Origin of the sequence: Neorhizobium petrolearium, from assembly GCF_017873175.1 — a bacterium.
GTDB classification, from domain to species: domain Bacteria; phylum Pseudomonadota; class Alphaproteobacteria; order Rhizobiales; family Rhizobiaceae; genus Neorhizobium; species Neorhizobium petrolearium.
This window is the reverse complement of record NZ_JAGGJW010000002.1, coordinates 401301-458971: the sequence shown is the minus strand read 5'-3', so window position 1 is coordinate 458971 and position 57671 is coordinate 401301. Positions and strand designations below refer to the sequence as shown.

Genomic DNA, 57671 nt, shown 5'->3' with positions numbered 1-57671 from the left:
CCAGACCACCGGCAGCTTCAAGCTGCGCGGCGCGACCAACGCCGTTCTGGCCCTTTCTGCAGAAGAGCGCGCACGGGGCGTCGTGGCCGCGTCTACCGGCAATCACGGCCGGGCGCTTGCCTTTGCCGCGAGAGCGGAAGGTTCGCTTGCGACCATCTGCATGTCGTCGCTCGTGCCGGAGAACAAGGTCTCGGAAATCCGTCGTCTCGGCGCACGTGTTCGCATCATCGGGCGTTCGCAGGACGAGGCGCAGGAGGAGGTGGACAGGCTGGTCACGGAAGAGGGGCTGGTCGTGGTGCCGCCTTTCGATCATTCGGCGGTCGTCGCGGGGCAAGGCACGCTCGGCCTTGAGATTGTCGTGCAGGTGCCGGAGGTCGAGACCGTTCTGGTGCCGCTGTCCGGTGGCGGGCTTGCGGCCGGCATTGCCGCCGCTGTGAAAGGCTTGAAGCCATCGGCTCGAGTCATCGGCCTGACGATGGAACGCGGTGCGGCGATGAAGGCGAGTCTGGATGCCGGCGGGCCGGTTCTGGTCGAGGAATTGCCGAGTCTTGCGGATTCGCTCGGCGGCGGCATAGGCCTCGATAACCGTGTAACCTTCTCCATGTGCCGCGAACTTCTCGATGATGTGGTTCTGCTTTCCGAAGCCGAGATAGCAGCCGGCATGTGGCACGCCTATGCCGTTGAGCGCGAAGTCATCGAAGGTGCTGCAGCCGTCGGCATCGCGGCGTTGTTGGCGGGCAAGGTCGCAAGTCGAGGCCCGATCGTCGCCATTCTTTCTGGCCGCAACGTCGACATGGAACAGCATCGGCGGGTGATCAACGGCGACGTGATCTATGGAAAGGACGCCGCATGAGCCGGATGGTCATTCTCACCGAAAAAGACCTGAGCAAGCTCGTTCCGCTCGATCGTGGGGCAGTCGCTTGTGTCGAAGATGCCTTCCATGCGCTCGCCACAAAGCCGGTCGCCATGCCGCCCATCCTGCGTCTTGATATCCCCGAACATCGCGGCGAGGTGGATGTGAAGACGGCCTATGTGCCGGGCATCGAGGGTTTCGCGATCAAGATCAGCCCCGGCTTCTTCGATAATCCGAAGATCGGCCTGCCGAGCACCAACGGCATGATGATCCTTCTGTCCAGCCGCACCGGTCTCGTGCAGGCGCTGCTGCTCGACAACGGTTATCTGACGGATGTCCGAACGGCCGCCGCCGGCGCGGTTGCCGCAAAACATCTTTCGCGTCCGGATTCGACCGTTGCGGCGATCTTCGGAGCAGGCATGCAGGCACGCCTTCAACTGGAGGCTCTGACGCTGGTCCGCCCGATCCGCGAGGCGCGCATCTGGGCACGGGACGCCGCAAAAGCAGAGGCCGTGGCTGCCGATCTGACGACCAGACTCGGGCTTCCGGTTCGCGCCGAGGCCGATCCAGAGGCCGCGGTCGCGGGTGCCGATATCATCGTCACCACCACGCCGTCGGAAGAACCGATCCTGAAGGCGGAATGGCTCCGGCCTGGCCAGCATGTTACTGCCATGGGCTCTGATGCCGAGCACAAGAACGAGATCGATCCGGCGGCGATTGCCAAGGTCGATCTCTATGTCGCCGACAGCCTGAAACAGACACGCCGGCTCGGGGAACTGCGTCATGCCATAGAGGCCGGGCTCGTCTCGCCGGATGCCGGGTTTCCGCATCTCGGCGAGGTCGTCGCAGGCCTCCACCCTGGCCGCGGAGGCGCCGGACAGATCACGCTTGTCGACCTCACCGGCACGGGCATCCAGGATACCGCCATCGCCACGCTTGCCTTCGCGCGGGCGGATATTGCCGGCGCCGGCACCGCATTCGAAAGCTGAGCCGGCTTGCGCCGGATAATGAAGGAAAGAAACATGATCCAGCCCAATCTCAAATTCTCGCTCGGCGAATATGCCGCGCGGTTGGAAAAGACACGGCGCGCCATGGAGGCGAAGGGGATCGACCTCCTCATTGTCAGCGATCCCTCCAACATGGCCTGGCTGACGGGTTATGACGGCTGGTCGTTCTACGTGCACCAGGCCGTCATCGTGCCGCCGTCCGGCGAGCCGATCTGGTTCGGCCGCGGCCAGGATGCCAACGGCGCCAAGCTCACCGCTTATCTCAGGCACGAGAACATCATCGGCTATCCCGATCACTACGTGCAGTCGACCGAGCGCCATCCGATGGATTACCTCTCCGGCATCCTGACGGACCGCGGCTTCGGCACGCTGACGATCGGCGTCGAGATGGACAATTACTGGTTCTCGGCCGCCGCTTTCGCTTCGCTACAGAAACACCTGCCGAATGCCCGCTTCGTGGATGCGACTGCGCTGGTAAACTGGCAGCGCGCGGTCAAAAGCGAGACGGAGATCAAGTACATGCGCAATGCCGCGCGCATCGTCGAGGCGATGCATGCGCGCATCTTCGACAAGATCGAGGTCGGCATGCGCAAATGCGATCTCGTCGCCGAGATCTACGATGCCGGCACGCGCGGCGTCGACGGGATCGGCGGCGACTATCCCGCAATCGTGCCCCTGTTGCCGTCGGGAAGGGAGGCATCGGCGCCGCATCTGACATGGGACGACCGGCCGATGAAGAAGGGCGAGGGAACCTTCTTCGAGATCGCCGGCTGCTACAATCGCTATCATGTGCCGCTGTCGCGCACGGTCTTCCTCGGCAAGCCGACGCAAGCTTTCCTCGACGCGGAAAAGGCGACTCTGGAAGGCATGGAAGCGGGCCTTGCGGTCGCCAAGCCCGGCAATACCTGCGAGGACATCGCCAACGCCTTCTTTGCGGTGCTGAAGAAGTACGGGATCGTCAAGGACAACCGCACGGGCTACCCGATCGGTCTTTCCTATCCGCCAGACTGGGGCGAGCGCACGATGAGCCTGCGCCCCGGCGACCGCACCGAGCTGAAGCCCGGCATGACCTTCCATTTCATGACCGGCCTCTGGCTGGAGGACATGGGTTTCGAGACGACCGAGAGCATCCTCATCACCGAGACCGGTGTCGAATGCCTGGCGAGCGTGCCGCGCAAGCTGATGGTCAAGGATTGAGGCGGCGATGAGCGATAAAGCTTTGCGGCCGTCACCGATCAGCCCGACGGTGGATTTCGACTCCGAGGGTGTGCAGCACGGTTTTCTGCGGCTGCCCTACAGCCGCGACGATTCCGCCTGGGGATCGGTGATGATCCCGATCACGGTCATCCGCAACGGCAGCGGGCCGACCGCACTCCTGACCGGCGGCAACCACGGCGACGAGTACGAAGGGCCGATTGCGCTCTTCGATCTCGCCCGCAGCCTCAGAGCGGAGGATGTCAGCGGCACGGTGATCGTCGTTCCGGCGATGAACTATCCGGCATTTGTCGCAGGAACGCGGACGTCGCCAATCGACTCGGGCAATCTCAACCGCAGCTTTCCCGGCCGTCCGGACGGGACGGTGACGCAGAAGATCGCCGACTACTTCCAGCGAGAACTCTTGCCGCGCGCCGATATCGTGCTGGACTTCCATTCGGGCGGCAGGACGCTGGATTTCCTGCCGTTCTGCGCCGCGCACATCCTGCCGGACAAGGATCAGGAAGCTCGTGCTTTCGAGTTGGTGGAGGCGTTTTCCGCACCTTATTCGATGAGGATGCTCGAAATCGACGCGGTCGGCATGTACGACACCGCGGCCGAGGAAATGGGCAAGGTCTTCATCACCACCGAGCTCGGCGGCGGCGGCACGGCGACGGCAAAAAGCGCGGGCATCGCCAAGCACGGCGTCATGAACGTGCTTCGCCATACCGGCATCGTCGCGGGAGGGGCTGAGGCCGGACAGACGACCTGGCTCGATATGCCGGACGGCAACTGCTTTTCCTTCGCCGAGGAGGGCGGGTTAATCGAGCCTATCTTTGACCTCGGAGACGAGGTCCGCGAAGGTGCCGTGGTGGCTCGTATCTATCCAACCGGACGAACCGGGGCACCGCCTATCGAAATCCGTGCAAAGATGGATGGCATCTTGTGCGCTCGGCACTTCCCGGGATTGGTGAAGGCTGGCGATTGCGTGGCGGTCATCGCGGTCATCGTTGCCTGACCTGACCTGAACAAGCCCAGAGCGGACCGCCCTTGGTAGGAGGAATCTGTGCGGCCCCCCCCCCCCCCCCCGGGCGGGTCGTCCGGATGCTTGAACGGACCGTTGCAAATTTCCAATTCGATGCTCCGGTGAAAAAAGCTTTGACCTTGCGGCAGAATAGATTGTCCGCCAACAGAATGATCCGCTGACCCAGTTTCTCGGATTTCCAGCGTAATAGAACCTGCGAAAGATGGACCGACTTCGGGGTTTAGGTGACCGAAAGTCCACTTTGCGGCACGTCCAGGCAACCAGCCTATGTTGCGGAGATAAAACTATTCCAAATCGGAATGAGCTATTTGCAATTAGCATTAGACGCTCTATCCGATCTGGATCATCATGCCCAAAATATCGTCTCGCCTATTTTGTAGGCATTCCGGTGGCTAGCCGGTGGACCGTTTTTATTGGGCTTGAGTCTTTGCAATGGACGAACAAAAGGCAAGGCACCGTTTTCATCTGCCGGTCGACAAATGTCACCAACTCTATATCGAGGAATATGGTGCTCATGACGGCATTCCGGTCGTGGTTTTGCATGGCGGGCCGGGTGCCGGCATTTCCCGCAAGCATGTGGAGACATTTGACCTATCGGCATTCCGCGTCGTCGCCTTCGACCAGCGGGGTGCCGGGCGTTCCGTTCCGTCTGCAAGCCTCCACGACAACACGACTGATGCCCTCATTGCCGATATCGAGGCTATTCGCGAAAAGCTAGGGATCGATCGATGGCTGGTGGCCGGCGGTTCGTGGGGCAGCTGTCTTGCGCTGGCCTATGGTGAGGCGCATCCCGAACGATGCCTCGGCTTTCGACTGCATGGTATTTTCCTGGCCGGACAGGAAGATATAGATTGGTGGTTCCATGGCGCACGTTCGATCTTTCCCGACCAGTGGGAAGAGTTCGCGAGTTTCGTGCCGGAGGAAGAACGCGCCGACCTCCTTGCTGCCTATTACCGGCGCCTGACGAGCGGCAACGCACATGAGGAAGTGGCGGCGGCCTTAAGCCTGCGCGGCTTTTCCGCGAAAACCCAGACTTTCCTTCCCGACCCGGGCCATGTGGCCGCATTGATGGAACCGACAGCAGCGCTCGCTGTGGCGAGACTGTTCACCCACTATTGCGTGAATCGTGCTTTTCTGGAACCGGGACAATTGTTGCGCGACATCGATCGGATCAGACATCTTCCCTGTGAAATCGTGCAGGGACGATACGACACCGTCACGCCGATGCTTTCCGCCTGGCGACTGCATCGTGCCTGGCCGGAAGCCGGCTTTTCGATCGTCACCGAAGCAAACCACCAATCCACCAAAGGCCCTCTTTTCGATGAACTGAAGGCGGCGACCGAGCGGCTTCGCAAGCGGATGGCCCCGATCACCCCCAAAGAGGGGGAATGCGCGTGAGCAGAATGATGTCTACCTTCGATGCGGCCGCCATCGCGCCCTTTCTTGAAATCCGATCGGTGAAATCGCCGGCGATATCCCCTGATGGAACACTTCTCGCATATCTCTGCGACGCAAGCGGCTTCAACCAGATATGGATCAGGCCGCTTGACGGTGGCGCGGCACGACAGGTCACGGATATGCCTGAGCCAGTCGGCGCGTTGGCCTTCAACCCGAAAGGTCGGGATATCCTGTTCACGACGGATTGCGGCGGCGACGAACGCCATCAGCTTTGGCTCCTGCCGGAAGCATCCGGGCAACCCGTCGCGCTGACGAGCGCGCCCGGTATCGTTCATCTGTGGGGCGCCTGGTCTCCGGATGGGCAGCGCATCGCCTATGCCTCCAACGCTCGCTCACCTCGCGACATGGATATTCATGTCATGGATCTCTCGACGGGGATGGCCACCTGCATCCGCGAGGGGGACGGCATGCGGGAAGTCCTGGCTTTCTTTCCCGATGGGCAATCGCTGCTCGTCCGCGAGTCCCTGCGCTCAGGCAACGATCAGGACATGTATCGCCTCGATATCGCGACCGGACGCCTGACGCCGCTTATGCCGCATCAAGGGCGTGCTCGATATCTCGCCGCCCGCCTGTTGAAGGACGGCAGTGGCGGCATTGCCGTCTGCGATCAGGGAAGCGATTTCATGGGCATTCGGCAGTTTCCAGCCGAGGGCGGAGAGACGGCAAACATTTTCGAACAGCCGGGAAGCAACGTCGAGGCGCTGGCGCTTTCGCCCGACCAGCAGAAAATCGCTTTCGTCCTCAACGATGAGGGGTGGAGCCGTATCGGCCTCTGCGACCGCGACGGCGATTCCATCCGGATGTTCGAGGGGCACCCGCCCGGCGTCGTGACGTCGCTTGCCTTTACTCCCGACAGCCGATCGCTTGTCTTCCCGCTCGAAGGTGCGGCGACGCTGCCGGGTATCTGGAAACTCGATCCGGAGAACGGCAGCTTCGAACTCTTGGTGACGGTCGATGGTGGGGGGGCGGATACCGGGTCCTTCGGCGAACCTCTCGTGGAACGCTTCGAAAGTTTCGATGGGCGGATGGTGCCGGCTCTCGTCTATCAGCCGACTTCCCCACCCCCCGAAACTGGATATCCCGTGCTCTTCATCGTGCATGGCGGCCCGGAGATGCAATGGAAACCGGACTTCCGCGCCGATGTGCAGTTCCTGGTCTCTCAAGGTGTGATGGTGGTCGCCCCGAATGTCCGAGGCAGCACCGGTTATGGCCGCGCCTGGCATGAACTCGATGACCGTGAGAAGCGCATGGACTCGGTCGCAGACCTACGGGCCATTCGGCTTGCCATCGGCGCGCGTAAGGACGTGAACGCGGCACGTATCGGCGTTTTCGGGCGCTCCTATGGCGGCTTCATGGTGCTGTCCGCGCTGACGGAGGATCCGGATCTGTGGGCGCTTGGCGTCGATTTCTACGGTGTCTGCAATTTCCTGACCCATCTGCTCGCCACCGGACCGTGGGGGCGCCAGCAGCGTGCCGCCGAATATGGCGAGCCGGCGGTGATGCGCGAGGCGCTGGAGCGCTTCTCTCCCATCAACCGGATCGCCCGCATGAAGGCGCCGCTGCTTCTTGTCCACGCCAATCGTGATCCGCGCGTACCGATCGGAGAGAGCGAGACCGTCTATTCCTGCCTCAGCGGTCTGCGTCACCCTTGCGAGTACCTGCGTATCGACCACGAGGGCCACGGTTTTGCCCGGATAGAGAACCGCCGAAAGGTGTTTTCCGCCTTCGCCCGGTTCCTCGAAAAACATCTTTGATGACGAGTAATGGATTGGAGAGAGTGAGCGATGCAGAACAGCGACCTGATCTGGGACTTGGTCGATAATCACAGGACCGAGTTCGAGGCCCTGAGCGACCGCGTCTGGGGCATGCCGGAAATCGCCTATACGGAATATCGTTCCGTGACCGAGCATACGGCCATGCTGCGCCAGCAGGGCTTCCGCGTGACCGAGAATGTGGCCGGCATTCCGACGGCGGTGATGGGCGAGGCAGGCGAGGGCGGCCCGATCGTCGCCATCCTCGGCGAATACGATGCGCTGCCAGGGCTCAGCCAGGAAGCGGGTGTCGCCCAGCCGCGCCCCTTGCCCGGCAATGGGCATGGCCATGGGTGCGGCCACAATCTGCTCGGCTCCGCTGCAATGCTGGCGGCGACGGCAATCAAGGACTGGCTGGAGAAATCCGGCAGACCCGGCCGCGTGCGCTATTACGGTTGCCCGGCCGAGGAAGGCGGTGCCGCGAAATCCTTCATGGCCCGCGAGGGCGCGTTCGATGGCGTCGACATCGCCATTACCTGGCATCCGAGCGCCTTCACGGAAGTGGCACGCGCACTTTCGCTCGCTAATACCCGAATGGATTTCCGATTTACCGGCCGGGCCTCGCATGCCGCCGCAGCGCCCCATCTCGGCCGCTCCGCGCTCGACGCGGTGGAACTGATGAATGTCGGCGTCAACTATCTGCGCGAGCACGTCCCCTCCGACAGCCGCATCCACTACGCGATGCTCGATTCCGGCGGCATCGCGCCGAACGTGGTGCAGGCAACGGCCGCCGTCCGCTATGCCATCCGCTCCCGAGATCTCAAGGGCATGCAGGAGCTCAACGAACGTGTGAAACAGGTTGCGCAAGGCGCTGCAATGATGACGGGGACGACGGTTCACATCTCCATCATGAGCGCTGTTTCCAATCTGTTGCCGAATCGCCCGCTGGAAGAAGCCATGCAGCGCAATCTTGAGCGCCTTGGGCCCATACCTTTCGATGCGCAAGACAAGGCCTTCGCGGCGAAGATTCAGGCGACGTTGAGCGAAGAGGATATCAACAACGCCTATCGCGCCGTCGGCATTCCGCGTCGGCAGGAGACACCGCTCTGCGATTTCATCGTGCCGCTCGATGTCCGCGGCGAACCGATGATTGGCTCCACGGACGTCGGTGACGTGAGCTGGGTGATGCCGACCGTGCAGGCACATGCCGCGACGATTGCCATCGGCACGCCCGGCCATTCTTGGCAGGTGACCGCGCAGGGCAAGATGCCCGCCGCTCACAAGGGGATGACTCATGCCGCCAAGATGATGGCCGCCACCGCGATCGACGTTTTTAGCGACGCCGAGCTGCTTGCTGCAGCGAAAAAGGATCATCAGGAGCGCGTCGGCAGGACGCCCTATGTGTGCCCCATTCCGGCCGACGTGACGCCGCCTCTTCAGGCGCGCCCGAAGGAGGCGGCCTGAAATTCCTTCAGCATTGCTTCGAATGGCATCTGTTTCAGTCAACAATCAAAAAAGGGGAATTGAGAACATGACCAGAAAGCAAATTATCAAAGGCCGCGGCCTGATTGCCGCAGCAGCCGGCGTTTTCCTTTCGTCAATCAGCCTGCCGGCCCTCGCTGCGACGCCGGATTCCGCGCTCGTCATGGCCTGGAACATCGATGCGATCAGCACCTTCGACCCGGCGCAGATCGGTGAAGTCGTGACCAGCGAACTGATGCAGAACACCTGTGATTCGCTGGTCGATTTCGATCCCGCCGACGAATCGAAGGTCGTTCCCCTTCTGGCGAAGAGCTGGGATGTTTCGCCGGATCGCATGCAGATCACGTTCCATCTCAATGAGAACATGAAGTTCCCAAGCGGCGAGCCGGCGACCGCCAAGGAGCTTGCCTGGTCCATGCAACGTGTCGTCCAGCTGGGCTACGGCAATGCGTCGACGCTTACTGAATATGGCTTCAGCAAGGACAATGTGAAGGAACGTATCGCGGCGACGGACGACAACACGCTCGTCATGAAGCTGGACAAGCCCTATCCGACCAACCTCATTCTCCAGGCGATCGGCGCCAACCGAGTCTCTTCGCTTCTCGACATGAAGACGCTGATGGAGAAGCAGGTGAATGGCGACCTCGGCAACAAGTATCTCGCCACCAACACTGCCTGCGTCGGTCCCTATCGGCTGATGCAGTGGAACGCGGGTGAATCCGTCGTTCTTCAGGCGAACGACGGATATTACGGCACCAAGCCAAAGCTCTCCCGCGTCCTGATCCGCCACGTCGCCGAGCCGGGAACGCAACGCCTCCTGCTGACCCAGGGCGATGTCGACATTGCGCGCGATCTTTCACCCGACGATCTGGCCGATCTCGACGGCAAGCCAGGCCTCAAGATCGAGCGCGTCTTGAAACCGCAGCTCTTCTTCTGGATTTTCAATGTGGCCGACCCGGTCTTCCAGAACGAGAAGGTGCGGCTGGCGATGCGCTACCTTATCGACTATGACGGGCTCGCCAAGTCGGTCATGACCTATCTCGGTGTGCCGCGCGCAAGCTTCGCCCAGCTCGGCGCTGTCGGTGCACTTGATGCGAAAGAAGGCCAGCCCTTTACGCTCGACCTCGAAAAGGCCAAGGCACTTCTCTCCGAGGCGGGTTATGCGAACGGCTTCGAAAGCGACGTCCTGTTCGGCACCTTGCCGCATTCGGCGCCGATCGCCCAGAGCATCCAGCAGAACGCGGCCAAGGTCGGCGTCAAGCTCAATCTGGAACGCATGGCCAATGCCCAGCTCTTCAGCCGCATTCGCGGCCGCGAGTTCAAAAGCGGCATGCTGGCCTGGCAGACCGGCGTTCCCGATGCGCACGGCAATGCCTCGCGCCTCGTCTACAACCCGGACAATCGCGCGGAAGCGAAACTGACGCAGATTCCGGCATGGCGCGCCGCCTTCCAGAACGACGACTTCAACAAGCGTGTCCAGGAAGCGCTTCTCGAAGGCGATCCGGAAAAGCGCAACCAGATCTACTATGCGCTTCAGAAGGATGTGATGGAAAAAGGCCCGATGGCCATCATGTTTCAGATGTACAACATCCTTGGCATGAGCGACAAGGTGAAGGATTGGACCTGGAACGGGTTCCGCGTCTACTACACGTCCGCCTCCAAATAGGGGAGGCGAGCCCATGGCGGAAATCACCACCTCCGTTCCCCGCGACAATGCGGGGACGGACCTCAGGCCGAACCCCGTATTCCTAGTTGCGAGGATCATCGGCAAGACGTTGCTGCCGGTCCTGGTGACCCTGTTCGGTCTTGCGGCCCTGACCTTCTTCATCGGGAGGATGCTGCCGATCGATCCGGTTGTCGCCATTCTCGGCGACAATGCCACCCAGGAAGCCTATGACAACATGGCCCGCGCGCTCGGGATGGACAAACCGCTCTGGTATCAGTTCGGCATCTATCTGAAGGGCATACTATCGCTTGATTTCGGACAGGCTCTGACCACTGGAAAACCGGTTATCGAAGATATCGCTCGGGTGTTTCCCGCGACGATCGAGCTCGCCACCTTGTCGATCATTATCGGCACGGGGCTCGGCATCCCAGCCGGCGTACTTGCGGCGATGTACCGGAATTCCTGGATCGACCATGTGATCCGCTTCACCGGCCTCATAGGCTATTCGGCGCCGAACTTCTGGCTCGGCCTCATGGGATTGGTGATCTTCTACGCCACGCTCGGCTGGATCGGCGGACCGGGGCGCATCGACTTCATCTACGAGTTCGATATCAAGCCGATTACCGGCTTTTATCTGGTTGACACGGCGATCACGGGGAAATGGGATGTCTTCCGCAATGCCTTCGGTCACATCATCCTGCCAGCCTCGATCCTCGGCTTCGGCGCTCTCGCCTATATCAGCCGCATGACCCGCAGTTTCATGATGGAGCAGCTTAGTCAGGAATATATCATCACGGCCCGCGTGAAGGGGCTTTCCTGGGCGCGGACCGTCTGGGTTCACGCCTTCCGCAATGTCGCCGTGCAGGTCGTCACGGTCGTGGCTCTTTCCTATGCCTTCCTCCTTGAGGGGGCGGTGCTGACCGAAACAGTCTTCGCATGGCCGGGTTTCGGCCGATACCTGACCAACGCCCTGCTCGTCGGCGACATGAATGCCGTGGTGGGCTGTTCGCTTCTGGTCGGTATCATCTTCGTCACCCTCAATCTGTTCTGCGATGTCCTTTATCGCGTCGTCGATCCCAGAACCCGGTGAGGCCGCCATGACCGACAAAGCCATGACATCTCAGAATATTTCACTCTCCAGCCTCGGTGCATGGTTGCGTGCGCCCGTACCTACTTCCCCTTTTCACGCCCGCATGCAGCAGCTCTGGCTGCAATGGTGGCGATTGCGTTCCAACCTCTCCGCCCTGTTTGGCCTTGCCGTCATTGTCGTCATTCTCGCCGCTGCGCTTCTGGCGCCGCTTCTGGCGACTCATGACATCTTCGAGCAGGATCTCGCGATGCGTCTCCTGCCCCCCTCGGCGGAACATTGGCTGGGTACTGACGAACTCGGCCGCGACGTCTATAGCCGCCTGATCTATGGTGCGCGGATCACCCTCTACATCGCTCTTCTGACCACCGTTATCGTTGCGCCCATCGGATTGCTGGTGGGCACGACTGCCGGTTACCTGGGCGGCTGGGTCGACACGGTTCTGATGCGCATCGTCGACATTTTCCTTGCCTTCCCGAACCTCATTCTCGCTCTGGCTTTCGTCGCTGCCCTGGGGCCTGGCATCGAGAATGCGATCATCGCGATTTCGCTTGCATCCTGGCCGCCGATCGCACGTCTCGCTCGCGCCGAAACGCTGACCATTCGCAAATCCGACTATATCGCGGCGGTCCGCCTTCAGGGCGCATCGAAATTGCGGATCATCTTCGGGCATGTCGTGCCCATGTGCATCCCCTCCGTCGTCGTGCGCGTGACGCTCAACATGGCGGCGATCATCCTGACGGCGGCCGGCCTCGGCTTCCTCGGCCTCGGAGCGCAGCCGCCGAGCCCGGAATGGGGCACCATGCTTTCCTCCGGCCGGGAGTTCGTGATGACGAGCTGGTGGATCGCCGCCATTCCCGGTTCCGCCATCCTGCTGACCAGCCTCGCCTTCAACCTCTTCGGCGACGGACTGCGCGACGTTCTGGACCCCCGCCATGGATAAGCCGCTCATCGACGTTGAGGATCTCAGGATCCGTTTCCACGGCGCGCACCGGAGCCATGACGCCGTCCGGGGAATATCCTTCACCATCGGCCGCGAAAAGGTTGGGATCGTCGGCGAATCCGGTTCCGGCAAGTCGCTCACCGGGCGCTCGCTGCTGAAGCTGACGCCGAAGGGCGCGAAAATCACCGCCAAGCACATGCGGTTCCGCGGCACGGACCTCCTGGCCGCCAGCGAAAAGGACATGCGCCGGATTCGCGGAAATCATATCTCGATGATCCTGCAGGATCCGAAATATTCGCTCAACCCGCTGATGCGCATCGGCAACCAGATCGTCGAGGCTTACCGGCTGCATCACAATGCGCCGCCTGCCGAAGCCAAGGCCAAGGCGCTTGCCATGCTGGAAGCGGTGCAGATCCGCGAGCCGAAGCGCGTCTTCGATCTTTTTCCGCACGAAGTGTCCGGCGGCATGGGACAGCGCATCATGATCGCCATGATGCTGATCCCCGAGCCGGACCTGATCATCGCCGACGAGCCGACCTCCGCGCTGGATGTTACGGTGCGCCGCCAGGTCCTGACGATCCTCGATGAACTGGTGAGCCGGAGGGGAACGGGGCTGATGTTCATCAGCCACGACCTCAATCTGGTCGCCAGCTTCTGCGACCGGGTTCTCGTCATGTATGCCGGCAGGATCATGGAGGATCTTCCCGCGCGGGACCTGCATCAGGCCCGCCATCCCTACACGCAGGCGCTTCTCGAAAGCCTGCCACGCCTCGACCATCCGGTGGACGAGTTGAGGGTGCCGGTCCGCGATCCTTCCTGGCTCGACGGGCCTGTCTATCGCAACGGAGTTCTCGTATGAACGCCCCCGATCGTACCTTGGTAGAGGCTATCGGCCTTTCCATCAGCTTCGGCGTCCAGAACACGCGCACGCGCGTCGTCGATGATGTGTCCTTCCGTATCCGGAAAGGGGAGGCCTACGGTCTGATCGGTGAATCGGGTTGCGGCAAGTCTACGATCCTGCGTGCGCTTTCCGGCTTGAACGGCGATTACGAGGGTGCGCTCGTCCTCGGGGCTCGTGAATTGCCGAAGAAGCGCGGCAAAGACTTCTTCCGCCGCGTGCAGATGGTCTTCCAGGACCCCTATGGCAGTCTGCATCCGCGCAAGATCGTGGAGCGGGTTCTGGCCGAGCCGCTCGCCATCCACGGCTTCGACCGCCCGTCGGAACGTATCGCCGAGACGCTGGAGGCCGTCGGGCTCGGCCCGTCCTTCCGCTATCGCTATCCCCATGAACTTTCCGGCGGACAGCGCCAGCGCGTGGCGATTGCAAGGGCGCTGATCATCGAGCCGGAAGTCCTTCTCCTGGACGAGCCGACCTCGGCTCTCGATGTCTCCGTGCAGGCGGAGATCCTGAACCTCCTGAAGCGCCTGCGCCGCGAGCGCAACCTGACCTATCTCATGGTGTCGCACGATCTTGCGGTGATCGCCCATATCTGCGAGCGCGCCGGGATCATGCATCAGGGGCGGATCATCGAGGAACTGAGCGCAGAACAGATCCGCCATTTCCAGGCGAGGGAGGACTATACGCGAGCGTTTCTCGAAGCCAGCATCGAGTCGGTGGCGCGCCGCGAGGAGGTTGGAGCATGAATGTCGAGGTCGCGTTCAAGAAAGACGATCCGATCGACTTCGAATGGGAATGGCATGGCAGCGAAAGCCCTACCGGCTTCCGGCCGGAAGCGCTGGAGGCGATTCGCGCCTGCGCGGCATCACAGGCGACCGACATGCTGCTGGTCATCCGTCGCGGCAAGGTGGCCTTCTCGCTCGGCGATCCGGCGCGGAAATTCCTCTGCCATTCCATCCGCAAGAGTTTCCTTGCCGCCCTGATCGGCTTCGAGGTGGAAAGCGGCAGGATCGATCTTTCGGCGACGCTGGAGAGCCTCGGCATAAACGACCGGGAGGGGCTAAGCGACGTCGAGAGGCAGGCCACCGTCTATGACTTGCTGACCGCCCGTTCCGGCATCTATCACCCAGCCGGCTACGAAACCGTCTGGATGCGACGGATCAAGGAGACGCGACATTCCCACGCGCCCGGAACCTTCTGGTGTTACAACAACTGGGACTTCAACGCGCTCGGCACGATCTTCACCCGCTTGACTGGTGAGACTGTTCACGAGGCCTTTGCTCGCCGCATCGCCGGCCCGATCGGCATGGAGGACTTCTCGCTTGACGGCGACAAACCGGATGGGTGGCACGAGACGTTCGACATCAGCGACCATCCCGCCTATCCGTTCCGTATGTCGAGCCGTGACCTCGCGCGTTTCGGGCAACTCTTCCTTCAGCGGGGGTTCTGGAACGGAGCGCCAGTGCTCCCGGTCGGATGGGCACATGAATGTGTCATGCCCTATTCGCACGCCGGTACGCGCGGTGCCTATGGTTACATGTGGTGGCTGGAGAGGGACGGCGTCTTCCTGCCTGGTGTCGTCACGCCGAAAGGCAGCTATGCGGCGCTTGGTGCCGGCGGTCATTACTGCCTGGTCATGCCGGCACTGGATATGGTCGTGATCCACCGAGTCGATACCGAAATACCCGGACGTGAGGTTAAGAACTTTGGTATGGGACGGCTGCTGCGGCATCTGCTGGCCGCGATAGATACGTCCTGAGCAGGGCTTTCCGAATTCCTGTTTCCTGCCATCTGCGTCTCTCGTTGGCCGCGGCAGGGTTTGCGTTTCCTCCGAACGGTTTACCAAAGAGCCTTATGACAATGAGCGTTATCGAAACCATTGCGGCATGGTGCGCCGCACCACCGGCAATCACGGATACTGCCCGGAGGCTTGCCCGCGAGGCGATCGCCGACACGCTTGCCTGCCTCTACGCGGGCCGGGGCGATATCAGCACCCTGGCGGTCAGCCGCTCCTTCGGGTCGCAGTCCGTGGACGAAGCACCACTCGTGACCGGCGCGCGCCAGTCTCCCTCCGTTGCAGCTCTTGTGAACGGCACGGCGGCACATGCGCTCGATTACGACGACAATTTCAAACCCGGCATGAGCCATGCCTCGGCGGTCATCGTGCCGGCATTGCTCGCGATTGCCGGCCGGACCGGAGCAAGCGGCCGTGCGCTGGTGGATGCCTATCTTGTGGCGCTCCAGGCACAGGCCTTTGTCGGTAGCGGTGTTGCCGGATCACATTACACCGCCGGATGGCATGGCACATCGACGATCGGCAGCATCGGTACCGCGGCGGGAGCGGCAAAGCTGCTGGGACTGGACGCCGACGGGATTGCCCGGGCCCTTTCCCTAGGAGCAAGCATGGCGTCCGGCACGAAGGGACAATTCGGCACTCCCGCCAAGCCGTTTCATGCCGGAATGGCGGCCCGCAACGCTGTCGAAGCGGCTTTGCTGGCAGCCGAAGGATTATATGGCAGATCGGACATTCTCGAAGGGCCGCAGGGTTTCCTCGAAATGTTCGGCGGATCGGACCCTGTGGGTTATGATCGCGAGTCTATCGCGAGCACCCGTGATCATGTCATCGAGACCGTCGGGCTCATGCCGAAGCGACACCCCTGCTGCGGTTCGACACATTTGGTCATCGACATGGCGCTTGACCTTCTGCATGAGGTGCCGCTTGATGCTGACGCTGTCGTCTCCGCGGAATGCCATGTCGGTATCGCGAATTTTCGCAATCTCCCTTATACCAAGCCAGTCAACGAGATGGAGGCACGCTTCTCCATGCAATATTGCCTCGCGCTCGCATTGCGCCGCAAGAAGCTGTCTTTGTCGGATTTCACGCCGCCAAGCGTGGTCGCTTCCGCGCGGGACCCGCTGCTCGCGAAGATTTCGATGACCCACTACACTCCGGCAGAAGAACGTGCCGCAACACAGCTGCCGCATCGGTTAAGGATCACACTCGATGGCGGCCATGTTTACGAAAAGGAACGTTTCTTCGCGCGGGGTGGTCTTGCCGATCCCTTTTCAGAAGAGGACCGCAGGACGAAGTTCCTTGATTGCGTCGCAGGCCTCAAGGACGCAGAAGCACTTTACGCGACTCTCGAAGCGCTCGACGAACTAACGAATATGAGCTTTCTTGAACAGCTCTTCGACAATCGCACGACAGCGGCTTGAAGAAGCAAGCCTCGGGGCAAACATCGGCTGGATCAAGGAACGACGCGGTCGGCGAGCATGCCGACCTCTTCGGCACGTCTCCAGAACTGCCCTGCGCGCTTGCTGCGCAAACGGTAGGAACGGTAGAGCCTGATCTCCACCTCCATGTCGAGTGACGGGTCCGCTGCCCGAACGAGCTGCCCTGTGCTCATTTCGTTGACTGCCAGACTTTCGGGAATCCAGGCGACGCCGTGACCGGACACAGCCATGGCCTTCAGGGCGGCCGACATCGCGTTTTCATAAACGGTATTCAAGCGGATCGGAGTTTTGTCAAAGATGGTCTTGGGAAGTGCCTGGGCGAAGAAGGAGCTATCCCGGTAGCTCAGATAATTTACGGGCGTTCCGTCGGCACATAGCCGGTGAATGGGAGCACCGTCGTCGGTTGGGGCTGAAATGGCGATGACGCGTTCCGACCCGAGGGTAAGGTAGGGATAGTCGGACAATTCCTTGATCGCGGGGACGCACTCATGCGCGTAGGTCAGAAGGAAGTCGCATTCATTGCGGAACAGCTTCGATACATTGTTGGAAAAGGAGGAGTAGGCCTCCGTGAAGCGTGTCCGGAACGACTCCCCGTCTGCCTCGATTTTCTCCATCCAGACCGGAAAGAACGTGAGAACCAGCGTACTCATGGTGGCGAAGGAGAGGATGTCTTGAGGAGCGGCATGCTGCTCCTGTGTCTCTTCGCGAAGCGCGATCAACATTTCAACTGTCTTGCGCGCGCGGGGCAGGAAGCTTTCTCCAGCAGGCGTCAGTCGCACCGGGTAGGTGGAACGATCTATCAATGGAAGCCCGACCCATTCCTCGAGCTGCCGGATGCGCCTGCTCAATGCCGACTGGGTGATGTGCCTGTCGCCAGCCGCAAGCGTAAAGTTCATGAAATGAGAAAGGCTAAGAAAATCCTCCAGCCATTTCAATTCCATAGAAGCATCTCCGGATCTTCCCCGCCGATACGGGGCACAATTTTGCGCAGAGCAGCGAAGCCACCAACATGCGCAGGAAGGCGTGTACCATGCGGCCTATGAAGGTCGCTTGCAAGCACAGGCTATCCTCCAAGCCATCGGCGTTACACACTGCTAAGTGGATGAATGCCCGGGCTCGCAGTAAAGGACATATCCGCCTGCTCCAAAAGGGCGGATAACCCCTTCTCCGACAAGGGAAGGATAAATCAGGAGAGTACGAACGGGTACTTGGCGATCTTTCGTTTTGTCGTAAAATGAAAAAAGCGAAACCGCCGGAGGAGACCCAATGCTACTCAGCAGTCGGCAGTCGGAAATCATGTCCATCGCCAAGGAGCATGGACGAGTTCTCGTCGATGACCTCTCCGCCCGCTTTGGGGTCACGCCTCAGACGATCCGCAAGGATCTCAACGATCTGTGCGACAGCAGGGCACTGACGCGGATCCACGGCGGGGCGGTGTTCCCGAGCGGCAACGAGAACGTGAAGTACGATGCGCGCCGCTCCATGGCTGCGACGGAAAAGCAGGCGATCGGCCGGATGGCGGCCGCGATTATCCCCGACAACTCGTCCCTTTTCATCAATATCGGCACCACGACCGAAGCCGTCGGCGAGTCGCTGATGGACCACAAGGACCTGATGGTCATCACAAACAATATCAATGTTGCCAACAGATTGAGGGTCTACCCCTTCATTGAGGTGGTGATTGCCGGCGGTGTCGTGCGCGGGTCTGACGGCGGTATTGTGGGCGAGGCGGCAGTGGATTTCATTCGCCAGTTCAAGGTGGATTTCGCCGTGATCGGTGTCTCGGCGATTGATGAAGACGGAGCGCTACTCGATTTCGATTACCGGGAGGTGAAGGTTGCCCAAGCCATTATCGCCAACGCGCGGCATGTGATCCTCGTGTCCGATGCCTCCAAGTTCGAACGTACTGCCCCGGTCCGTATCGGCCATATATCCCAGGTCCACACCTTCATCACCGATCATTGCCCTGTCCCGTCTATCAGACAAATCTGCGCGGAACGCGACGTTCGGTTGATCGAGACGAATATTCAGAATGGTGATGAGGCCGCGAAAGCGGTTTCGAAGAATATCTTTTGACATTCGATTTTGTTTCGATTTAGATGAATTTGTCTTTCGTAATTGCGCATAATGCTGCAATGCGAAATTGGTGTTTAGGAAATGTCGGGCAAAGCGGTTTTCGATCTTTTCGTAATCGGCGGTGGCATCAATGGCTGCGGCATTGCGCGTGATGCGGCCGGGCGCGGTTATTCCGTCGCTCTCGCCGAGATGAACGATTTTGCCTCCGGCACATCATCAGGCGCCACCAAGCTCATCCATGGCGGCTTGCGCTATCTTGAACATTATGAATTCCGGCTTGTGCGCGAGTCGCTGATGGAGCGCGAAACCCTCTGGGCCATGGCGCCGCACATCATCTGGCCGCTGCGGTTCGTTCTGCCCTATCACAAGGGCGGAATTCGGCCGGCATGGATGATCCGCCTCGGCCTTTTCCTTTACGACCATCTGGGTGGCCGCAAGCTGCTGCCCCCGACCGCGGTACTCGACATGCGGTCCGACCCTGCTGCAAAACCGCTCAAATCGCTTTTCACCAAGGCTTTCGAATATTCCGACGGTTGGGTGGATGACGCCCGGATGGTGGTGCTGAACGCCCGCGACGCGGCAGACAAGGGTGCGTTGATCATGCCGCGCACCAAGGTGGTCTCCGCCAAGCGTGAGAACGGCTTTTGGTTGATCGATACGGTTGATGCTGTTTCCGGCAAGACCGCAAGCTATAAGGCGAGAATGCTTGTCAATGCCGCTGGCCCGTGGGTCGACCACGTCATCCGCGGTGTCTTCGGCCGCAACGAGGCTCACAATGTCCGCCTCGTTCAGGGCAGCCATATCGTTGTGAAGAAGAAGTTCGACGGTGAGCGTGCCTACTTCTTTCAGAATCCGGACAATCGCATCATCTTTGCCATTCCCTATGAACGCGACTTCACGCTGATCGGCACCACGGATCGCGACTACAAAGGCGATCCAAAGGACGTCAAGATCAGCGATGAAGAAGTCCGATATCTCTGCGGCGCGGCCAGCGAATATTTTTCGGAACCTGTGCGGCCGGAGGACATCGTCTGGAGCTATTCCGCCGTCCGGCCACTCTATGACGACGGCGCGTCAAAAGCGCAGGAAGCCACGCGCGACTATGTGTTGAAAGTTGACGCAGCCGAGGGTGCCCCGCTGCTCAACGTGTTTGGCGGCAAGCTGACCACCTATCGCCGGCTCGCAGAGCACGCTCTGGAGAAGATTGGGGAGGCGATTGGCGCCAAGCGGTCATCCTGGACGGCCAGAAGCCGGCTGCCGGGCGGTGACTTCTCTGTCGTCGGCTACAAGGATCAAGTGAAGTCGCTTCGGCATAGCTATCCGTTCATCGAGACAAGACATGCCGAACGCCTCGTGCGCTGTTATGGTACGAATGCTGCGGTCATTCTCGGCAACGCCGCTGTCGCCGGCGATCTCGGTCGCCATTTCGGCGGCTCCCTTTACGAGATCGAAATACGCTGGCTGATGGAGAAAGAGTGGGCCCGAACGGCGGAGGACGTTCTGTGGCGCCGCACCAAGCAGGGACTGTTCCTGACGGCTGATGAGGCTGCGCGACTGGAGGACTATATGGCTGGAATCCGCCGCGCAGCATACGCGAAGCAAGGAAACCGCAACTGAACCGAGGGTTGGGAGGCCCGAGGCATCAATGCTCGAATTGCGCAATGTGTCGAAAATGGCAGGAGGCGAATACCACATTCGCCCCACCGATCTGACGTTGCAGCGGGGGACGCTCAATGTCCTGCTCGGCCCTACCCTTTCGGGCAAGACCTCGTTGATGCGGCTGATGGCAGGCCTTGATCGCCCGACGGATGGATCCATCAATTTCGACGGTGTGGATGTCACCGGTGTGCCGGTACAGAAGCGCAACATTGCGATGGTCTATCAGCAGTTCATCAACTATCCGTCCCTGACCGTCTATGAGAATATTGCTTCCCCGATGCGGATCGCCGGCAAGGACGCGGCTACGATCGACAGGGAAGTGCGCAAGACTGCCGACCTCCTGCGGCTGACGGCTTATCTTGACCGCACACCGCTCAATCTTTCCGGCGGCCAACAGCAGCGGACGGCACTTGCCCGTGCCCTCGTCAAGAATGCCGGTCTTGTGCTGATGGACGAGCCGCTCGCTAACCTCGATTACAAGCTGCGCGAGGAATTGCGCGTCGAACTGCCGAAGATATTTGCGCAATCTGGGGCGATCTTCGTCTATGCGACAACCGAACCCTCGGAGGCGCTTCTACTTGGCGGCAATACAGTCACGCTCTGCGAAGGCCGGGTGACGCAGTTCGGTCCGACGATTGACGTTTATCGCCGGCCGGCTGATCTCATTACCGCAAAGACCTTCGCCGATCCGCCGCTCAACTTCATTGAAGTCATCAAGTCCGGCGGCTCGTTCCGGCATGGGGACACCGATGGCATGCCTGTGCCATCGCATCTTGCTGACGTCGCGGACGGACCGATGACGGTCGCCTTTCACCCGCACCATCTCGGACTTTCAGCGCAGACGTCCAGCTCGGCGCATATCAGGGCCAGGACCCAGATTTCCGAGATCACCGGTTCGGAAAGCTTCGTTCATCTCGATTTCAACGGGATTCGCTGGGTCATGCTCGCGCGGGGGATTCACGATATCGATCCTGACACAGAAATCGAGGTCTTCTTGGACACCCGCCATCTGATGGCTTTCGGAACGGACGGGCGCGCCATCGCTACCGTCGCGGCCTATTGAGGGGAAAGATATGGCACGCATCACCCTCGACCATATCCGCCACGCCTACGGAGCCAGCCCACAATCCGATCAGGATTATGCACTGCGCGAAATCGATCATGAATGGCACGACGGTGGCGCCTACGCTCTGCTTGGCCCGTCCGGCTGCGGAAAGACGACCCTGCTCAATATCATCTCCGGCCTCCTGCAGCCGTCCCACGGACGTATCCTGTTCGACGGAAAGGACGTAACGAATCTGTCCACTCAGGCCCGTAACATCGCGCAGGTTTTCCAGTTCCCGGTCATCTACGACACGATGACAGTTTACGACAATCTGGCATTTCCGTTGAGAAACCGCGGTGTCCCTGAGCCGGAAGTCGACCGGCGTGTCCGCGAGATGCTGGAGATCATCGATCTTTCGGATTGGGCGAAGCGCAAGGCCCAGAGGCTCACAGCCGACCAGAAGCAGAAGATCTCGCTCGGGCGCGGACTGGTGCGCAACGACGTCAACGCCATCCTGTTCGACGAACCGCTGACGGTGATCGATCCTCATATGAAGTGGGTGCTGCGTTCGCAATTGAAGCGGCTTCACAAACAGTTCGGCTTTACGATGGTCTATGTGACGCACGACCAGACGGAGGCACTAACATTCGCTGACAAGGTCGTAGTCATGTACGATGGCCAGATTGTCCAGATCGGCACGCCGGCAGAACTCTTCGAGCGTCCTCGGCATACTTTCGTCGGCTATTTTATCGGCTCACCCGGTATGAACGTGCTGCCTGCCAAGATCGACGGGAGCACCGTGACGATTGGCGACGAAAAAGTGTCGCTTGATTACGCTCCCAATATCTCGGGTGTCGGCAAGATTGAACTCGGCATTCGCCCGGAATTTGTTCGGATCGGCAGCGAGGGAGTGCCGGTAAGCATAACCCGCATAGAGGACATCGGCCGGCTTAAGATCGTGCGCGCCAGCTTCGCCGGCCAGCCGATCTCCATTGTTGCGGAAGAAGATGTAGAAATCCCGTCCGAGCCGCGTGTTACCTTCGACCCCGCAGCCATCAACATCTATGCCGATTCGTGGCGCGTCGGCGGGGAGGGCTGACCATGGAGAAGACTTGGAACAACAAGGCCTGGTTCCTGGTGCTGCCAGTCCTGCTGCTCGTCGCCTTCTCGGCCGTGATCCCGTTGATGACCGTGGTCAACTATTCGGTCCAGGACACCTTCGGCAACAACGAATTCTTCTGGGCCGGTACGGACTGGTTCGACGATATGCTGCATTCCGATAGGTTCTGGGAAGCGCTGCAGCGCAACCTACTCTTTTCCTTCATCATTCTGGCGCTGGAAATCCCGCTTGGCATCTTCATTGCGCTCAACATGCCGAAGAAGGGCATTGGCGTTCCCGTCTGCCTCGTCCTGATGGCGCTTCCGCTCCTCATTCCATGGAACGTGGTCGGCACAATCTGGCAGGTCTTTGGCCGGGTGGACATCGGATTATTGGGCCACACGCTCTGGGCGCTCGGTATCGACTACAACTATGTCCGCGATCCGATCGATGCCTGGATTACCGTCATCATCATGGATGTGTGGCATTGGACGAGCCTGGTCGTGCTTCTGTGCTATGCCGGTCTGGTCTCGATCCCGGACGCCTATTATCAGGCAGCCAAGATCGACGGTGCCTCGCGCTGGTCCGTTTTCCGCTACATCCAATTGCCGAAGATGAAGCGTGTGCTACTGATCGCCGTCCTCCTGCGCTTCATGGACAGCTTCATGATCTACACCGAACCATTCGTTGTGACGGGCGGTGGCCCGGGCAATTCGACCACGTTCCTGTCGATCGACCTCGTGAAGATGGCGGTCGGGCAGTTCGATCTCGGGCCGGCCGCCGCCATGTCCATCATCTACTTCCTGATCATCCTGCTGCTCTCGTGGGTCTTCTACACGGTGATGACCAGCAGCGATGCCAACCAGTGAGAAAGGAGAGAGCCATGGCTTCGCCGATGAAATACAAGCCTGCCGGCAACTTCTCCTGGCTGGTTTCGACGATCTATATCATCTTTCTGCTGTTGCCGATCTATTGGCTGATTAACATGAGCTTCAAGGAGAATGCCGAAATCACCGGCACCTTCTCGCTCTGGCCGCAGAACCCGACGCTCAGGAACTACACGGTGATCTTCACCGATCCCTCCTGGTATTCGGGCTATATCAATTCGATCATCTACGTCGTGATGAATACGGTGATTTCGGTGCTCGCGGCGCTACCGGCCGCCTATGCCTTCTCGCGCTATCGGTTCCTCGGCGACAAGCACCTGTTCTTCTGGCTCTTGACGAACCGCATGGCACCGCCCGCCGTCTTCGCGCTGCCGTTCTTCCAGCTTTATTCCGCCTTCGGCCTCATCGACACGCATATCGCGGTCGCGCTTGCGCACTGCTTGTTCAACGTACCGCTCGCGGTCTGGATCCTGGAGGGCTTCATGTCGGGCGTGCCGAAGGAAATCGACGAGACGGCGTATATCGACGGCTATTCCTTCCCGCGCTTCTTCGTCAGGATTTTCATGCCGCTGATTGCCTCTGGAATCGGGGTCGCCGCCTTCTTCTGCTTCATGTTCTCGTGGGTGGAACTGCTTCTCGCCCGCACGCTGACGACGACGGCGGCAAAGCCCATTTCCGCGATCATGACGCGCACGGTCTCGGCGGCGGGCATGGATTGGGGCGTGCTTGCTGCAGCAGGCGTGCTGACCATCGTGCCGGGCGCTCTCGTCATATATTTCGTCCGAAACTACATCGCCAAGGGCTTTGCCCTCGGCCGCGTCTGACCAGGAGGAAGCACGCATGAACTTTTCATGGATGGCCTGGACGCCTCCAACGGCGCTGTTCTTCCTGACGATCCTCATGCTGCTGGTCGGCATGAGCGTCTGGGAATATTTTGCACCGGGAGGCTCGCCGCGCGTCGGCATCTTGCGGTTTGAAACGACGCGGGGAGACCGGCTCTTCATCTCGCTGCTCGGGGCAGCATTCATTCATCTCGCATGGCTGGGACTGGCCGGTCCCAACCTGTGGTGGGCTCTTGCCATAGCGGTGGTCTACGCCATCGGCGTTTTCCGCTTCGTCTAAAGGCAAGCTGATACGGGCGCCGGAATGCCGGATGCCTCGAACTGAACATGCAATCGCAAACTCTGGGAGGATATCATGCGACGGCATCTTATGACGACAACGGCAGCCATGCTGCTGGCACTGACCGGCTCGGCATTCGCCGGGATGGAGGAGGCCAAACAGTTCCTGAGCAAGGAAATCGGCGACATGTCGACGCTTTCCAGTGCCGAGCAGGAAAAGGAAATGCAATGGTTCGTCGATGCGGCAAAGCCTTTTGCCGGCATGGACATCAAGGTCGTCTCCGAAACCATCACTACCCATGAATACGAATCCAAGGTGCTGGCGCCTGCCTTCACGGCAATCACCGGCATCAAGATCACCCATGACCTGATCGGCGAAGGCGACGTGGTTGAAAAGCTGCAGACGCAGATGCAGTCGGGCGAGAATATCTACGACGCCTACATCAACGACTCCGACCTCATCGGCACGCATTGGCGTTATCAGCAGGCGCGCAGCCTGACCGACTTCATGGCGAATGAAGGCAAGGACGTCACCAACCCGGACCTCGACATCGACGATTTCATCGGCAAGTCCTTCACCACCGCGCCGGACGGCAAGCTCTATCAACTGCCCGACCAGCAGTTCGCCAACCTCTATTTCTTCCGTTACGACTGGTTCAATGACGAGAAGAACAAGGCGGATTTCAAGGCGAAGTACGGCTACGACCTCGGCGTTCCGGTCAACTGGTCGGCCTACGAGGACATCGCGGAGTTCTTCACCGGCCGCGAGATCGACGGCAAGAAGGTCTATGGCCATATGGACTACGGCAAGAAGGACCCGTCGCTCGGCTGGCGCTTCACCGACGCCTGGCTATCGATGGCCGGCAACGGCGACAAGGGTATTCCGAACGGCAAACCGGTTGACGAATGGGGCATCAAGGTCGATGAGAACTCCCGTCCGGTGGGCTCATGCGTTGCGCGCGGCGGCGACACCAATGGTCCTGCGGCCGTCTATTCGATCCAGAAGTATCTCGACTGGATGAAGGCCTATGCGCCGGCCGCGGCCCAGGGCATGACCTTCTCGGAATCCGGCCCGGTTCCGTCGCAAGGCGAAATCGCCCAGCAGATGTTCACGTATACTGCTTTTACCGCTGACTTCGTGAAGGAAGGCCTGCCGGTGGTCAATTCGGACGGCACGCCGAAGTGGCGTTTCGCTCCGAGCCCGCATGGTGTCTACTGGAAGGATGGCATGAAGCTCGGCTATCAGGATGCCGGCTCCTGGACGCTCATGAAATCCACCCCGGACGATCGCGCGAAGGCAGCCTGGCTCTATGCGCAGTTCGTGACGTCAAAGACCGTGGACGTGAAGAAGAGCCATGTCGGTCTCACCTTCATTCGTCAGTCCACGCTTGACCACAAGTCCTTCACCGACCGTGCGCCCAAGCTCGGCGGCCTCATCGAGTTCTATCGCTCGCCGGCCCGTCTGCAGTGGTCGCCGACCGGCACCAACGTTCCGGATTATCCGAAGCTCGCCCAACTGTGGTGGCAGGCGATCGGTGATGCGTCTTCGGGTGCAAAAACCGCACAGGAGGCGATGGATTCGCTTTGCGCCGAACAGGAGAAGGTGCTGCAGCGCCTCGAACGTGCAGGCGTCCAGGGCGATATCGGTCCGAAGCTTGCCGAGGAGCATGACCTCGAATACTGGAACAAGGACGCCGTCTCGAAAGGCAATCTCGCGCCGCAGTTGAAGGTCGAGAACGAGAAGGAAAAGCCGATCACCATCAACTACGACGAACTCGTGAAGAGCTGGCAGAACTGAGGCTTTGCCACCACGATCAATGGCCGAGGCGTGTCAAACGTCTCGGCCATATTGCGCGAGAGATGGAAGTGGGTCATTCGATGGCTGGCTACATTCCGGCCATCAGGTTTGATCTTATGGAATGTCAGTTCTTTTGCATCGTCTCATCGATGATCTTTGAAATGCTGTAGAGCCGCTGCTCGATTAGCGTCGGAACTTCGCAGACATAGGTTAGTGATTGGACACGCTCTTCGAAGATACGCGTCTCCCATGTCAGCTGTTGGTCATGCCTGGCAAGCTCCGCCTGGTCGGTATCGGCTGCGGCTCGCATTCTGTCGATTTCTGCGGCCTTCTTTCTGACATCTGCCGCAAGCTGCCTTTGCTTTTCGGCATAGCGTGCAATGCCTGAGATGATCTGGCCGCGCTCTATATTGATCCTGTCGAACACCCCCATGAAAAGTTGCTCCAGCTTTTCACGCACCTGCTCTTTCGGCAGGGTCGCGGCATAAGCCGAAACCTGCTTGCGAGCATTTTCGATCGGATTGCTGCGCTTGACGAGTTCGGCGGCGAGATCGGCCACCTGAGGGTCCTTGTCCCATTGCTTGGCCGTTTCGGGCAGCTCGTCGCCGTTCCAAACCTGGCCGATCGAAATCTCGGGCACTTTGCGTTGAATGCAAGGCCAGTCGGGATCGACATTTGCCGCGGCAAGGGCCGTCGGTGTGGCCGATAGCGCGGCGAGCATTGCGATCAGAGGAACATATCGCTTCATTGGTTTCCTCCCATATCCTGCTTGCGGACAGTGAGACCGCGTGCGGGATTATAAGCCAGAATAGCTCCGCCGAGCAGGGCGAGCGTAACGGCCAGCACGACGATCAGCGATGTCCATTCAATACGGCCGTAAAAAGCGAAACGGATAAGCTCAACCGCGTAGGTGAACGGGTTCAGGAGGCATATCTGATAGAGCAGTGGGCTCGCTTCCTGCACTCGCCAGAGCGGGTAGAGTGCCGAGGAGGCGAAATACATGGGAAAGATCACGAAGTTCATGATGCCTGCAAAATTCTCCAACTGCTTGACGAGGGAGGACAGCAGCATGCCGAGCGCTCCGAGCATCAATCCGGAGAAGAAGAGCGCAGGCAGGATCAGCAGATAACCCACGACCGGCGCTTTGACATCCCAGAACCAGGCGATCGCCAGAAAGGCATAGACCTGGAGGAGGGAAACGGCGACGCCCGCCAGAAGCTTGGCGACCAGCAGGTACCAGCGGGGAAAGGGACTGACGAGCAGGATGCGCATGTTGCCCATCTCGCGGTCATAGACCATCGACAGTGAGGACTGCATGCCGCTGAAGAGGAGGATCATCCCGCACAATCCCGGCGTGATGTAGACCTCGTAGAGAACATAGGTCTCGTACGGTGGTATGATTGAAACACCGAGCACCTGCCGGAAACCGGCCGCGAAAATGAAGAGCCAGAGCAGGGGACGAACAAGGGAGGAAACGAAGCGTTCCTTCTGCGAAAGGTATCGCAGCCATTCTCGTTGGAGAATACCCTTGAGACAGACGAGATACTGGATCGGGGTGAAGCCTTTCCATTTCTCCGACGGTGAACCCGCGAACGTTCCGGCTGCATCGGTCATGTTCTTCCTCCCCGAACATTCAAATCCGCGATGCCGGTTAGTTTTGAGAATGCCTGGTTGATTGTCTCCGTGCCTGTCTCAGAAAGAATGGTCGACACCTGGCCGTCGGCGACGAGCCTTCCCTGGTCGAGAACGAGAACCTGATCCGCCTGGCCGACCTCATCGATCAGATGGGTTGCCCAGAGCACGCTGATCCCTTGCTGTTGAACGAGCGCGCGGATGTCTTTCAGTATGGTCGCGCGCGACTTGATGTCGAGTCCCACCGTTGCTTCGTCGAGCAGCAGCAGGGAGGGGCGATGCAACAGGGCGCGAATGATCTCGACCCGCCTGATCTGTCCACCGGAAAGGCCGCGCACCTTTTCCTCGATACGGTCGGTCATGTCGATGGATTGAAGGAGCTCATCGATCCGCTGCCGCGCCACCCGCGTTCCAATGCCGTGCAGGGCAGCGTGATAGAGAAGATTTTGCCGGACGCTGAGATCGAGATCGAGGGTGCGGGCCTGGAACACGATGCCGAGGCGCCTGAGCGCCGGACCGGAATTGCGGTTGATATCCTGACCGAAGACGCGAATGCGACCCGTCCGTGGTGAGAAAAGATGGCTGACGAGCGAGAAGAGCGTCGTCTTGCCCGCGCCATTGAGCCCAAGGAGCACGGTGAACCGCGAGGGCTCTATGGAAAACGAGATATTGTCGAGCGCCTTTCGTTGCCCGTAGTTATAGCTGACGGATGCGAGTTCGAGAGCGGCGGGCGCCGCTCTCTCCTCGTTCTTCGATGTTTCGGTTAAACGGGACTGCAGCTTCATCGGATGGCCTTTCACAAGCGGCGCGCCTCAAGGGCCGCGCCTGGGATGGCTACTTGATGATGATCTTGCCCGTCATGCCTTTGCCCGCCAGATCGGGAACGGACCACGTGTATTCGCCTGGCCGCACCGTCGTGAACTGGACGTTGATCGTTCCTTCGGAATCGAATTCCAGCCATGCAGGCGCGCCGTTCATGTGGACTTCGAGATCGTTGATGACGATCTGGTTCATCCAGACGTTACGGAACAGATCGGTCATGAATTTGTATTCGAGGCCGGCTGCGGACGTGATTTTCCAGCGGTAGCCCTGTCCCGCAATAAGTTCGAAGTCCTTCTGGTTCACAGCGAAATTGTCGTCCTTCGATCCGAGGATCAGTTCCGGGACATTCTGGCTGGCCCGTGTGACTTTGGGCGCATCATCATCATCATCGTCCTTGTCGGCGGACTGGGCGAAGGCCTGATTCTGCATCGAAAGAGCGCCGATGAGTGCGGCAACGGCAATGGCTGTGAATTTCGACATGTCTTCCTCCCTTTGAAAAAAATCGAAATATGGATCAGTCGGGTGCGACCGTCACACCCCAGGGCAGCGCCCCGACGGTGACGGACTTGATCGGTTCATCGCTCTCCGTGTCGATGAAGGTGATATCGTTCGAAAGGCCGTTGGTGCTGATCAGGTTCTTGCCGTCCGGCGTGAACGCCAATTGCCAGACGCGCTGGCCCACGAGGATGTATTTCTCGACCTCGTAGGTTTCCGTGTTGATGACCGCCACTCGGTTCGCTGGCCCGAGGGCAACATAGGCCTTCTTGCCATCTGCCGTGATTCGCACGCCCACGGGTTGTATCGCTTCCGAGCGTAAGCCCTGGATTTCGAATGTGATCTTCTTGACGACCTCTCTGGAGGCGTTGTCGATGACGGAGATCGTGCCGCCGATTTCCGCGGATATCCAGACCTGCGATCCGTCCGGCTTGAACTCGGCGAAACGCGGACGTGAATCAACGAGCACGTTCGCCACGATCTCATGGGTCGACGTGTCGATGAAATGCGCCATGTTGGTGGTTTCGGACGTGTTCACCATCGTCTTGCCATCGGGGCTGATGCCCATCCCCTCAGGCTCCACGCCGACCGGTATCTCGGAGATCACGCTTTTCTTGTCGACGTCGATGACGGTGACGAGATTGTCGTCCTCATTGGCGACATAAAGGGTCTTGCCGTCCGGAGAGAGCACGAAGAGTTCAGGATCCGGACCGGATGGCAGCGTTCCGGTAATCTCATGAGTCGCGGTGTCGATGATCTCGACCGTATCGTCGTCGCTGGCGCAGACGTAAAGATGCTTCCCGTCATGGGAGATCGTGATCCCCCGCGGTCTCTGTCCCACCTCAATCGTCTTGGTTACTTCCATCGTCTTGGAGTCGACGACCGTGACGGTATTGTCCTTCTCGTTCGAAACATAGACGGCATTGGCCGAAACAGGCCCAGTGTGGATGACGGCCGCGAAAGTCCCTGCGAGCAGGTAAATATATCTGCGCATTCTCTCCTCCCATTCCCGTTATCAATTCAGTTTGCAGGCCGTCTCCGGCTGATCTACTCCCAATGTATCGAGTTCAGAAAACTGATGAAGAAATCCCTCTTGTGGTGAGGTGGAGATCACGCCTCGGCCGTCGCCGAGGAAGATTGGCTGGCGAAGCTGCCAGTTCCATCGGCGGAAGGTCACTTTCTGTCCCTTGAAGGCGGCCAGTGAGAAATTCTCGTCCTTTATAAAGGCTTCAATCTTCGCAGGGTCACTGCTGTTGGTCCGTGTCGCGGCTTCGCCGAGGATACGCGCTGCCGTCCAAGCCTGCATGTCCTTGCCCAGCATGCGACGGCCGGTGGCTTTCACGAAGCGGTTCTGGATCTGTGAACCGCCCCATTGCTCGCTGGCCGGATGCCAGGAGGATGGGATGAGGCCGGCTGTTCCGGCGACCGGCCTCGGATCCCAGGTCCGGTAGGGAACATAGCTGCCAAAGACTTCGCTTTCATCCGCGACGATCACCACGTCATGTGCCGGCAGGTTCTGGGTGAAGACCGGCATCTGCCGTTGGACCTGAACGACGCCGCTGTCGGTGCGGCGGGCTGTGCCCGTATCCTTGTAGAGCCGTTCCTCGACAATCTTAGCGCCGAAGCGCTTCGCCGACCGCCGGATCGCGTCGGCGAAAAGCTGATCCGGTTCGTGGGAACCATAGAGAAGGACCCAGGTGCGCCATTGCTTCCAGATCAGATACTGAGCCAGGCCATCGGCAAGCATGCTCCTGGTCGGAGCGGTGTGGAAGACGTTGGAGCGGCATTCCTGTTCACGCAGGATATCGTCCGTCGATCCTACGTTGAAAAGAAGCACGCCGTTTTCCTTGGCGAGATCGGCGATGGAGAGCAATTGCCTGGCCGAGATGTCGGTCAGCACATATTTCTCGCCCCGGGTCAGCATTTCCCGGAATGCGGGGACAACATCCTCATCCCGCTTCGTCTGAACCACGTCCAGAGTGAAGGATTGCCCGAGAAATCTGCCGGTCGTGTTGTTGTCGTTGATAGCAACCTTCGCCCCCGCGACACCTTCATCCGCCGGAGGGATGTCCAAAACCGAAAGGGCCAGTTGTGGCTCATAAGCTCTAATATAGCCTATCCGGATCTCGGTTGCGGGCTTCGTGGCCGGGTTTTGCTGCGCCATCGATTGCGGCGCATTGACGAGGAGCAAAAAACAAGCGAATAAAAATATAAGAGTATTAGGCACCGTACTCTTCATGGTCATACCACGCCTTGCGCCGGCCTTCCGCGAAGGCAGATGCGCTGTACAGATGAGGTGCCCACTATGTTTGTAGCCCAATCCCCGATAAACTCAATACTTGTACTCAGCTTTTCTCGTCCTTGCCGTGAGAAATGCGGTACGCGGAGAGGCGTCCTATGACGTTGATGCTGGCCAGTGTTCAAAATCGCCAGGAAGCGGAGATTGCTCTGCAGGCGGGAGCGGATATCATTGATCTCAAGGATCCGGCGCGCGGCGCGCTTGGGCCGGCAGATATCCGGCACATCGTCGATGTGGTCGGTTTCGTCTCCGGCAAAAGGCTCGTCAGTGCCGCTTGCGGAGAGTTCTTCGGCGATCCCGCGGCGCTGCGGTCAAAGGTCGAGGAGATAGCCTCGGCAGGGGTGGATTTCATCAAGATAGGATTTCTTCCGTCCTCTCCCATTGCGGCAGGTGTGGAGGCTTTGGCCGATATTGCTGGCCGGAAGAAGCTGATCGCCGTCCTTTTTGCCGATCATCGATATGAGGAGAACGTCATGACATCGTTCGCCAAAGCCGGCTTCTACGGCATCATGCTGGATACCGACGACAAATCGAAAGGGCGATTGCTGGATCATATGCCGCCTGATCACATTCCGGATTTCGTGGCCGAAGGGCACCGGCACGGATTGATGGTCGGTCTTGCGGGATCGCTTGAAGCGCCGGACATTCCGCGGCTCTTGCCAAGCAAGCCGGATTACCTTGGCTTCCGCGGGGCACTCTGCGAAGGCTTGTCCAGGAATGCCGATATCGACGCCGAAGCGACTGCCAAAATCCGCGCTCTGATTCCCGGAGACCGGCCCGCCGAAAAGCCTTCCGGCGTCGACCTCAAGCTGCTGGCGGCGCGGGGATATTTTCCCAGCTCGGCAGACGAGGACCTTGGCGCGGATCAGATTTTCGTGCGGGATTTCGTCCTGCCGATGCATATCGGGGCCTACAGTTTCGAACACGGCAGGCCTCAGAAGGTGCGGTTCGACGTGACGGCGGATGTACTTCGCGTAACCCGCGATCCGAAGGACATGCATCATATCGTATCCTACGACCTCATCATGGACGGCATCCGGGCGATTGTCGGACGAGGTCATGTCGACCTGGTTGAAACGCTTGTCGAGCAGATAGCCGCTTTCATTCTCGAAAATCCGCGTGTAGCCCGTGTGGTCGTGCGGGCGGAGAAGCTGGAACTTGGGCCAGGTGGCGTCGGAGTGCAGATCGAGCGGAAAAGGGAAAGTGCCCGGTCGTCGAACCCGCTTCGGGTCGTAGCGTCCGGTGACGGAGGAAGGAACGTGGTATGACGCCGCTGGTGGTCAAGCTTGGAGGAAGCACGGCCGGCCGCATCGAGATGGAACAATGGATTGCCGTACTGGCATCGGCGACCTTGCCTTTGCTGATCGTCCCCGGCGGTGGGCCGTTTGCAGATCAAGTGCGCTTCTCGCAAAAGGAGATGCACTTTTCCGACGCCGCCGCACATGAAATGGCCATTCTGGCAATGGAGCAGTTCGGCATCGTGATCGCCGAACGGCATCCGCGCTTTCAGCGGGCCCGTTCGCTCCATGATCTCGAAACGATCCTTGCTGAAGGCGGCGTGCCGGTATGGCTTCCTTCGCAGATGACACGCAGTGCCGATATCGCGCAATCCTGGGACGTCACGTCCGACTCGCTTGCCGCCTGGCTGTGCAGGCAGATCGGCAGCCGACATCTCCTGCTGTGCAAGCAGGTCGATTCGGGTGCCCGGGACTTGCAAGCGCTGGTTGACAAGGGCGTGGTGGATGCCATGCTGCCGGGGCTGCTTGGGGAGGAGACAAGCTTGTACATTGCCGGACCATCGTCACTGCGTTCGCAGCTGGCGGAGTTGCCTATGACTCGCATACCGGGAAGCCGCGTGAGGATGCACGAGGCGGCCGGAGAGGAAGCTCGCGGATGACGCGGCTTCATACGCCGCGCTGGGCCTGGGTTCTGACCGGATCGGGTCATTTCTTTGTCGAATGTTTCGAATTGATCCGATCGCTCGACCATTGCGACGTCTTCGTGACGAAGGCGGCGGACGAGGTTCTGAGGATGTACGGGCTGAAGCTCGATTTTTCGGACACGACGCGCGTGCTGCACGACAAGACGGCGAGCGCGATCCCCGTTGGCGAATTCTATCACGGCGTCTACCATAGCGTCGTGATTGCTCCGGCAACGTCGAATACTGTCGCCAAATGCGTGGCCGGCATCTCCGATACGATCGCCACGAACGTCTATGCGCAGGCCGGCAAATGCCGCCTGCCGTCGATCGTCTTCGCATGCGACACTGCGCCCGAACTGGAGACGATGGCGCCGCACGGATTGGTGAAGGTTTATCCCCGGCCGATCGATCTGGAGAACACCGAACGTCTCAAGGCCTTTGAATACACCGAAGTCGTCGAATCCTTTGCCGATCTGAAACTGGCGGTGGCGCGCCGGAAGGGAGTGGTCGAGAGCAGTGGCTGAGCATCTCGTCTTCCTGACCGGACACCTGGCAAAAACCAGACTCGAAAACGTTCTCGCCGGACTGGGAGCGACGCCATTCACTTACGAGATCATCGACATTGGCGTGAAGGTCGCCGCCCTGATGACGGAGGAGATCGTCAGCCGGCGCCTGCCTCGTCCATTGAAGGCGGACCGGGTCGTGCTACCCGGGCGTTTCAGGGGGCATCTGGAGCGGTTGAGTGATACCTTCGGCGTCCCTTTCGTCCGTGGACCGGACGAGGTTGCGGACCTGCCCACCTATCTTGGTCGGGCCGGAAAGGTGCCTGACCTCTCGCGCCACGACATGCGCATTTTCGCCGAGATCGTGGATGCATCGACCCTTTCGCTGGATGACCTGCTGCAACGAGCCAAAGCCTTTGCATCTGTCGGGGCGGACGTGATCGACCTTGGCTGTCTTCCCGACACGCCCTTTGTCCATCTGTCGGAGGCGATCGGGCGGCTCAAGGCCGAGGGACTTTCCGTCAGTGTCGACTCGGCTAACCCTGACGAGCTGGAACTCGCCGCACGCTCTGGCGTGGATTATCTCCTGAGCCTCAATGAGAAGACCATCGACATCGCCACCCGACACGAGGTGACGCCTATCCTCGTTCCGGCGGTGCCAGGAGATTTCGATTCCCTCGGGCGTGCCATCGATGCAGCGCGGAAAGCCGGGATATCCTTCATCGCCGATCCGGTTCTCGATCCGATCCATTTCGGCTTTGCAGCCTCCGTGGGACGCTTCATCGAGGCCCGACGCCGCTGGCCGGATGTCGAGATAATGATGGGCACCGGAAATCTGACCGAATTGACGGACGCGGACTCATCAGGGGTCACAGCGATCCTTGCTGGCCTCTGTTCCGAGCTTGCGATCGGCAACGTGCTGGTCGTCAACGTCAGTCCGCATACGGTGCGCACAGTGGAGGAGCATGATCGGGCGCGCCGGATCATGTTTGCCGCGAAGAACGATCATGCGCTGCCGCGCGGCTACGATGCCGGTCTCCTGCAGATCCACGACCGCGCGCCCTTCGCCAGCAGCCTTGCCGATATCGATGCGCTGGCCGAGACCGTGCGCGACGCCAATTTCCGGATCATGACTGCTCCGGACGGCATCCATGTCTTCAGTAATCAGGGGCATTGGACGGCGAAGGATGCTTTCGATCTCTTTCCTTCCCTCAATGTTGCGCAGGATGGTGCGCATGCCTTCTATCTTGGCGCGGAACTGATGAAGGCGGAAATCGCCTGGAAGCTGGGCAAACGCTATTCGCAGGACGAGCCGCTCGCCTGGGGCGTGGCGAGTCCTCGAACAAGCGAGGATCGCACCCGACTTGCCGAGGCCGGCCATACGCTCCGGGCGAAGAAGGAAGGCTCATGACCTATATTCGGGAAACGATCGTGACGACGGTGAGCGCCGAAGGGCGCGTGCATATCGCCCCGCTCGGCATCATCGCACAGGATGACGGCTGGGTTATCGCGCCGTTCCGGCCCTCCGCGACGCTTGAAAACCTCACTGCCGTGCCTTTCGCCATCGCCAATTATACGGACGACATGCGGATTTTCGCAGGCTGCCTCACCGGGCGGCGGGACTGGCCAGTCGTTGCGGTGGAAGGCTGCCCGGTCCCGCGTCTGCAGGCGGCGCTCAGTCATTCCGTCCTCCAGGTCGCCTCCGTCAAAGAGGACGAGATACGCCCCCGCTATTTCTGCAAGGTCGTTGCCGAAGCCACGCACGCACCTTTCACGGGAATGAACCGCGCCAAGGCGGCCGTCCTGGAACTTGCGATCCTGGTGAGCAGGCTGCAAATGCTGCCGAAGGAAAAGATCGAATCCGAAATCGCTTATCTGACGATCGCGATCGAGAAGACGGCCGGCTCGGACGAGCGGCAGGCCTGGGATTGGCTGATGGAACGGGTGAACGCCCACCGTGCCACGCATTGAAGCGTTTGTCGGGAGGTCGCGAGCAAAAGTCCGTCCTTATGGCTTTTCGCGTCCGGACCAGAGCAGGGCAACGGCGGCGGCAGGTGCTGCCTTGCTGGCGTGGTCCCGAGCTTCCTGCGAGGATGCCGCGATGAGGGAGCCGAAATCGACATAGGGCCGCTCCAGGCGTCTGGCGAGCTGCATGATCTGCGGGCGGCCGATCCCGGCTCCCACGATGGGAGCGGCCGGGTTCAGCCGGGCATTGCCGGCGACCATGAATGCGCCGTCATAGATCATGCGCAGCTGATGCTCGCTGAACCAGCGGGCGATATCGATCCATTCGCCATCGTCGAGATCGGTGCTGTCGCGGCCGACCATGCGGGCGAGGCGCCCGATGGAGCCGGCAAGCGACTTGGCTCTGCGGTCGGCGGCCGGATAGTGATCATCCGCCTCATCCAGAGTTCCGAGAATGCGCCCCAGATCGGCGGTATTGGCGAAGTATTCGTTCATCAGCGGCGTCATCGTGCCGCGCACAGGAACCCGTTCGGCTATTCCGATCAGCGCGGAACGTGTGAAGCCGGTATAGACGAGCTCGCCGGTCAACAAGCGCTCCGCGTCGGAATAACCCGCGTTGCGAAGCTTTCCATTCTGGAACGCAATGATGTCGGTGGTTGTGGACCCCATGTCGACGAACAGGCCGTCCGTCTTCGTCCTCGCACTCAATTCGGCCGTTGCATGCCAATTGGCCGAGGCGATGTCGGGGCCGAGATCGTAGGCACGGGAAAGATCGACAAAGCCCGCACGGCCGGCATAGATACGGACACTGTCGCGGCCGAATTCTGTATCGATGAAGTCTAGGATACCGCGAATACCGTCTTCTCGTGACGGAAAGCCATCCGACAGCTCGCCTGTCATCGTGAAGACATGGGTGGCATTGCTTTGAAAAAGCGGTCGCAACCGATTCAGCGCCTCGCGCACCTGGTCAAGCCCGAGCCACATCGATGCCTTGAGGGTCGTGGCAAGCGTAATCTGGCCTTGTTCGGCCCGCGCCATCTTCAAATGCGCGCCGCCGATGTCCCAGCCGATAATTGTTTCCTTTTCTTCCGCCGCAGTTCCGGCTTTCATGGGAGTCATCGTTTCTGCCGAGGTTTGATCATTGCTTATCATTCCAGTTCTCGACGTCAAAGACGGCCTTGTGGTGCGCGCGCAGATGGGCATGCGCGAGAGCTATAAGCCCATTGAGACGCCACTCAGCCCGACGCCGACGATCGAAAGCGTCGCCGAAGGATTGCGCCGAATCCATCCGTTTCCGGTTTTCTATGTGGCCGATCTCGATGCAATCGAGAAGGGCTCGAGCCCTTCCGCGACCGCCGACCCTCTGTTTCTTCTGCGGCCGAAGCCAGATGTCTGGCTCGATGCCGGCTTTCGAGAGGCGAAGGCCGTCGGAGCGGTGCTTGCCGATTCGCAGACGTTCGCGGTTCTTGGCTCGGAAAGCCAGGCTGACACGGATGTTCTCGGCGCGTTCGGCTCGCATCCGAGACTGATCCTCTCTCTCGATTTTCGTGGCGGTGCCTTCCTGGGACCTCCGTCCATCCTTTCGCAGCCTCACCTTTGGCCAAAACGGGTGATTGTCATGACCCTCGACAAGGTGGGAGCGCGCCGCGGACCCGATTTCGATCGTCTGCAGGCCATCAAGGATGCCTCCGGAAACCGTGAAATCATCGCGGCGGGCGGTGTCCGCAACGTGGATGACCTGGAACGGCTGTACGGAATGGGTATTGCAGGCGCTCTCGTTGCGACCTCGTTGCATAGCGGTGAGCTCGACGGGGCGGAAATCTCCGCTTTCATGGACAAATAAATATATCCGAGAGAAGAAGTTTTTGCCTCTTCTCTCGGGTACACAGCCTCTCAATATGGCTTTGATTGTGGAGCGGGGATGAGCGCATGCTCAACCTCCCGCTCCATTCTTTCGATACGAACCCGAAGCGTTGCCATCCTCAGCGGTTCGCGCTTGAAGACGGCGCGCTGCTGAAGCCTAGAAGCCTCGACAACCGGCGCAACAGGCCGCCTGTTTCCACGGGCGGCTCGCTCTGTGCGGGGTTGCTGCTTGTCTAAGCGCTGAAAGGATGCTTGACCGTGTCCCGCTGAGCGGTTGCTTCCGCCGCGGTCGGTTTGCCCGTTACGGCGCGTTCGATCGCTTCCTTCGTTGCCCGGTAGTTATAGTCCTGGATCTTGGCATCGTCCTCGGCCTCCCAATGGATGAAGACGCCGACGCAGATGAAGACGTCATCTGCCTCTTCCGCTGGGATGATGCCTTCGGCAACGCTGTCCTGTACTGCCTTTGCCACTGCATGCTGTGCCGGGCCGAACATTTGCACGGCCTGTTTTGCACCCTTGATGGTGACCTTGTTGAACAATATCGTATTAGGCTTGCATGCCAGGTTCGGCGCGATGACCGCCAGCAGCGATGTAAACCCGTCCTTGTTGTTCGTGAGTGCGTTGCAGAATGCCGTTTCCACAGCACTTCCGCGCGGTCCGATCAGAAGATCGATATGAGCGACTTCATTTCCCTCACCAACGAGAGACTCACCAACCATTACCTTGCTAATCTTTGCCACGGCCAATTCCTCCCTTGTACCGTATGGTCAAAAATGCGTTCGTCCAAAGAAGCCGTACCACACGAGACACGCGCTCGATGGACAGCTATCCTTGTTCGCAGCACCCTTTGACTGGGTCGGTTGGCCAGATAGCAGCGAGTAAGATTTGTTCGCCAATCAAATTCAAGCATTTAAGTCGGGATTATGCAAGCCGAAGTTCATGTTGCAGACAAAAAGCGTGGCTACGGTGAGATCGGCAGAGGTTCCGGGATTGATATCCATGTCCTTGAGCCGTTTGTCGAAGGCCAGCAGGACCTTTTCCCGCCTCGATAGGTTCATCTCGTCTGTTACCGTGCGGCATATCATTTCCGCTTCTTTCCGGATTTCTTCGGCGAGATCGATGCCGTACTTGCGCCCGACATGACTGTCGGGAAATGACGACAGGAAATGAAGGTAGATGAAGATCGTCGGCCACATGTCCTCTTCGCCCCTGTCTGTCGCTCCCGTCCAGGCAGACAGGCCGCCGGTGAATATGTCCGCAAAGCCGGTCGTATATTGTCTCGCGATCATGTCGCGGTCGGCGGCCATGCCCATGGCCTCAATGAGGGACACTGTCGGTTCTTCCCGGACATCCTGTTCTTCAGCGTTGCCCAGCCCTCCCGGATTGGTGAGCCGGATGGCGGCGAAGACGTCGCGCGCATCCTCAGCATCCATCTCGTCCAATGTGCGGATAAGATCCCTGCGGAAATTTGTCGTGCTACTTTCGGCGGCCTTGGCGAGCGGTGCGCAGAGCAGGAGGATGCCGAGATTGGTGTTCGTTCCCACCTTTTTGCACGTCGCCGTCATGGCGCCGAGAACGCGCCGACCGACCGATGTGCCTGGTTCGGAAACCAGCGGCGCGCTGACCTCGGCGCTTTCAATGAACTGGTTCGCGGTCATCCGGTGGCCATCGGCAAAGCGATGGACATTGCCGGGTTTCAAGGCCTCGATCTCCGCTAGGCAAGCATCGAGATATGCCGTCATGATCTGCTGCCGCGTCAGCGTCATGCGGCAGGTCTTTCCTTGATTTCAGGATTGAGAAGCTCGCTCATCGCCCGAGCGATGCAATCGGAGATGCGGACGGGAACGACGGATTGCAGACCGGTCCAGGCGGGCATGCTGTTGACTTCCAGCACGAGGAGATTGCCTTCGCATCCTTGAACGATGTCGATGCCGGCAAAGTCGGTGCCGATGGCCGAAGTCGCGGCAAGCGCGAGTTCTTCGAGCTTCTGGCGCAATGGCCCTGTCACAGATTCCGCCTTTGCTCCGCGTGCGATATTGGTGATCCAGCCGTCGGCGCAACGTCCCATCATGCCGAGGATTTCGCCGTTGCTGACGAATATCCTGTAGTCCCGGTAGGGTGGCCCATTCCTCACGACCAGACGCTGCAGGTAATAGACGTTATCGACATCATCAGGATCGGGCAGGTCCTCGATCGAGCGGATGAGTCTGATTCCGCGCCCCTGCGAGCCGAAGAGCGGTTTCAGCACGAGCGGACCGTCGGACACCTCGCGCTCGACGATGGCTTTGGCATTGTGGGGACCTTCCACGGCGAAGGTCTGCGGCGTCGGGATGCCGGCATTCGCGAGAAAAAAAGTGGTTGTCGATTTGTCGACGCAACGCTCGATCGCCTTGGCCGAATTCCAGACCGGCACGCCGAGATGGGTGAGGGCGTGCAGGATGCCGAGGCGGCGCGTGACCGCTTCGAAAGTGCCGGCGGAGATGGAGCGGACGATCACGCCAGCCGGAAGAGCGCCGTCGAGTGTCGGGATGGCGATGCCCGAAGGGTAGCGCGTATCGAACGCGATATCGGCAAGTGGGCAGAAGATTGCCTCGGAACCGAGTTCCTTGAAGGAGCGCCTTAGCTGTTTCACCTGGCCGTCCGGCTTGTCGGAAACGATCAGAATTTTATCGGAAATTGCTATCTGCTCAGCCAAGAGATTGCTCCAGCATCTGCCTGTTCCATTCACCGGCACGAAAAGTCTCGCCTGTTTCGACGGCCGTGACAATCACTTCGGCCGGGCTGAAGAGATGTGGATCGATCGCGTAGAAGTCGCCGTTGAATTTCTTGAAGGTTTCCGCGAAAGGCTGCCCGTAGTCGCGTGACCTGTTGCTCGGCAGTTGCTCGGCGAGTTCTCGTGCAGCGGATGCACTGCCACGAACGAACAGCTGCACCAGCCCACCATAGATGATGGCATCGTTCGTCCGGCCCATGGCCTGCAGGAAATCGGGATGGGGAGCCGGAACCGGCGAGCATCCCGCCCCGTCGATGATGTTGTCCAGGGGGAAGTGGAGGCTGTGCGCCTTGTGAAGGGCGACCTCCAGGGAGCGGCCGATGATCTGCACGGAACCGGCAAGGCTTTGTGTCGGGGCATAGATGAAAGTCAGGGCCTCAGGCGCCAGCCCTGTCGCTACCGCCACCTTCTCGACCACAGCGGATGGCGGCGGCTTGTGCGTTTCCAGCACGAGAACCGAAGTGGAGGCGTCGGTTTCGGTATAAGCGATCTCCTCGAACAGCGGCTCCACCCGGGCCAGAAGACGCGCAGGACCGGAGCCCATGGCGAAATATTTCTCGTGCGAGAGGCGCCAGCCGGCGTACTGGCTGCCGAGGCAGGCGAGGACCGGCTGCGAGGAATGGACTGTGACGGTTAGCGGCCACTGTTCATTGTGGCGATCGAGTGCCATGGAGACGGTCCCCAAGCCGCCCATGCAGATTTCCGTCATCCGCAGCCCTACTTCGAGCCCGCCGGGACTGTCCGCGCCGGCATCGATCAGATGTTCTCCGAGCGCACCGCGGGTATGGGTAATGCCGAGCCGCTCTCCGTCGGCAATGATCTGATCTACGATGCGCTGGGCACTTCTATTGAGATGGGCTTTGCCGTTCATCATTGGAAACTCTCCTTCCAATGCTCCGCCATTTCGTTGACACGACGTTTCACAGCCCGTTCGGCGGCGGCGGCGGATCGTGCCTGGGCCAGGACGGTACAAACGGGGTCATCGGCGCATAGCGCTGACCCCGGATTTTGGTGATCGGCAGTCATGCTAGGCCATTCGATCTGGGGAAAACGGGAAATGTCATAGGGTGCGTAGGCGATTGCCGAAGCTTTCGTTCCGCGATAAGTCGGCACCGTGATGTTTTCGCCCCGCACGGCACTCAAATGCGCGGCGAGCAAGGGTGCCTCTTCGCTGTCGAAGATATCGAGCGTTGCGCCCGGCCGTGGATTTATTTCGATGAGGTGCAGGCCGTCCGGCCCATCGATGAAATCGGCGCTGCAGAGACCGACGAGGCCGGTGCGCTTCGTCAGTTTGTCGAGCCAGCCGGCGATCTGCCTTTTCTTCTCACGGTCGAAGCGCCTAAGCCGCACGGCGCCGCCGTAGCGATAGGGCGAGGACCGCGAGGGCGCGGACCATTGTCGGCTGAAGCCCACGATACGGGCGCTTCCCGACTGCGCCAGGAAGAGAGCCGAGATGCTGCTGCCCCGGACGAACTTCTGGTAATAATAGCCATTCTCCAGGGTTGCCGCCCCTGCGGGCCGGACATGCGAGCCTCCGGCGCCGCCGCCGAGCTTTATAAGCCAGCCGTTCTGCTCCGGTGCGGAGAAGCGGATTGCCGGATGCCTGATATCGAGATCCCGGCAGAGGCGAGACAAGCCTGCCGGATCCTTGACCGCGCGTATCGTCGCAGCGCTGTTTCCGGCAATCCGAAAGGTTTGGGCGAGTATATCGAGGATGTCAGGGCGACGCTCGAAACCTGAGCCATAGACCAGTGCGACCGGCTCCTTGTGTCGTGCCAGACCCACGAGGATGTCGACTATTTTTCCGCCGTCGATTCCATCGCGTATGCTGCCGGGAAGTCGCGCAGTCCTCTCAGCCAGAGCGACCGTATCGGAGTCGCCAAAGAGATCGGCCACCAGCGGTCTGAAACCGGCACGGCGCGCTGCTGCGGCAAGTGACCGGCCGGAAACGGCCGCGATCAGAATGGCGGGGCTATTTTTCGATGCTGCGGGCAAGGGCGAAAGCATCCTGGAAATCGTAGATGACCGGTTTTTCGGCGCCGATCATCTGTTTGAACAGGCCGGATTGAGTCTTGTATTTAAGGTTTCCGATGGTGAGAGCACCGATGCCGATCGCCGATGTCTCGCCCAGTTTATCGGCCTTTGCGTTGGCCGCCAGGCCTTCGATACCCGAGGGTGGTACAGCATTGACGTCCGCTGCGATGAGCAGACGCGTCGCCGAGTGAAGTTGCCCGACCGAAATTACTCTGACGCCGGCTTTTGCTGCGGCCAGGACAACCTCTGTCTCCTGCAACAGACCTGTCTTTTTCTCGTCCGTCGAGCCATCGGCCGCCGTCACCGTGACGCCAAAACGGGCCTTGATGGCTTCCGCTATCTTTTCAACACGGCTCGTTCCGTCGTGGCCCGCCAGCGTGACGTCTGCGCCTTCCTTGGCGGATATCACCGCCGTGCAATAACCGACGACGCCGGTCGCTCCGAAAATCGTCACTTTCGTTCCGGCAAGGCTTCGATCATGCAGTTTTTTGAGCGCCGCCTCGACCTTGGCCGCCATTGCCGCAGCCGTCGTGAACGAACCGGCGGGATCGGCAAAAACCGAAATTTCGAAGGGAGGCACCATTGCCGCTCTCGCGGCATCGATCATGTCGAGCGCCAGGACAGTATCTCGCCCGGCAATGAAAACACCGGTGGCGACACCGGCGTCCGGTGGGCGCGAAAAGATCGCATCCTGAACGAGGCCGGTCACGTCTGCGAGCGCCACATCCGTGTAGGGAATGACATGATCATAACCCGCATCAAGAGCCATGTTGACGTCGAAGGGGCTCATCTGTCTCAACGGCGTGAGCATATGAAGAATGGTTTTCCGGCCCATTGCTTTGCCTCCCCTAGCAGCGGTTCTTGTATGCCAGCTCCAATTCGGCTGGTTTTGTCTTTCGCGTGATCGTCGCCCCATTGTTTCTGGCGGCGACGATACGGATCGTCGTCTGGGTATCCTGCAGCGCAGCGGCGGCGGTGATGCGTTCGGCCGCAACCTGCGATTCAGCAAAAGCGAATCCTGTTGGCCCCCAGGAGCTTTGCCCGATACCCACTGCGCCACATTCAGCTAGCCTCGTGAGCGTTTCCTCTACTGCCCGGCTGGTGAAACGCCCGCCCTGAGCCGGCGCGAAATAATCGCCAAGCTTCTGCTGGATCGCCGTGATCGCATTGCCGAACGTCGCGATGTCCTTCTCAATCAAGGCAGGCATGATCTCCATCAGCGCATGGCGGCAGATCGAAGCGGAGCTCTCCTCAGGAAACGGTGGAAGCGTGTGGAAGGCTTTGATTTCGGCGTCCCCGTGAATGCCCTGAGCGCCGCTGTCCAGGACCAGGATGATGCGCCATTCGTTCGGAAACGGGATGCGGGAAATGACGGTCGGCGTCAGGTCGTCTTTGGCCTTGCCGGCGTCAAAAATGAGACCGCCTTCTTCGAAAGCCGCAATGCCGATCCCCGATCGCACGCCGCGCCCGAGAAAGGCGGCATCGTCGCTGACGCGAAACGGCAGACCGTGCAATGTCCGAAGGGCCGCCGAAACGGCGAGCGCGAGCTGAGTCCCGGATCCTAATCCCGCATGAGCGGGAATGGTCTCGAACACGGTGATCTGATGATGATCGGCGAGATCGAGATGGGATCGGAGAGCCGCCAGGTGCGAGAATACGCGGGCGCTCTCATTGCCATGAACGCTGGTCCTCGTCGCCCTCGATACTTCCAGCCTGGTTGATATGCCATCGAGAGGTAAGCCGATGCTTCCAAAGCGCGAGCTGTCCTTTCCAGGGATATCCAAAAATCCGAGGTGCAGGCGTCCAGGAACTTGAATGGAGACGGAGTCCGACATCGGTTCGATTCTGAACTTTTTGATAATCGGGCCCTGAGTTCATGTTATCCTATTTTGCTACCGGCGCAAGCCAGCGTGAAGAGGCGGGTGAAAAGAAACGAGGAGCATCTGCGATGAGCGACGAGACGGGACGGAAACGGGAGCGCGTTTATTCGGAGGACGAGATCGTCTCGAAACTGCAGGCGGAACTTCCGCATTGGCGTTACGAAAACGGCTGGATTCGCCGCAGATACAAAACGCACGGCTGGAAATCCACGCTGATGGTCATCAATACCGTCGGCCATCTGGCAGAGGCGGCATGGCATCATCCGGATATCAAGGCATCCTATGCCTGGGTGGAGGTCTTGCTGGTGAATCATGCGGCAAAAGGCATTACCGACAAGGATTTCGAACTCGCCAGGAAGATTGAGGATGTCGTCCAGTGGCAGCCAGGCAAGGAAGGTGGGGCTTTGGAAGGTACCCCCAATACCGATCAGCGATTTGCGTACTTGAAATACGATAGCTGACTGCATTTTTCGCCGGATGGACTTCACATTTGGCGAAGAACGGATAAATTCAGGTCGGCACCAGAAAGTTTCGGAGTGTGATGGTTGCATGGATCGGCAGCCGAACAGTTCCTTTGCCGACAGCAATCGAGCAGGCGGCAAAGCTTCTGGCAAAAAGCCGCTGCCCGGTATTTTCCCTCGATTCGGATATCCATGGATGCCGCAGCCTGATAGCGTTGGCAGAGCAGGTCGGGGCGACCTATGACCATGTGAACGGTCGCGATCTCGTTCATCAGGTCGCCCTGCATACGGATATTGGCGGGTTCTTTGCGACGGCGACGGAAGTACAGCGTCGCGCCGATGTGATTGTCGTCGTCGGAGATGTTCCGGCCGTTCATCACGATCTGCTTCTTTCTCTTGCGGCCACGACGCCGGACCTGCCTCGGTCTGGCAAGCGCCGCTGGTTTCATATCAGGGGGAAGGCAACTTTGGCCCTGAGCGGCAAATTGCAGCGACGGGCGAAAGCTGTCGACGCCGGTTCGTCCGATCTTCCCATCGATGCGGTGCTTGGGGTTCTCAGAGCATCACTGGCTGCGAGAAAAGCATCCGTTGTGCTCGACAATATCGACGCCTTTCTGGGGACGGTGGCGAACGCGGATTTTCCCGTTTTCGTCTTCTCCCATTTCGGAGATGCCGCCAGCCTCACGATGCTGCAGGGCATGCTCATCGACATCAATAAAAAACGGCGTGCGACGGCTCTTTTCCTGCCTTCCGACGACGACGCCTGGGGCATGGTCCTCACCTCGACCTGGATGACGGGATTTCCGCCGCGAACCGGCTTTTCGACCGGTTCGCCAGTTTATGACCCATGGCTTTGTGATGTGGACCGGATGATAGCCGGAGAGGAGGCGGATCTGCATCTATGGGTCTCGGAGCGTGACGAGGTGGATCCGCCGAGGCGTAGCGGCCTGCCGACGATCGTGCTGACGAGAAGCGACCGGCCGGTAGCCGGCGCAGCGGTTACTGTTCGCATCGGCAAAGCGGGTCTCGACCATGATGGCGTGGTTTATTCGAGCCGCATCGGAACCTTGAGGTCCGCTGTGGCAAAAGCGCCGTCCGATCTTCCCAGTGTTTACGTGATCGTCGAGCAGCTTCAGCATGCTTTGCAGGGTGAGGACGTGGCCTCATGCTGATCCGTCTTGCAGGGGGAGAAGTGATCGATCCGGTCAACGGCTTGGCGGGCAAGCGCGATGTCTGGATCAAGGGCGGCATCATCGTAGAGAAACCCGTCTCCAAGAGGGCGGACAAGACCTATGACCTTTCAGGCTGCTTCGTCATGGCCGGGGCGATAGACATTCATTCCCATATTGGCGGCGGCAATGTGAATACTGCGCGTCTTCTGTTACCGGAACAACACGCCGCGCATCTCAAGCGGCCGCAACATACGCCGCTTTCGAATGCTGGATGGTCGACGTTCCGGACGGGGTGCCTCTACGCGCAGATGGGGTTCACGACCGTGGTCGAACCGGCCATGTCGCCGTCGAACGCGCTTCATACCCATATGGAGCTTGCCGACATTCCGATCATCGACAAGGCGACGCTTACGATCCTGGGCAATGACGATTTTCTCTTGTCGATGATCCGGGACAATGCCTCGTCGGCGATGATCGACGACTATGTGGCCTGGACCGTATCGAGATCGAGGGCGCTTGGCGTGAAGGTTATCAATGCCGGCGCCTCGGCCGCCTTCAAGGAGAACATCCGCACTTTCTCCTTCGACGACGTCGTCCCCTCCTACGGCGTCAGTTCCCGCAGGATCGTGGAGGTGCTGCAGGCCTCGGTCGGTCGTCTGGGTATTCCCCATCCCCTCCATGTTCATGCCAACAACCTTGGAATTGCGGGAAATGCGGCGACGGCCGCTGAGACAATCGGCGCGTCAAATGGTCGGCCGCTCCATCTCGCGCACCTGCAGTTCTATGGCTATGGGACCGAGGGCAGACGCGGATTCTCGTCCGAGGCCGCCCGTCTTGCCGAACTGGTCAACGGCAATCCGGACGTGACGATCGATGTCGGCCAGGTGATGTTCGGGCAGACCGTGACGATTTCGGCCGACGTCATAAGGCAATATTCCGGAATGCGGACCGCCAGTCCGAAAAAGTCCGTTCTCTTCGATGGTGACGGCAATGGCGGCGGTATCGTGCCCTATCGCTATCGCCAGGATTATTATGGTTCGCTGCAATGGGCGGTGGGGCTGGAGCTTTTCCTGCTGATCGACGACCCCTGGCGTGTCTTCTTTACCACCGATCATCCGAACGGTGCCCCCTTCACAGCCTATCCGGAACTGTTCGAGCTGTTGATGCGCCGCGATGCCCGCAACGCGAAGATGGCAGAACTCGACCAGTCCGCGCTGGAACTGACCACGCTTGCCTCGATCTCGCGCGAGTATACGCTTGATGAGGTCGCCGTTATGACGAGAGGAGCGCCCGCCAAACTGCTCGGGCTTGATGATCGCGGTCATCTCGGTCCCGGCGCGATCGCGGATATTGCCGTCTACCGGAAAGGCCAGGACATCCAGAAGATGTTCCGCGACGCCGCATTGGTGTTCAAGAACGGCGATCTGGTCGTTCGGGACGGCGTGGTCACGCACTATCGCTGGGGAAGGGCGCTGCGGCTCAATCCGCCGTCCGACAAAGGGATCGTCAAACGTATGCAAGCTTATCACGAGGACCGCTACGGGCTGTCGCTCGATTGGTTCACTTTCCCGGATTCGGCGATTTCTCGCGAGAACCCATTTGCGGAGGTCGCATGCAGGAGCTGATCCGTAATGGCATTGTGATCGATGACACGTTCGCGGAAGCGTTCGGCATGCGGGCAACCGCGATCATCATCACGGCGCCGACCCTGAAATGGGCGCGTCAGGCGGCCATCACCATGACGGGCTTTGCGACCTCCGTCATCGGTTGCGGTTGCGAAGCGGCGATCGATATCGACATTCCGGCATCGGAGACGCCGGACGGGCGTCCCGGCTGCCGGGTGATGATCTTCGCGATGAGTACCGACGAGTTGCAGAAGCAGTTGAAGACGAGGCTCGGCCAGTGCGTTCTGACGTCGCCCGGCAGCGCCTGCTTCGCGAGCCTCAAAGGTAGCGCCTCCCTCGATCTCGGCTCGTCGCTGCGCTACTTCGGGGATGGTTGGCAGATCTCGAAGAAGTTCGGCGGCAGGCATTATTGGCGGGTGCCGGTCATGGACGGCGAATTTCTTTGCGAGGCGAAGACCGGCTTGACCAAGGATGCGGTCGGCGGCGGGAACTTTCTGCTTCTCGCCGCGGATGCCGAAAAGGCGCTGGCCGCCGCCGAGCGGGCCGTGGCGGCGATCGAAAAGGTTCCGGGTGCGATCATGCCCTTTCCGGGCGGCATCGTGCGGTCCGGCTCGAAGGTTGGCGGCAAGTACAAGGGCATGATGGCTTCGACCAACGATGCCTACGCGCCGACGCTGCGCGGTGTGGTCAAGAGTGCGCTTGGCCCGGAGATTAATGCGGTCCTGGAGATCGTGATCGATGGTGAGAACAACGACGCAGTGAACGCCGCGATGCGGGCCGGGCTGAAGGCCGTCATCGATTTCGGGCCCAAGCGCGGTGCGTTGCGCATCAGCGCGGGAAACTACGGCGGCAAGCTCGGCAAGTTCCATTACCATCTGAAGGATCTCATGCCATGAAGCCGCTGACCTTCACGCTTCGCTCCGAGCCGGAGGAAAGGCTTGACCTGTCCGGCCTGATCCCCGACCGGCTCGGCGGCATGCCGGTGGTCGAAATCGCGGGATTGTCGATCGGCACCAGTCGGAGTCCCGCCATCGTCGGAGATATCTTCAAGATTACCGGTACCGATGCCGCCAATATCGTCTTTGCCGGAGGCAGCGGGCGGTTCGATTTTGTCGGCGCGGAAATGAAGACAGGGCACATCCGCGTTGACGGGGATGTCGGTGCCCGTGCCGGCCGCCGCATGGCCGGTGGTACACTTGTGATCGAGGGCAAAGCCGGATTGCAGGCTGGGTCCGGCCTTAAGAATGGACGCATCGAGATCAATGGCGATGCAGGCGAGGGGGTCGGCGGGCCGATGGCAGGGGAAATCCACGGCATGACCGGCGGTCTCATCATCGTGCGCGGCAAGGCAGGGCATCGCTCCGGCGAGAGGATGCGGCGCGGCATCATAGCGCTCCTGAAAGGCTGCGGCGACTATGCAGGCCTCAACATGGTTGCCGGCACGATTGTCGTTGCCGGCCGGGTCGGCCACTATCCGGGCCACCTGATGAAGCGCGGCTCGCTCCTGTTCGACCGGCGGCCGGCCGACCTTTCACCCACATTCCTGGATTGCGGCCGGGTCGATATCGCCTTTCAGGCGCTGTTCGATCGTTATCTGATGGAGGAAAAGATCCTCGACCGGCCGCTGCTTGGCGCAAAACCCACCCGTTTGGGAGGTGACAATGCCGTTCTGGGCAAGGGTGAAATCATGTTTCCGCGAGGGTGAGCCGTGGCTGCCCGGCTTGAGATCGACCGAAGATATTCAACCCGGCTCCTGCTGCATAGGATAGAGCTTGTTGAAGAAGGGCAGGCATTGAGCCCCTCTCTGCCGCAGAAAAACCTGAAAGGCATTCATCGCCGGGGAAATGGTCCTGTCTGTCCGCGTTACCGAAAACCACTGCCTGCGGATCGGCATGCCGATGACGTCCAGCGTAACGAGCTTTCCGAACTCCAGTTCCATGGCGATGGTATGAGCGGAGATGAAGGCGATGCCGAGCCCTGCCATGACGGCCTGTTTTATAGTCTCGTTCGACGACATTTCAGTACCCAGATCCTCCAGCTTTCCTGGGATTTCTCCGAGAAAGATTTCGAGCGAGATGCGCGTGCCCGATCCTGGCTCGCGAATGAGGAAGTGCTCTCTGGCGATCTCTTCCTTGGTAATGTCACGCCTCTTTGCCAGGGGATGATCCGGCGGTGCGATCATCACCAGCGGATGATCGCCGAACACCACGGAGTGCAGCGGCATATCGCTGGGCGAGCGCCCCATCAGGGCGATGTCGACGTCATGATTCTTCAGCTTGGCGATGATCTCCGCCCGGTTGCCGATCGTCAGCGAGACGGCGATGTCCGGATGGGTATTCTTGAAGGTGGCCATCAGGCGGGGCGCGAAATATTTCGCGGTCGAGACGACGCCGAGTGCCAGCGTGCCGGCGCGCACGCCCTTGATGGCATCGATCTCGTCGTCCAGCTGGCGCAGCCTTTCTTCGATCATCTGGGCTGCATCGATGAAGGCAAGGCCCGCGGCTGTTGGGCGTAGTCCATCGTTTGTCCGGTCGAAGAGGATGACGCCGGCATCCTCCTCGATCTGCTTCAGCTGGATGGTGATCGCCGGCGGAGTGAGGCCAAGCGTGTTGGCCGCCCGGACGATCGTTCCGTGTCTCGCTATCTCCTGCGCCGCGCGCAGATGTCTGAGCGTCAGATTTCTCATAAATGAAGATTAATAAAATTTATCCAGAAGGTAAATGGAATAAATTTTACTTAATCCAAGTTTTTTGGTTCGATACCGCCATGCCCAGGAAGGCAGTGAGCGGGCAGGGAGGGTAAGCCATGACTTCGTCGACGCTAGATGCCTTTTTGAATTCCCATGTCGCGGGTGGTGCGCCATTCGCAGAAGCTGCCGCGTCGACGATCCGGCAGCTGGCTACGGCAGCGGTCACGCTCGGCAGGACCATCAACCAGGGTGCCCTTGGCACAGCCTTTTCCCGGGAGTGCGACAATGTCGGCCCCGGCGGTGATGTCCCGAAGGAACTCGACGTTCTGGCCGATGCCCTGTTTATCGAGGCGATGCGGCGGGCGCCCGTCTGCCTCTACGCTTCCGAAGAGCTTGAAGAGGCTGCTCTTCTTGACCCGAGGGCCCCACTCGCGATTGCCATCGATCCACTGGACGGCTCCTCGAATATCGACATCAATGTTTCGATCGGGACCATCTTCTCCATCCTCCCAGCGGCTGGTGATCCGGTCGGCGAGCCGAACGCCTCCTTCTTCCACCCGGGAGACGCCCAGCTCGCCGCCGGCTTTTTCATCTACGGCCCGCAGCTTGCGCTGGTCCTCAGCGTCGGGAGCGGCACCCATGTCTTTGTTTTTTCCGCGCAGCTCGGCGTGTTCGTCCAGGCTTGTGAAAGCCTGGTCATCCCGCCGCGGACGCAGGAATTTGCGATCAACGCGGCCAACTATCGTCATTGGGACGAGGCCGTCCGGCTCTACGTCGATGACTGTCTGAAAGGGATTGAAGGCCCGCGCGAAAAGGAGTTCAACATGCGCTGGATCGCGGCGGTTGCAGCCGATGCCTACCGCATCCTCATACGCGGCGGCGTTTACCTTTATCCCGGCGACCGGCGTAGAGGCTACGGGGAGGGCCGGCTGCGGCTGATCTATGAAGCCAACCCGATCGCCTTTCTCATCGAACAGGCCGGCGGAGCCGCCACCGACACGATCAACCGCATTCTGGACCTGACGCCAACGGCACTGCACCAGCGTGTTCCGCTGGTCTTCGGCTCAGCTCGAGAGGTGGCTCGCGTCGGCCGCTACCATACCGAGCCCAGCAACATCGCTGAACGGGCGCCGCTTTTCAGCAATCGCGGCCTTTTCAGAGCCTGATCAGGAGGACGCGGCAATGTCGGCAAGACATCCCATTATTTCGATTACCGGATCGTCGGGCGCGGGAACCACCTCGGTCAAGCGCATTTTCGAGCAGATTTTCCGGCGCGAGCAAATCGAAGCGGCCTTCATCGAAGGGGACGCATTTCACCGCTACGACCGGCAGGCCATGAAGGAAAAGGTCGCCGAGGAGGAGAGGAACGGCAACCCGAATTTCACGCATTTCCATGCGGAAGCCAACGAGTTGGAAATCCTCGAATCCGTCTTCGAGGAATATGGCCGGTACGGCACAGGCCGCACCCGCACCTACATCCACGACGAACAGGAGGCCACACACCACAATGTTCCGCCGGGGAGCTTCACGGAATGGCGCGATTTTCCGCAAAGCGACCTGCTTTTCTACGAGGGGCTGCACGGCTGCGCGGTGACGGACAAGGTCAATCTCGCCCGCCACGCCGATCTGAAGATCGGCGTCGTGCCCGTCATCAATCTTGAATGGATACAGAAGATCCATCGCGATCGCGAAGCGCGCGGCTATTCGACTGAGGCGGTCATGGACGTCATCCTGCGGCGCATGCCGGACTATGTCCGCTATATCACGCCGCAGTTCACGCTGACCGACATCAATTTCCAGCGAGTGCCAATCGTCGACACGTCCAATCCGTTCATCGCGCGCTGGATTCCGACCCCTGACGAATCGATGCTGGTGATCCGCTTCGCGAGACCGCGTGGCATCGATTTCCCGTATCTGCTGTCGATGATCCACGACTCGTTCATGTCGCGCGCCAATTCCATCGTGGTGCCTGGAAACAAGCTCGATCTCGCGATGCAGCTGATCCTGACACCTCTGATCATGCAACTGATTGAACGCAAGAACCGAGCCTCGTGAGGATGAAAGCGATGAACACGCAACTTCAGCCGCAGGACATAGTCGAGTCCGATATCGTAACGGAACAGGACATGGCGAATGCTATCAGGGCGCTTGCCATGGATGCTGTTCAAAAAGCCAACTCCGGCCATCCGGGCATGCCTATGGGCATGGCTGATGTCGCCACTGTCCTATTCGGCCGCTTCATCAAGATCGATCCCTCCGATCCCAAATGGCCCGATCGCGACCGCTTTGTTCTTTCGGCCGGCCATGGCTCGATGCTGCAATATGCGCTTCATTACCTGATCGGCTATGAGGATATGACCATCGAGGAGTTGCAGCGGTTCCGCCAGTTGGGCGCCACCACCGCCGGCCATCCCGAATTTGGGCATACGCTCGGCATCGAGACCACGACGGGGCCATTGGGCCAGGGCATCGCCACGGCCGTCGGCATGGCGCTTGCCGAGCGCATTTCCAATGCGCGTTACGGCGATGCGCTCGTCGATCACTATACCTATGTCATCGCCGGCGATGGATGTCTGCAGGAGGGTATCAGCCACGAGGCGATCGACCTTGCCGGCCACCTGAAGCTGTCGCGGCTGATCGTGCTGTGGGATAACAATTCGATCTCAATTGATGGTCCCACCAGTCTCTCGACCTCGATGAACCAACTTGCCCGTTTTCAGGCTGCAGGCTTCGATGTGCAAGAGATCGACGGGCATGATTTCGACGCGGTCGGTCGCGCAATTTCGCGGGCTAGGGGTTCGGACAAACCGTCTCTCATTTCCTGCCGGACAGTGATCGGCAAAGGCGCCCCGAACCTTCAGGGCACGGAGAAAACCCACGGAGCGCCGCTTGGCGAGAGCGAAGTCGCTGCTGCAAGGCAGCAGCTGAAGTGGCCTTATGCGCCGTTCCGGATTCCCGAATCCATCCTGGATCGCTGGGGCGAAGTTGCCGTGCGTGGGGCTATGGAACGGCATAAATGGCTCAACCGGGTCGCCACGGCTCCAGAAGGCCGGGCGTTCCTCAGGACGATCGAACGGGAAATCCCGGCGTTGCTTTTCGACGCGCTTGCCGAATTTCGCCGGGAGCATCAGGCGAAGGCAACGAAGGTCGCCACTCGCAAGGCTTCGGAAATGGTGCTCGGCGTCATCAACGCCGCGACGGATTTGACGATCGGTGGTTCGGCGGACCTTACCCATTCCAACCTCACCCTGACTGCAGGGATGGAACCTATCAGGCCGGGGAGTTACGCCGGACGTTATATCCATTACGGCATCCGTGAACACGGGATGTCGGCTGCGATGAACGGTCTCGCCCTGCATGGCGGTTTCATTCCCTATGGCGGCACCTTCCTCGTCTTTTCCGATTATGCACGTGGTGCAATCCGCCTGTCGGCGCTGATGGGGCAGCAGGTCGTCTACGTCATGACACATGACTCGATCGGCCTCGGCGAGGACGGACCGACCCATCAGCCGATCGAGCATCTGGCGATGCTGCGCGCGACGCCAAACCTCAACGTCTTCCGTCCCTGCGACATCGTCGAGACGGCGGAGTGCTGGGAGCAGGCGCTGAAGGAACGCGACCGTCCGAGTCTTATCGTGCTGTCGCGCCAGAACCTGCCGATGGCTCGTCCGGAAAACAGCGAAGAAAACCGTTCTGCGCGCGGAGCTTACATCCTGCGCGCGACCTCGGAATCACGCGCCCTTTCTCTCCTTGCGACCGGTTCCGAGGTCGAAATTGCCTGCGTTGCCGCCGACAAGCTGCTGGCCGAACACGGCATTGCCGCCGCGGTCGTCTCAATGCCTTGCTGGGAGCTGTTCGAACAGCAATCGCCCGAATACCGCAAGGCCGTGCTGGGGACGGCGCCCAGGATCGGCATAGAGGCGGCGGCGCGTCTCGGTTGGGACCGGTATCTCGGAGAAGACGGCGTCTTCATCGGTATGAACGGCTTCGGTGCCAGTGCTCCGGCCGCTGCGCTCTATGAACATTTCGGCATCACTGCCAAGGCCGTCGTGGAAGCAGCGCTTGAGTTTGTTGCTCGCGGATCGAGCACAGACCGGACAGATCGGTAGAAAGGAGCAGGTCCAATGGCCCGCATTACATTACGACAGCTGCTCGATCATGCGGCGGAATACAGGTATGGCGTTCCGGCCTTCAACATCAACAACATGGAACAGGGGCTGGCGGTGATGGAGGCGGCGGCGGCGTGCGATGCGCCCGTCATCCTTCAGGCGTCGAAAGGAGCCCGCTCCTACGCGAAGGACATCATGCTGGCGCGTATGATCGAAGCACTGACGGAGATCTACCCGGCCATTCCCGTCTGCGTCCATCAGGACCATGGCAGTGACGAGGCGACCTGCATGACGGCGATTCGCCACGGTTTCACGTCGGTGATGATGGATGGCTCCCTCGCAGCGGATGCGAAAACGCCTGCCTCCTATGAATACAATGTAGCGATCACCGAACGGGTCGCCCGCATTGCCCATTGGGTGGGCGTATCGGTGGAAGGGGAACTCGGTGTTCTGGGTTCCCTGGAGAGCGGCACGGGAGCGGCCGAGGACGGTCACGGCGCGGAAGGCACCCTGTCGCATGACCAACTGCTGACAGACCCCGATCAGGCGGTCGATTTCGTCGGCCGCACGGGTGTCGATGCGCTGGCGATCGCCTGCGGCACGTCTCACGGCGCCTATAAATTCACGCGGGCGCCGGACGGCGACATCCTGGCGATGGACGTGATCGAGGAAATCCACCGCAAGCTGCCGAACACGCATCTCGTCATGCACGGCTCCTCCTCGGTGCCACAGGAGATGCAGGACATCATCAACCGTTTCGGAGGGCGGATGCCGCAAACCTATGGCGTTCCCGTCGAGGAGATCGAGCGCGGCATCCGCCATGGGGTCCGCAAGGTCAATATCGACACCGACTGCCGCATGGCGATGGCGGGGCAATTGCGAAGGATCGCGACGGAACATCCAGAGGAATTCGATCCGCGCAAGTTCCTGAAGCCGGCGATGGAGGCAATGCGCAACCTTTGCCGCGACCGTTTCGAACGTTTCGGTACGGCTGGCAGGGCCTCGAAAATCAAGGTCATTCCCCTGGACGAGATGGCGAGCCGCTATGCCGCCGGGGAGCTCGATCCGCAGATCACAACCGCGGAAGCCGCCTGAGCGGCGGTCCGGAAGACAACGAAAGGACCAAGCCATGGACAGCAAATCCCAAACCGTCAAAGGCGCGGCGCGCTACAGATCGGGCGTGATGGAATACAAAAAGATGGGCTATTGGGAGCCCGACTACGAACCGAAAGATACCGATGTGATCGCGCTCTTCCGGATCACCCCGCAGGATGGCGTCGATCCTATCGAGGCGGCGGCGGCCGTCGCGGGCGAATCCTCCACGGCGACCTGGACGGTGGTCTGGACGGACCGCCTGACGGCGACCGAGAAATACCGCGCAAAGGCGTATCGGGTTGATCCCGTGCCGAATGGCGAAGGGCAGTATTTCGCCTATATCGCCTACGACCTCGACCTGTTCGAGCCGGGTTCAATCGCGAACCTCAGCGCTTCGATCATCGGCAACGTTTTCGGCTTCAAGCCGCTGAAGGCGTTGCGGCTGGAGGATATGCGGTTCCCCGTCGCCTATGTGAAGACTTTCCAGGGGCCTGCGACCGGCATCGTCGTCGAGCGCGAACGCCTGGACAAGTTCGGCCGCCCGCTGCTCGGCGCGACCGTGAAGCCGAAGCTTGGGCTTTCGGGGCGCAATTACGGCCGCGTCGTCTATGAGGCGCTGAAGGGTGGGCTCGATTTCACCAAGGACGACGAGAACATCAATTCGCAGCCCTTCATGCATTGGCGCGAACGTTTCCTCTATTGCATGGAGGCGGTGAACAAGGCCCAGGCCGAAACCGGTGAGGTCAAGGGAACCTATCTGAACGTCACAGCCGCCACCATGGAGGACATGTATGAGCGCGCCGAGTTCGCCAGGGAGCTCGGTTCGGTGGTTGTCATGATCGATCTCGTCATTGGTTACACGGCGATCCAGTCCATGGCGAAATGGGCGCGTCGCAACGACATGATCCTGCATCTTCATCGCGCCGGCCATTCGACCTATACGCGGCAGAAGACGCATGGCGTGTCTTTCCGCGTCATCGCCAAATGGATGCGGCTTGCGGGCGTCGACCACATCCATGCCGGCACCGTTGTCGGCAAGCTGGAAGGCGATCCCGCGACGACCCGTGGCTACTACGACATCTGCCGCGAGGACTTCAATCCGATGAGGCTGGAGAATGGTATCTTCTTCGACCAGCACTGGGCGTCGCTCAACCGGATGATGCCGGTCGCTTCCGGTGGCATTCATGCCGGACAGATGCACCAGCTGCTGGACCTCCTCGGCGAGGATGTCGTGCTGCAATTCGGCGGTGGTACGATCGGGCATCCGATGGGTATCGCCGCCGGCGCCACGGCCAACCGCGTCGCGCTCGAATGCATGGTGCTCGCCCGTAACGAGGGGAGGGATATCCTGCGCGAGGGCTCACAGATCCTGCGCGACGCCGCGCGCCACTGCCAGCCGCTGCAGCAGGCGCTCGATGTCTGGAAGGACGTGACCTTCGACTACACCTCGACCGACACGCCGGACTTTGTTCCGACAGCCACCGCAGCAGAATAGGAGAAGCGACATGCATATCACTCAGGGAGCGTTCTCGTTCCTGCCGCCGCTGACGGACGAGCAGATCGCCAGGCAGGCCCAGTATTGTATCGACAAGGGTTGGGCGATGAGCCTCGAATTCACGGATGATCCGCATCCCCGTAACACCTATTGGGACATGTGGGGCCACCCGATGTTCGACAATCCGGATGCGGCTGCGCTGATCATGGAGCTGAAGGAGTGCCGCAAGGTCTATGGCGACCGCTATATCCGTTTCGTCGCTTTCGACAGCACCCACGGATGGGAATCTGTCCGCCTTTCCTTCATCGTCAACCGTCCTGCGGCAGAGCCGGGCTTCCGGCTGGAGCGGCAGGAGGCGGGCGGCAGAAGCATCCGCTACACCACCCGGTCCTATGCGGCGGACAAGCCGGCGGGAGAGCGCTATGGCTGAGGCGGTTTCCATGAGACCTGGGGTCGACGGCGAAGTGCCTTCCACCATCGACTTGCGGGCGGAATATGTCGAATCCGGTGTCAAGGACGTGCTGGAAGAGTTGGA

At 60.1% G+C, this 57671-nt stretch carries 57 protein-coding genes (2 of these 57 cut by a window edge); 41 read left to right on the top strand and 16 right to left on the bottom strand.

From position 1 onward, the window contains the following. From eutB to J2046_RS05980, 14 genes are all read left to right on the top strand, one after another. On the top strand, positions 1–853 hold the 3' portion of the coding sequence (gene eutB, locus J2046_RS06045) for a hydroxyectoine utilization dehydratase EutB (RefSeq protein WP_210050255.1). 149 nt of this gene lie to the left of the window's left edge; only the last 853 of its 1002 coding nucleotides appear in the window; its start codon lies off the left edge, out of view; the stop codon is at positions 851–853. Continuing rightward, positions 850–1842, top strand: a complete 993-nt coding sequence (gene eutC / locus J2046_RS06040; protein WP_210050254.1) for an ectoine utilization protein EutC — start codon at positions 850–852, stop codon at positions 1840–1842. The genes eutB and eutC overlap by 4 nt, the downstream gene beginning before the upstream one ends. 33 nt (positions 1843–1875) lie before the next feature. Beyond that, positions 1876–3057, top strand: a complete 1182-nt coding sequence (gene doeA, locus J2046_RS06035) for an ectoine hydrolase DoeA (RefSeq protein ID WP_210050253.1) — start codon at positions 1876–1878, stop codon at positions 3055–3057. Between the two features lie 7 nt (positions 3058–3064). Next, positions 3065–4072, top strand: coding sequence for a N(2)-acetyl-L-2,4-diaminobutanoate deacetylase DoeB (gene doeB / locus J2046_RS06030; RefSeq protein ID WP_210050252.1), 1008 nt, complete (start codon positions 3065–3067; stop codon positions 4070–4072). A gap of 459 nt (positions 4073–4531) precedes the next feature. Continuing rightward, on the top strand, positions 4532–5497 hold the full coding sequence (gene pip / locus J2046_RS06025; RefSeq protein WP_210050251.1) for a prolyl aminopeptidase: 966 nt from the start codon (positions 4532–4534) through the stop codon (positions 5495–5497). Continuing rightward, a complete protein-coding gene (locus J2046_RS06020; RefSeq protein WP_411828469.1) occupies positions 5488–7311 on the top strand; it encodes a S9 family peptidase in 1824 nt (607 codons plus the stop codon). The genes pip and J2046_RS06020 overlap by 10 nt, the downstream gene beginning before the upstream one ends. A gap of 30 nt (positions 7312–7341) precedes the next feature. Then, positions 7342–8772, top strand: coding sequence for a M20 family metallopeptidase (locus J2046_RS06015; protein ID WP_210050249.1), 1431 nt, complete (start codon positions 7342–7344; stop codon positions 8770–8772). Positions 8773–8839: 67 nt separating this feature from the next. Then, on the top strand, positions 8840–10456 hold the full coding sequence (locus J2046_RS06010; protein WP_210050248.1) for an ABC transporter substrate-binding protein: 1617 nt from the start codon (positions 8840–8842) through the stop codon (positions 10454–10456). 22 nt (positions 10457–10478) lie between these two features. Further along, positions 10479–11546 (top strand): ABC transporter permease, encoded by a 1068-nt coding sequence (locus J2046_RS06005; protein ID WP_411828475.1) that lies wholly within the window; start codon positions 10479–10481, stop codon positions 11544–11546. Between the two features lie 7 nt (positions 11547–11553). Then, entirely contained in the window at positions 11554–12486 is a 933-nt protein-coding gene (gene nikC, locus J2046_RS06000) for a nickel transporter permease (protein WP_233469557.1), read from the top strand. Beyond that, a complete protein-coding gene (locus J2046_RS05995) occupies positions 12479–13345 on the top strand; it encodes an ABC transporter ATP-binding protein (protein ID WP_210050245.1) in 867 nt (288 codons plus the stop codon). Before nikC ends, J2046_RS05995 begins: the two co-directional genes overlap by 8 nt. Continuing rightward, the gene (locus tag J2046_RS05990; RefSeq protein WP_210050244.1) at positions 13342–14130 is read left to right on the top strand and encodes an ABC transporter ATP-binding protein; all 789 of its coding nucleotides are present in this window, start codon (positions 13342–13344) and stop codon (positions 14128–14130) included. The genes J2046_RS05995 and J2046_RS05990 overlap by 4 nt, the downstream gene beginning before the upstream one ends. Then, complete coding sequence (locus J2046_RS05985) at positions 14127–15143, top strand: serine hydrolase domain-containing protein (protein WP_210050243.1); 1017 nt, start codon at positions 14127–14129, stop codon at positions 15141–15143. The genes J2046_RS05990 and J2046_RS05985 overlap by 4 nt, the downstream gene beginning before the upstream one ends. 101 nt (positions 15144–15244) lie before the next feature. Next, entirely contained in the window at positions 15245–16600 is a 1356-nt protein-coding gene (locus tag J2046_RS05980) for an MmgE/PrpD family protein (RefSeq protein WP_210050242.1), read from the top strand. 32 nt (positions 16601–16632) lie between these two features. Here J2046_RS05980 and J2046_RS05975 read toward each other — a convergent pair whose 3' ends face one another. Further along, on the bottom strand, positions 16633–17559 hold the full coding sequence (locus tag J2046_RS05975; protein WP_210050241.1) for a LysR family transcriptional regulator: 927 nt from the start codon (positions 17557–17559) through the stop codon (positions 16633–16635). 325 nt (positions 17560–17884) lie between these two features. Here J2046_RS05975 and J2046_RS05970 point away from each other — a divergent pair, with 325 nt between their 5' ends. From J2046_RS05970 to J2046_RS05935, 8 genes are all read left to right on the top strand, one after another. Then, positions 17885–18694, top strand: coding sequence for a DeoR/GlpR family DNA-binding transcription regulator (locus J2046_RS05970; RefSeq protein WP_210050240.1), 810 nt, complete (start codon positions 17885–17887; stop codon positions 18692–18694). 81 nt (positions 18695–18775) lie between these two features. After that, complete coding sequence (gene glpD / locus J2046_RS05965) at positions 18776–20311, top strand: glycerol-3-phosphate dehydrogenase (RefSeq protein ID WP_210050239.1); 1536 nt, start codon at positions 18776–18778, stop codon at positions 20309–20311. Between the two features lie 28 nt (positions 20312–20339). Continuing rightward, positions 20340–21416 (top strand): ABC transporter ATP-binding protein, encoded by a 1077-nt coding sequence (locus tag J2046_RS05960; protein ID WP_210050237.1) that lies wholly within the window; start codon positions 20340–20342, stop codon positions 21414–21416. A gap of 10 nt (positions 21417–21426) precedes the next feature. Beyond that, the gene (locus tag J2046_RS05955) at positions 21427–22497 is read left to right on the top strand and encodes an ABC transporter ATP-binding protein (RefSeq protein WP_210050236.1); all 1071 of its coding nucleotides are present in this window, start codon (positions 21427–21429) and stop codon (positions 22495–22497) included. A 2-nt stretch (positions 22498–22499) separates the two neighbouring features. Next, a complete protein-coding gene (locus J2046_RS05950) occupies positions 22500–23366 on the top strand; it encodes a carbohydrate ABC transporter permease (RefSeq protein WP_210050234.1) in 867 nt (288 codons plus the stop codon). 14 nt (positions 23367–23380) lie between these two features. Continuing rightward, entirely contained in the window at positions 23381–24208 is an 828-nt protein-coding gene (locus J2046_RS05945; protein ID WP_210050233.1) for a carbohydrate ABC transporter permease, read from the top strand. Positions 24209–24224: 16 nt separating this feature from the next. Beyond that, positions 24225–24506 (top strand): DUF2160 domain-containing protein, encoded by a 282-nt coding sequence (locus J2046_RS05940; protein ID WP_210050231.1) that lies wholly within the window; start codon positions 24225–24227, stop codon positions 24504–24506. A gap of 75 nt (positions 24507–24581) precedes the next feature. Beyond that, positions 24582–26303: an ABC transporter substrate-binding protein gene (locus J2046_RS05935; protein WP_210050230.1), complete on the top strand. Its 1722-nt coding sequence runs from the start codon at positions 24582–24584 to the stop codon at positions 26301–26303. A 124-nt stretch (positions 26304–26427) separates the two neighbouring features. Here J2046_RS05935 and J2046_RS05930 read toward each other — a convergent pair whose 3' ends face one another. The 6 genes from J2046_RS05930 to J2046_RS05905 are packed head-to-tail and all read right to left on the bottom strand — an operon-like array spanning position 26428 to position 31416. Next, positions 26428–27051: a hypothetical protein gene (locus J2046_RS05930; protein ID WP_210050228.1), complete on the bottom strand. Its 624-nt coding sequence runs from the start codon at positions 27049–27051 to the stop codon at positions 26428–26430. After that, positions 27048–27917, bottom strand: a complete 870-nt coding sequence (locus tag J2046_RS05925; protein WP_210050227.1) for an ABC transporter permease — start codon at positions 27915–27917, stop codon at positions 27048–27050. Before J2046_RS05925 ends, J2046_RS05930 begins: the two co-directional genes overlap by 4 nt. Next, complete coding sequence (locus J2046_RS05920) at positions 27914–28720, bottom strand: ATP-binding cassette domain-containing protein (RefSeq protein ID WP_210050225.1); 807 nt, start codon at positions 28718–28720, stop codon at positions 27914–27916. Before J2046_RS05920 ends, J2046_RS05925 begins: the two co-directional genes overlap by 4 nt. 49 nt (positions 28721–28769) lie before the next feature. Next, entirely contained in the window at positions 28770–29237 is a 468-nt protein-coding gene (locus tag J2046_RS05915; protein WP_210050224.1) for a cupredoxin domain-containing protein, read from the bottom strand. 34 nt (positions 29238–29271) lie between these two features. Then, complete coding sequence (locus J2046_RS05910; protein WP_210050223.1) at positions 29272–30246, bottom strand: YVTN family beta-propeller repeat protein; 975 nt, start codon at positions 30244–30246, stop codon at positions 29272–29274. Between the two features lie 21 nt (positions 30247–30267). Beyond that, a complete protein-coding gene (locus J2046_RS05905; protein ID WP_210050222.1) occupies positions 30268–31416 on the bottom strand; it encodes an ABC transporter substrate-binding protein in 1149 nt (382 codons plus the stop codon). Between the two features lie 233 nt (positions 31417–31649). On the opposite strand from J2046_RS05905, the gene J2046_RS05900 reads away from it, so the two are divergent. Genes J2046_RS05900 through J2046_RS05880 form a run of 5 tightly spaced genes read left to right on the top strand, consistent with a single transcriptional unit; the run spans position 31650 to position 35946 of the window. Next, positions 31650–32819 (top strand): (5-formylfuran-3-yl)methyl phosphate synthase, encoded by a 1170-nt coding sequence (locus tag J2046_RS05900; protein WP_210050221.1) that lies wholly within the window; start codon positions 31650–31652, stop codon positions 32817–32819. Continuing rightward, the gene (locus tag J2046_RS05895) at positions 32816–33448 is read left to right on the top strand and encodes an amino acid kinase family protein (protein ID WP_210050220.1); all 633 of its coding nucleotides are present in this window, start codon (positions 32816–32818) and stop codon (positions 33446–33448) included. The genes J2046_RS05900 and J2046_RS05895 overlap by 4 nt, the downstream gene beginning before the upstream one ends. Beyond that, complete coding sequence (locus tag J2046_RS05890) at positions 33445–33996, top strand: flavoprotein (RefSeq protein ID WP_210050219.1); 552 nt, start codon at positions 33445–33447, stop codon at positions 33994–33996. Before J2046_RS05895 ends, J2046_RS05890 begins: the two co-directional genes overlap by 4 nt. Next, complete coding sequence (locus J2046_RS05885) at positions 33989–35386, top strand: DUF6513 domain-containing protein (RefSeq protein WP_210050218.1); 1398 nt, start codon at positions 33989–33991, stop codon at positions 35384–35386. Before J2046_RS05890 ends, J2046_RS05885 begins: the two co-directional genes overlap by 8 nt. Next, positions 35383–35946, top strand: coding sequence for a DUF447 domain-containing protein (locus J2046_RS05880; RefSeq protein WP_210050216.1), 564 nt, complete (start codon positions 35383–35385; stop codon positions 35944–35946). Before J2046_RS05885 ends, J2046_RS05880 begins: the two co-directional genes overlap by 4 nt. A gap of 36 nt (positions 35947–35982) precedes the next feature. Here the strand turns inward: J2046_RS05880 and J2046_RS05875 are convergent, their stop codons facing one another. After that, the gene (locus J2046_RS05875) at positions 35983–37050 is read right to left on the bottom strand and encodes a hydantoinase/oxoprolinase family protein (protein ID WP_210050215.1); all 1068 of its coding nucleotides are present in this window, start codon (positions 37048–37050) and stop codon (positions 35983–35985) included. Between the two features lie 31 nt (positions 37051–37081). Here J2046_RS05875 and J2046_RS05870 point away from each other — a divergent pair, with 31 nt between their 5' ends. Continuing rightward, positions 37082–37783, top strand: a complete 702-nt coding sequence (locus J2046_RS05870; RefSeq protein ID WP_210050213.1) for a HisA/HisF-related TIM barrel protein — start codon at positions 37082–37084, stop codon at positions 37781–37783. An 86-nt stretch (positions 37784–37869) separates the two neighbouring features. Beyond that, the gene (locus J2046_RS05865; RefSeq protein WP_210050212.1) at positions 37870–38040 is read left to right on the top strand and encodes a hypothetical protein; all 171 of its coding nucleotides are present in this window, start codon (positions 37870–37872) and stop codon (positions 38038–38040) included. On the opposite strand, the gene fae is transcribed toward J2046_RS05865, so the two are convergent. From fae to J2046_RS05830, 7 genes are all read right to left on the bottom strand, one after another. Then, positions 38037–38543: a formaldehyde-activating enzyme gene (fae, locus tag J2046_RS05860; protein ID WP_037153787.1), complete on the bottom strand. Its 507-nt coding sequence runs from the start codon at positions 38541–38543 to the stop codon at positions 38037–38039. The genes J2046_RS05865 and fae overlap by 4 nt on opposite strands. A 162-nt stretch (positions 38544–38705) precedes the next feature. Beyond that, positions 38706–39569, bottom strand: a complete 864-nt coding sequence (locus J2046_RS05855) for a triphosphoribosyl-dephospho-CoA synthase (RefSeq protein ID WP_210050210.1) — start codon at positions 39567–39569, stop codon at positions 38706–38708. Next, positions 39566–40498: an ATP-grasp domain-containing protein gene (locus J2046_RS05850; RefSeq protein ID WP_233469556.1), complete on the bottom strand. Its 933-nt coding sequence runs from the start codon at positions 40496–40498 to the stop codon at positions 39566–39568. Before J2046_RS05850 ends, J2046_RS05855 begins: the two co-directional genes overlap by 4 nt. After that, a complete protein-coding gene (gene mch, locus J2046_RS05845; RefSeq protein WP_210050209.1) occupies positions 40491–41450 on the bottom strand; it encodes a methenyltetrahydromethanopterin cyclohydrolase in 960 nt (319 codons plus the stop codon). The genes J2046_RS05850 and mch overlap by 8 nt, the downstream gene beginning before the upstream one ends. Continuing rightward, positions 41447–42571 carry an ATP-grasp domain-containing protein gene (locus J2046_RS05840; protein WP_210050208.1) on the bottom strand — a complete coding sequence of 375 codons (1125 nt, stop codon included), beginning with the start codon at positions 42569–42571 and terminating at the stop codon, positions 41447–41449. The genes mch and J2046_RS05840 overlap by 4 nt, the downstream gene beginning before the upstream one ends. Further along, positions 42549–43445, bottom strand: a complete 897-nt coding sequence (locus tag J2046_RS05835; RefSeq protein WP_210050207.1) for an NAD(P)-dependent methylenetetrahydromethanopterin dehydrogenase — start codon at positions 43443–43445, stop codon at positions 42549–42551. Before J2046_RS05835 ends, J2046_RS05840 begins: the two co-directional genes overlap by 23 nt. 13 nt (positions 43446–43458) lie before the next feature. Then, positions 43459–44445, bottom strand: a complete 987-nt coding sequence (locus tag J2046_RS05830) for a beta-ribofuranosylaminobenzene 5'-phosphate synthase family protein (RefSeq protein WP_210050206.1) — start codon at positions 44443–44445, stop codon at positions 43459–43461. Between the two features lie 113 nt (positions 44446–44558). On the opposite strand from J2046_RS05830, the gene J2046_RS05825 reads away from it, so the two are divergent. From J2046_RS05825 to J2046_RS05805, 5 genes are all read left to right on the top strand, one after another. After that, entirely contained in the window at positions 44559–44951 is a 393-nt protein-coding gene (locus J2046_RS05825; RefSeq protein WP_210050205.1) for a 4a-hydroxytetrahydrobiopterin dehydratase, read from the top strand. Between the two features lie 80 nt (positions 44952–45031). Next, entirely contained in the window at positions 45032–46123 is a 1092-nt protein-coding gene (locus J2046_RS05820; RefSeq protein WP_210050204.1) for a molybdopterin-binding domain-containing protein, read from the top strand. After that, positions 46117–47748, top strand: a complete 1632-nt coding sequence (locus J2046_RS05815) for a formylmethanofuran dehydrogenase subunit A (RefSeq protein WP_210050203.1) — start codon at positions 46117–46119, stop codon at positions 47746–47748. The genes J2046_RS05820 and J2046_RS05815 overlap by 7 nt, the downstream gene beginning before the upstream one ends. Further along, positions 47736–48644 carry a formylmethanofuran--tetrahydromethanopterin N-formyltransferase gene (gene fhcD / locus J2046_RS05810; RefSeq protein WP_210050201.1) on the top strand — a complete coding sequence of 303 codons (909 nt, stop codon included), beginning with the start codon at positions 47736–47738 and terminating at the stop codon, positions 48642–48644. The genes J2046_RS05815 and fhcD overlap by 13 nt, the downstream gene beginning before the upstream one ends. Continuing rightward, a complete protein-coding gene (locus J2046_RS05805; RefSeq protein ID WP_210050200.1) occupies positions 48641–49453 on the top strand; it encodes a formylmethanofuran dehydrogenase subunit C in 813 nt (270 codons plus the stop codon). The genes fhcD and J2046_RS05805 overlap by 4 nt, the downstream gene beginning before the upstream one ends. 36 nt (positions 49454–49489) lie before the next feature. Here the strand turns inward: J2046_RS05805 and J2046_RS05800 are convergent, their stop codons facing one another. Continuing rightward, entirely contained in the window at positions 49490–50434 is a 945-nt protein-coding gene (locus J2046_RS05800; RefSeq protein WP_210050198.1) for a LysR family transcriptional regulator, read from the bottom strand. Between the two features lie 119 nt (positions 50435–50553). Between J2046_RS05800 and J2046_RS05795 the strand changes: the two genes are divergently transcribed. The 7 genes in view from J2046_RS05795 to cbbX are tightly spaced (at most 34 nt apart) and all read left to right on the top strand, a layout consistent with a single transcriptional unit that may run on beyond the window. Further along, positions 50554–51603 carry a class 1 fructose-bisphosphatase gene (locus J2046_RS05795; protein WP_210050196.1) on the top strand — a complete coding sequence of 350 codons (1050 nt, stop codon included), beginning with the start codon at positions 50554–50556 and terminating at the stop codon, positions 51601–51603. Between the two features lie 16 nt (positions 51604–51619). After that, positions 51620–52492: a phosphoribulokinase gene (locus J2046_RS05790; protein ID WP_210050195.1), complete on the top strand. Its 873-nt coding sequence runs from the start codon at positions 51620–51622 to the stop codon at positions 52490–52492. Positions 52493–52503: 11 nt separating this feature from the next. Further along, positions 52504–54546, top strand: a complete 2043-nt coding sequence (gene tkt, locus J2046_RS05785) for a transketolase (RefSeq protein ID WP_210050193.1) — start codon at positions 52504–52506, stop codon at positions 54544–54546. Between the two features lie 15 nt (positions 54547–54561). Continuing rightward, complete coding sequence (fba, locus tag J2046_RS05780; protein WP_210050192.1) at positions 54562–55641, top strand: class II fructose-bisphosphate aldolase; 1080 nt, start codon at positions 54562–54564, stop codon at positions 55639–55641. A 34-nt stretch (positions 55642–55675) separates the two neighbouring features. Further along, positions 55676–57136: a form I ribulose bisphosphate carboxylase large subunit gene (locus J2046_RS05775; protein ID WP_210050190.1), complete on the top strand. Its 1461-nt coding sequence runs from the start codon at positions 55676–55678 to the stop codon at positions 57134–57136. A 10-nt stretch (positions 57137–57146) separates the two neighbouring features. Further along, complete coding sequence (locus J2046_RS05770) at positions 57147–57566, top strand: ribulose bisphosphate carboxylase small subunit (RefSeq protein ID WP_037153163.1); 420 nt, start codon at positions 57147–57149, stop codon at positions 57564–57566. Further along, positions 57559–57671 carry the 5' end (the start) of a CbbX protein gene (gene cbbX / locus J2046_RS05765; protein ID WP_233469555.1) on the top strand. The gene runs 826 nt beyond the window's last position, so only the first 113 of its 939 coding nucleotides appear in the window; it begins with the start codon at positions 57559–57561; the stop codon falls past the right edge of the window. The genes J2046_RS05770 and cbbX overlap by 8 nt, the downstream gene beginning before the upstream one ends.

Bases quoted from the DNA above. Each gene is read 5' to 3' on its own strand.
- J2046_RS05930 (WP_210050228.1), bottom strand. From the start codon at position 27,051: ATGAAGCGATATGTTCCTCTGATCGCAATGCTCGCCGCGCTATCGGCC.
- J2046_RS05800 (WP_210050198.1), bottom strand. From the start codon at position 50,434: ATGAGAAATCTGACGCTCAGACATCTGCGCGCGGCGCAGGAGATAGCG.
- J2046_RS05880 (WP_210050216.1), top strand. From the start codon at position 35,383: ATGACCTATATTCGGGAAACGATCGTGACGACGGTGAGCGCCGAAGGG.
- doeA (WP_210050253.1), top strand. From the start codon at position 1,876: ATGATCCAGCCCAATCTCAAATTCTCGCTCGGCGAATATGCCGCGCGG.
- J2046_RS05915 (WP_210050224.1), bottom strand. From the start codon at position 29,237: ATGTCGAAATTCACAGCCATTGCCGTTGCCGCACTCATCGGCGCTCTT.
- eutC (WP_210050254.1), top strand. From the start codon at position 850: ATGAGCCGGATGGTCATTCTCACCGAAAAAGACCTGAGCAAGCTCGTT.
- J2046_RS06020 (WP_411828469.1), top strand. From the start codon at position 5,488: ATGCGCGTGAGCAGAATGATGTCTACCTTCGATGCGGCCGCCATCGCG.
- J2046_RS05940 (WP_210050231.1), top strand. From the start codon at position 24,225: ATGAACTTTTCATGGATGGCCTGGACGCCTCCAACGGCGCTGTTCTTC.
- J2046_RS05825 (WP_210050205.1), top strand. From the start codon at position 44,559: ATGAGCGACGAGACGGGACGGAAACGGGAGCGCGTTTATTCGGAGGAC.
- tkt (WP_210050193.1), top strand. From the start codon at position 52,504: ATGAACACGCAACTTCAGCCGCAGGACATAGTCGAGTCCGATATCGTA.
- J2046_RS05795 (WP_210050196.1), top strand. From the start codon at position 50,554: ATGACTTCGTCGACGCTAGATGCCTTTTTGAATTCCCATGTCGCGGGT.
- J2046_RS05955 (WP_210050236.1), top strand. From the start codon at position 21,427: ATGGCACGCATCACCCTCGACCATATCCGCCACGCCTACGGAGCCAGC.
- J2046_RS05960 (WP_210050237.1), top strand. From the start codon at position 20,340: ATGCTCGAATTGCGCAATGTGTCGAAAATGGCAGGAGGCGAATACCAC.
- J2046_RS05985 (WP_210050243.1), top strand. From the start codon at position 14,127: ATGAATGTCGAGGTCGCGTTCAAGAAAGACGATCCGATCGACTTCGAA.
- J2046_RS05865 (WP_210050212.1), top strand. From the start codon at position 37,870: ATGCTCAACCTCCCGCTCCATTCTTTCGATACGAACCCGAAGCGTTGC.
- J2046_RS05900 (WP_210050221.1), top strand. From the start codon at position 31,650: ATGACGTTGATGCTGGCCAGTGTTCAAAATCGCCAGGAAGCGGAGATT.
- J2046_RS05920 (WP_210050225.1), bottom strand. From the start codon at position 28,720: ATGAAGCTGCAGTCCCGTTTAACCGAAACATCGAAGAACGAGGAGAGA.
- J2046_RS05905 (WP_210050222.1), bottom strand. From the start codon at position 31,416: ATGGCGCAGCAAAACCCGGCCACGAAGCCCGCAACCGAGATCCGGATA.
- fba (WP_210050192.1), top strand. From the start codon at position 54,562: ATGGCCCGCATTACATTACGACAGCTGCTCGATCATGCGGCGGAATAC.
- J2046_RS05790 (WP_210050195.1), top strand. From the start codon at position 51,620: ATGTCGGCAAGACATCCCATTATTTCGATTACCGGATCGTCGGGCGCG.
- J2046_RS05775 (WP_210050190.1), top strand. From the start codon at position 55,676: ATGGACAGCAAATCCCAAACCGTCAAAGGCGCGGCGCGCTACAGATCG.
- J2046_RS05970 (WP_210050240.1), top strand. From the start codon at position 17,885: ATGCTACTCAGCAGTCGGCAGTCGGAAATCATGTCCATCGCCAAGGAG.
- J2046_RS05815 (WP_210050203.1), top strand. From the start codon at position 46,117: ATGCTGATCCGTCTTGCAGGGGGAGAAGTGATCGATCCGGTCAACGGC.
- J2046_RS05805 (WP_210050200.1), top strand. From the start codon at position 48,641: ATGAAGCCGCTGACCTTCACGCTTCGCTCCGAGCCGGAGGAAAGGCTT.
- pip (WP_210050251.1), top strand. From the start codon at position 4,532: ATGGACGAACAAAAGGCAAGGCACCGTTTTCATCTGCCGGTCGACAAA.
- J2046_RS05830 (WP_210050206.1), bottom strand. From the start codon at position 44,445: ATGTCGGACTCCGTCTCCATTCAAGTTCCTGGACGCCTGCACCTCGGA.
- glpD (WP_210050239.1), top strand. From the start codon at position 18,776: ATGTCGGGCAAAGCGGTTTTCGATCTTTTCGTAATCGGCGGTGGCATC.
- J2046_RS05925 (WP_210050227.1), bottom strand. From the start codon at position 27,917: ATGACCGATGCAGCCGGAACGTTCGCGGGTTCACCGTCGGAGAAATGG.
- mch (WP_210050209.1), bottom strand. From the start codon at position 41,450: ATGATGAACGGCAAAGCCCATCTCAATAGAAGTGCCCAGCGCATCGTA.
- J2046_RS05890 (WP_210050219.1), top strand. From the start codon at position 33,445: ATGACGCGGCTTCATACGCCGCGCTGGGCCTGGGTTCTGACCGGATCG.
- J2046_RS05770 (WP_037153163.1), top strand. From the start codon at position 57,147: ATGCATATCACTCAGGGAGCGTTCTCGTTCCTGCCGCCGCTGACGGAC.
- J2046_RS06015 (WP_210050249.1), top strand. From the start codon at position 7,342: ATGCAGAACAGCGACCTGATCTGGGACTTGGTCGATAATCACAGGACC.
- fhcD (WP_210050201.1), top strand. From the start codon at position 47,736: ATGCAGGAGCTGATCCGTAATGGCATTGTGATCGATGACACGTTCGCG.
- J2046_RS06010 (WP_210050248.1), top strand. From the start codon at position 8,840: ATGACCAGAAAGCAAATTATCAAAGGCCGCGGCCTGATTGCCGCAGCA.
- nikC (WP_233469557.1), top strand. From the start codon at position 11,554: ATGACCGACAAAGCCATGACATCTCAGAATATTTCACTCTCCAGCCTC.
- J2046_RS05945 (WP_210050233.1), top strand. From the start codon at position 23,381: ATGGCTTCGCCGATGAAATACAAGCCTGCCGGCAACTTCTCCTGGCTG.
- J2046_RS05835 (WP_210050207.1), bottom strand. From the start codon at position 43,445: ATGGGCCGGAAAACCATTCTTCATATGCTCACGCCGTTGAGACAGATG.
- J2046_RS05990 (WP_210050244.1), top strand. From the start codon at position 13,342: ATGAACGCCCCCGATCGTACCTTGGTAGAGGCTATCGGCCTTTCCATC.
- doeB (WP_210050252.1), top strand. From the start codon at position 3,065: ATGAGCGATAAAGCTTTGCGGCCGTCACCGATCAGCCCGACGGTGGAT.
- J2046_RS05910 (WP_210050223.1), bottom strand. From the start codon at position 30,246: ATGCGCAGATATATTTACCTGCTCGCAGGGACTTTCGCGGCCGTCATC.
- J2046_RS05875 (WP_210050215.1), bottom strand. From the start codon at position 37,050: ATGAAAGCCGGAACTGCGGCGGAAGAAAAGGAAACAATTATCGGCTGG.
- J2046_RS05995 (WP_210050245.1), top strand. From the start codon at position 12,479: ATGGATAAGCCGCTCATCGACGTTGAGGATCTCAGGATCCGTTTCCAC.
- J2046_RS05980 (WP_210050242.1), top strand. From the start codon at position 15,245: ATGAGCGTTATCGAAACCATTGCGGCATGGTGCGCCGCACCACCGGCA.
- J2046_RS05855 (WP_210050210.1), bottom strand. From the start codon at position 39,569: ATGACGCTGACGCGGCAGCAGATCATGACGGCATATCTCGATGCTTGC.
- J2046_RS05975 (WP_210050241.1), bottom strand. From the start codon at position 17,559: ATGGAATTGAAATGGCTGGAGGATTTTCTTAGCCTTTCTCATTTCATG.
- J2046_RS05895 (WP_210050220.1), top strand. From the start codon at position 32,816: ATGACGCCGCTGGTGGTCAAGCTTGGAGGAAGCACGGCCGGCCGCATC.
- J2046_RS05950 (WP_210050234.1), top strand. From the start codon at position 22,500: ATGGAGAAGACTTGGAACAACAAGGCCTGGTTCCTGGTGCTGCCAGTC.
- J2046_RS05820 (WP_210050204.1), top strand. From the start codon at position 45,032: ATGGTTGCATGGATCGGCAGCCGAACAGTTCCTTTGCCGACAGCAATC.
- J2046_RS05935 (WP_210050230.1), top strand. From the start codon at position 24,582: ATGCGACGGCATCTTATGACGACAACGGCAGCCATGCTGCTGGCACTG.